The organism is Ruegeria sp. BH6 (assembly GCF_056538105.1).
Window position 1 is genome coordinate 1 of the sequence record NZ_JBQFSR010000011.1, and the last position, 56,636, is coordinate 56,636.

The following is a 56,636-nucleotide window of genomic DNA, read 5'->3' on the forward strand; positions in this document are numbered from 1 at the left end:
ACCGATGACCATTGCCTGCTTGCTGGCCAACACACTGACGGCCTGCTGTCGCGCCAATGCCTTGCCAGAGCCCGAAGGCCTGACAGCTTGATCTAAGGGAAAATAAAACTGAACAAATGGACCAAAGAGCAAACGCTTTTTGGTCCATTTGCTTTCTGAAGATTGAATTAAGTTTCAAGGGCCGGGTTTGAATGTCCGGTAAATTGGTGATAAGTAAGCTATTCCAGCCGGTTACGAGAGATTGGTGAAAGCCGTGTGGTGTTGGGCTGGAACCTGTAGTCTTGTTTGTTGAGTATGTATGATCGAAGTGCCCAGACCAATTCTGGCCGAATTCACGTTACGCCGAGTGATTGCAGGCGTTGGTTTCCCGCCTTTGTTGGCCAGTGCGTTCCAGCCTTTTCCGGCCATCTACCTGACCTATCCCCAGCGGCTTGTTTTCTGGATCGGTGTACTGGGATTGGCCCTGTGCGTGACCTGGATCGTCAGACGCGTGAGCCGGAAATTTTTCGCAGAAGCCCATTTCAGCTGGCGTGACATTGCGCTGGTTTTCTTCATTCTGGTTCTGTTCGTGCCATCTATGTGGCTTATGTCATATCTGCTGTTCTCTGCCGGGGGGCAACAGGCGCCGGATGTTCTGGCGGTGGCCCCTTATGGTGCCCTGTTTGCAACCGGGCTGGTCCTGGTGCGCGGGTATAGCCACGTTGATGAGCCGGTGCAGGATCAGATCGAGCCACCCTCGCCACGCCTGACCAAGCGTTTGCCAGAGTCGTTTTCCGGTCAGATCTATCGACTGACAGTCCGCGACCATGCGGTTGATGTGGTGACTTCAGCGGGGACATTCACCATCCGATCCCGCCTGACCGATGCGATCGCCGAGATGGAACCGGTACCCGGCCACTGTACGCATCGTTCCCATTGGGTGGCAGACGATGCCATTGTCGGGGTTGAAAAGCTGGACGGAAAAACCTTCTTGCGTCTGAAGAACACCGATCTGGTTCCGATCAGCCGAAAATACAAACCGGGGCTAGAGCTAGACGGCCTTATCTAAGCCACTCTATCTGGGCATTGGAATGACCCGAGGATGCGATCCGGTGAGTATGGCTATGGCCTGACCATCCATCAAAGCGTCCAGTGTATGATCCGAACTGCGTAACCCGCCAGTATATGTGCCGTAGGCCGGTAGGATCAGCCGCGTCTTGTCCACCAAAAAGGCGGGCCGGGTGATGGTTCGACCTCGCGCGTTCAGACGTGCTTTGGGGTGGTAGTGGCCTGACACCTCGGCTTGCGCTGGTGCCTGCGCGATATGGCGGAAAGTCAGCGGGGCAATCTTACACTCGGACAGATGCGTACCGCCCAGATCAATCGGGCCAGGGTCGTGATTACCCTCGATCCAGATCCAGCGCCGACCAGCCTGCAGGGCCGTGATATCACGCTGTTCAGCCGCTTGCATTGCGGCCGAAGCTTTCAGATCGTCGAAGCTGTCGCCCAGGCAGATCACGGTGGCAGGATTGGTTCTGGCAATATCCACAGCAAGCCGGGTCAGGGTTTCTTGACTGTCATAAGGCGGCAGACTCGGGCCGCCCCGCCGAGCGATGCGCTCAGACTTGCCCAGATGCAGGTCGGATACGCACAGCAATTGCTGATCCGGCCACCACAGGGCCCCTGATCCTAATGCCTTCAGAGTCTGCCCCGCAAATGAAAACGCCACTTCGTTCATGATGCGTTCTTTGCGTGTTTCACCTCCGGACGCAAGCCGTATCAATCAGGTGGTAACCCCGCCGCCTTCAACAGACGTGCGCTTTCTTCTGCCAATAGCCGTTCTTCGGCCGCGCCCTTGACCGGAACCTTGCCGACCTCAAGAAACAAAGGGGCGGCAAGAGGCGATACGCGATCCAGCCGCAGCAGATCAATACGGTCTCCGATCCGGGCGATCATCGCTTCGATCCGCCCGAAATCCACCAGCCCGCGCATGGCCTCTTCGCGGGTGATCTGCATCAACAAATGATCCGGGTCGTATTTCAACAAGGTGTCATAAAGGATATCCGACGAGAACGTCGCCTGACGACCGCTTTTGCGCTGACCGCCCATGTTCCGTTCGATCAGCCCAGCAATCGTGGCCGAGGCGCGAAAGGTCCGTTTCATCACGGCATTTCCGGCCAACCAAGTCTCAAGCCCGTCACGCAGGGCATCCAGTTGAAACAGTGGCCGCGGGTCGGTCACTGCATCCAGCCCCCAGATTAGTGTGGCATAATCGGTTGCGACAAAACCCAGCGGGGCGAGCCCGGTTTCCTCCATACGTTTGGTCAGCAATAGGCCCAGCGTCTGCTGTGCGTTGCGGCCAGCGAAACCGTAGACGCACAGATTCTCGCGCCCGTCATTCGGAAAGCTCTCGATCAGCAGCCGGTCGCGTTGAGGCAGGCGAGACATGTCGCGCTGCAGAGACAGCCAGTCGGCAGTGTGTTTAGGCAGTTGCGGCCAATCCGGCTGGGCAAACATCCGCAGAATCCGGTCGCTTAACTGCGTCGAGGTGGCGAATTTCGTGCCCGCAAAAACAGCAACTTTTGGTTTTCTGTCCGCACGGCGGCTGACCTCAACCACCATCTCGCGCAGGCCCTCATAGCGGACAATCTGCCCCCCGATCAGAAAGGTATCTCCGGGCGTTAGCGAGGCGGCAAAGGCCTCTTCCACTTCACCCAGCGGTTTGCCTCCGCGGTTGCGTTTCAAACGTACCTTCAGCGTGTCGGTGTCCTGAATGGTGCCCAAGTTCATGCGGATACGCTGCGCTGCGCGCGGGTCGCGCAGCTGCATTTGTCTGTCTGCGCGCTGTTGCAAGCGCTGCCAGCGATCATAGGCGCGTAGGGCGTAACCTCCGGTCGCGCAGAATTCCAGACAGGCGTCGAATTCATCGCGTGACAGACGCGCGTATGGCCCCGCTGTGGTCATTTCCGTAAAAAGCGCGCTGGCGTCGAACGGGCCTGCCGAAGCCGCTATCAAGATATGCTGGCATAGCACATCGCGGGGGCCAGAGCCGCGCGGTTCACCGTCCAGATCATGCGCTCTGGCGGCCTCAAGTGCCGCGACGCATTCCACCACCTCAAAGCGGTTGGCAGGTACCAGCAGGGCCTTGGAGGGCGCGTTGTAGCGGTGGTTTGCCCGCCCGATCCGTTGCACCAATCGTTTGACATTTTTAGGCGCACCAATTTGGATCACAAGGTCCACGTCACCCCAATCGATGCCAAGGTCCAGGCTGCCGGTACATACTATGGCGCGCAGGTCGCCCCGCACCATGGCGGCCTCGACCCGCTCGCGTTGCTGCCGGTCCAGACTGCCGTGGTGAATGCCGATGGGCAGGCCGTCATCGTTGGCAAGCCACAGATTGTGAAAGAAAATTTCGGCCTGCGCGCGGGTGTTGTGGAAAATCAGCGTCGTCTTGTGTTGCTTGATCTGCTCGAGCACCGCCGGGATCGAATAAGCAGCGCCACCACCGGACCAGGGGGGCATTTCCTGCGTTTCCAGCATGCGGATATCCGGATCAGGTCCTGGGTCGGCCTGCACAATCTGACAAGGGTCCGGGTGCCGGGCCAGAAAGCGCGCGATGGCCTGCGGGTCCTCGACCGTAGCTGAAAGACCGACCCGGCGCAGGTCAGGGCACAGGGTTTGCAGCCGCGCCAAGGCCAGCATCAGCTGATCTCCTCGCTTGCTTTCGGCCAATGCGTGGATTTCGTCGACAATCACCCGTTGCACCCCCGCAAACATCCGAGGTGCGTCCTCGTATGAGGTCAGCAGGGCCAAGCTTTCAGGGGTGGTCAGCAAAATATGGGGTGGGTCTACACGCTGCCGCTTTTTCTGCGTGGCCGAGGTGTCGCCGGTGCGGTCTTCGATCCGAATGGGAAGGCCAATCTCATCGGCAGGGCCGCGCAGGTTGCGGCGGATATCAGCGGCCAGTGCCTTGAGCGGAGACACATAAATCGTGTGCAACCCCTCATGCGTGCCATCTGCAAGTTCCGCCAATGTCGGCAAAAACCCGGCCATTGTCTTGCCGCCCCCGGTCGGCGCGATCAGCAACGTGGCCGGGTCCAAGGCCCGGTTGAACATATCTTGTTGATGGGGGTGAATGGACCAGCCCTTGGCGGCAAACCAAGATGTGATCCGGGCGGGAATCTGCGTCATACGCGCAGATTACCCGGCCCTTTACCGAAATGGCACGGCGTTATTTGACGATGGTCTCGTCCTTGACGAACATGTTGGACCATGCGCGGTCGATCAGGTCAGGGCTCATCTGATAAGGGATGCCCTCAAACTCGCAGATCGAGATCATCTGGTCGATCAGGAAGATCGGCTGATAATTCGCATAGATATTGTTGATGGTCGGGTATTTAACCTTCAACAGATGGACCAGAGCAGCCTCGTCAAGCGGCATGCCGCGTTTGCGCGCCACCATGGCAAAGATTTTCAGGAAGTTCTCCTGGTTCGGGCCGTCGATCTTGATCTTGAAGAAGATCCGGCGCAGGGCCGCTTGGTCGAAGATTTCATTCGGGTGGAAGTTGGTCGAGAAGATGACCAGCGTGTCGAAGGGAACTTCGAACTTTTCACCCGACTGCAGGCCAAGGATATCCTTGTTCTCTTCCAGCGGAACAATCCAACGGTTAATCAGGGCCTGCGGTGGTTCCTGCTGACGGCCAAGGTCGTCCACGATGAAGATACCGCCGGTCGATTTCAACTGCAAAGGGGCCTGATAGGTTCGCGCTGTGGGGTTATAAACCAGATCCAGCATACCCAGCGTCAATTCACCACCTGTAACCACGGTTGGACGTTCGCACTGAACATAGCGTGTGTCGAACCGTTTGCGGCGGCGCAGGCTGTTGGGATCGTCTGGCTCCTGTTCAATCGCAGTATGAACGATCGGGTCATAAACCGTAATCACCTGACCGGCATATTCGATGGCGAAAGGCACATAGACATTATCGCCCAGTGCATCGCGAATCCCGTTTGAAATGGAGGATTTACCGTTGCCCGGAGGGCCATACATCAGGACCGAGCGACCGGCGCTGACCGCCGGGCCCAATTGATCCAGCAGGCTGTCGGGCAGAACCAAGTGGCCCATTGCGCCAATCAGCTGGTCGCGGGTCACCTGAATGTTGCGGATCGACTGGCGTTTCACCTGTTCGCGGTAGACGTCCAGCGGTACGGGCATGGCGCCGAAATATTCTGACTGGCTCAACGCGTCCAGTGCGCGGGCCTTGCCGGCATCAGTCAGCTGATAACCCATCTCATTGCCGCTGTTGGCATTCAGGGTGCCGGTGGCCTCGATCAGTTTTTGCTCGCGGGCCATGTCGATCAGTTCCTGCGTGACGGAGCCCGGCAGACAAATCGCCACGGCGATCTCGGACACGGTGTCTACATTCTTGCGAAAGATCGTTTTCAACATGATGTCGCGCATCATGACGATGGGCAGTCTCATTTCGCCCAAACCCTTTGGGGCAGGGGGGGCCATTACCGAAGTTGTCTGCATATTCATGAGCGTCGCCCGTCTATCCAGTATTCACGCCAATGGCCCCAAAAAGGGCCGCTTAGGGGAAATCTGGCCCGGCTTTGTGGCAGTACCAAGGCGGCGACAAGGCGCGTTAATGATAGTTTACGAACCGTAAACAGTGCCTAAGATCAGGTAAATAGCCAGGCTGCCACCAAGAGGCAGGCCCATTGGAAAGTGCTTCTTCCTGTTCCAGCTTTCCCAATTTGGCGCAACGTTGCGCAACGCGGTATGCATGGCCAGTCGATGCGTGACAAAGGCAGCAAGCGTGGTGGCTGCCAGAATAAAAATCACCAGAACCCAATCCCCAGACCAGACAAAAGGTGAGGCGGCGGCCATGAACTTGGCATCCCCGGCACCCAAAACGCCAGCGGCATTAAACAGAATACCCAAGATCAGCACGGTCACAATATGCAGCAAGTGCCAGACATAAGGGGGAAGTGTCACCGAGAACGACCAGATCGTTAGTGAGGTCCACTGGGTGGACCACGGGGGCAGCACAAACAACCCGACAATGGCGAAAATGACGGCCAGCGCAACAACGGCGTGGTTCTTGATCAGCATGTCCCGCAAGTCTGTGAACGCCACGTAAAAGCAGATCGGCAGAACAAACGGAAGAAACCACAGCGCAGCAAACGCGGGAATACTCATCAATCAGGCATCCTCAAGCGCGCGCAGCGAGCGGACAGCCTCGTCAAAATGCTGTGGATGGGTGGCAATGGCTTCGCGGAACAGGTTTTTGGCTGTCGCCACATCCCCTTGCTTGACCGCAGAGATACCCATCGTGTTCAGCAGCCTGGCGCGTTCCACCTGTGTCATGGGAACAACCGGCAGGCTGTAATTTCCTTGCGCAGCCCGGGCCAGAACCAGATTGTTCTTGGCGGTGAACAGGGATTTGTCCTGACGGATCGCCTCGGTAAACAGGCGTTCGGCTTCGGCAAACTGGCCGCGTGTCAGCTTGGAATAACCCCAATTGTTCATGACACCACCGGGGCGCGTGGTCAGGCCGACCGCGGTTTCATAAAAGTGGTCTGCGCGTTTCCAATCCTGTTTGGAGTCTGCGACCACCGCTTCAAGCCGATACCGTTTGAAGGTTTCATAAGTGGGTGGAATGGTATCCAGAACCGATCTGGCCTGCCCCCAATTGCCGGCACGGACAAGCGCGTCAGCATATTCGAGCTTGTCGACGTTTCCGGCGCCTTTCATCGTCGTCACCTTTTTCCAGGCGGCGACGGCTTCGGTCGACCGTTTCGCACGAGACAAGGAAATCGCCAGTCCCCGCTGCAGGTCGATCCGACCCGGATTTTTGGCGGCGGCGCCTTGAAAGTAGGTGACCGCCTCATTTGGATCGGCGGCGGTCAGCAAGACCTCGTTCAGGTTGGTCTCGTCAATGACGTTGACCTCCTGATAGGTACGCTCGACCTTTTCTTCCTCGGTTTCTTTTTCGCAGGCAGAAAGGATCAGCCCGCACATCACGATTGGCGCAATCAAGAATTGTTGGCGCATTTTTTGCGTCCCTTACTGCTCTTGCCTGTTTTACGGGAGCTTGCGCAGCTTGAATTGCCCGTCGCCTTGCTGCTCCAACGTATATTCTTGTTCTTCTGCCGTAGTATTAACAGGATTTTCCATTTTTGCGAGCGCTAAGCGCAGATTGTCCCGGATTGCGTCACTTTCGCCATTGTCCAGCGCAAAGGCCCGCTTGAAAACCTGCGCGGCCTCGGGATATTCGCCCTTTTCGACCAGCACCACGCCTAGATTGTTCCAAGCAACTGGCCAGTCAGGATTGTCCTTGACGGCCCGTCGCAGTAGGGTTTCGGCCTGTCCTAGACGCCTGAGTCCTAGATTGGCCGTGCCCATCGCCGTCAGGATTTGTGTTGTCATCCCCTGATCCAATGCGGCGCGGGCAAAAGAATCCAGCGCCAGCTCGTATTCCCCGGCGGCCATCAACCGGTTTCCCACCGTAATTTCGTCCGCCCTTTGACCTTTAGGGTCAATTCCGGGGACGTCCAGATCATCTGACGACCCTGTCTCAGTGCAAGAGGCCACCATGGCGATCACCATGGCGGCCTTTAGCATGTGGCGTATACCGACGTGGATGCGCCTGAAGCCTACTAAATTTGGGTTATTAATTACCCGCCGCAAAATCAGCGATTCCTTTTGCCGAAGGTCCGACCAGAATAACCAGCAAAGGCGGCACCGTCAGGATCATTGTGGCAAGAGTCATCTTGGTTGGCAACTTGTTCGCGGCTTCTTCGGCGCGCATGACCCGTTTGTCGCGCATTTCGCCAGCGTAGACCCGAAGCGCTTCGGCGATCGAGGTGCCGAACGTCGCGGACTGGATCATGACGGTCACGAATGAGCTGACATCTTGCACGCCGCAGCGGGTTCCGAAGTCACGCAAAACCGTGTCCTTGTCCTTACCAGCCTTCAATTCATAAGCGACAATTTCGAACTCTTGCGCGATATCGGGGTAGGAGGCCTTCATCTCACGCGCAACCCGTACAATGGCTTGATCCAGAGATTGTCCGGCCTCGACGCAGACCAGCATAAGGTCCAGCGTATCGGGAAAACCGGCGACAATTGCTTCATTACGTTCGGCAACACGCCGGGTGATCCAGTAGCGCGGCAGAAAATATCCTGCACCTGCCGGAATCAGAACCCTAAGAGCCATCTGTTGACCGGTGAATTCCTGGCCACCCGACAGTACGGTAACCAACATGACGCCGACCAGAATGCCGATAATACCCAGCGCAAATTGTGCAAAGTGGAAGAACCGCACAGCATCCTTTGAATGATATCCGGCTTGCCGCAGCTTTAGCTGCATTGCCGACAGTTCGGCTTCGTTTTGCGGCTCAAGGAATGTCGCGAACTTTTCAAGCTGCTCGTTGCGGCTGGTGTTGCGAAGCTTGTCCTTTTTGGATTTCTTATCGTGTTTTGGTGCGGCAGTGGATTTTTGCAGCTTTTTCAGAGGGTCCTCTGGTTGGTTCAGCATCAGAGTGACAGCGATTAAGATCATCGCCAGACCCAAAACGCCGATCACGATAAGTGGACCGAATTCGCCAAGGTACTGTTTGATCAGGTCGTTGATTGGGGCCAGAACTTCCATTGCGATTCCCTCAGACCTTGATGTTGGTAAGAACGCGCATCACGATCAGGTTCACCGTCAGCATGATGCCCACGAAGAAACAGGCCGGGATGAACAGGGGATGATCAACCACGTCGTCATAGTAATTGGGATCTGTCACCATGATGAACAGCAGGCAGAAAAGGGGAAACCCTGACAGAAACTTGCCGGACCATTTTGCCTCGGCGGTGATCGCCTTTACACGCCGGAAAAGGCGGAAACGGGCGCGGATCACCTTGGCCAGACCAGCCAGAATTTCAGCAAGGTTACCGCCTGACTGTTGTTGGATACCCACGGCCACCGCCAGAAAGCGAAGGTCCTGCATGTCCAGACGTTCAGCCAGATCACTCAGCGCCTCACCCACGTCCCGGCCATAGGCGCATTCGTCGGCAATGACACCGAACTCGGTTCCCAGTGGGTCCTGTACTTCGTTTGCGACAATCTGAATAGACGACACAAATGGGTTGCCCACGCGCAGGGATCGGACCATCAATTCAACCGCGTCAGGCAGTTGCTCTTCCATCATGCCCATGCGTTTACCGGCCTTCCGGCTCACCCAGGTGTAGACACCGCCAACACCGATAAAGACCGACAATGCCACCCGCAGAACCATTTCCGTTGCGGTGCCGACGCTCAGGCCGACGAAAGCAAAGCCTGACAAAAGGATCATGACCATGATCAGTTGTTTCGGGGTGAAGGCAATAGCTGCCTTCTGCGCTTTGTCAGCCAACAGCGAATAGAGCGGGATGCTCTGCGTTTTCATATGCTGCTGCATTTCCTTGCGCAGCTGTTCCAGCACTTGTTCCCGCCCGACACCTTTGTCGAGCATATCCAGACGCCGATTTACACGGCTGTTCAGGCTGATGGATTTGCCGAAAGCCACCAGGTAGATGCCTTCGACTAGGGCGAACACCGCGACGAAGATCACGACATAGATGAGCGCCTCAACAGGCAGTTGCATTGCCAGATCTCCTACATATTCGTTGGTTCATAGACCGAAGCGGGCAGGTCAAAGCCCCACAGGCGGAAGCGCTCAGAATAGTGACTGCGCACGCCGGTCGCTGTGAAGTGACCGATGATTTTGTTGTCCGGTGTTAGTCCAACACGTTGAAATTTAAAGATTTCCTGCATCGAAATCACATCGCCTTCCATGCCTGTAATCTCGGTGATTGAGGTCATCCGACGCGAACCATCCTGCAAACGGCTGGCCTGCACGATCAGGTTCACAGCTGACGAAATCTGGCTTCTTACCGCTTTGATTGGCATTTCGATACCGGCCATCGCGATCATGTTTTCCAGGCGCGAAATCCCGTCGCGCGCCGAGTTGGCGTGGATCGTGGTCATCGAACCGTCGTGGCCGGTGTTCATGGCCTGCAACATGTCGATCACCTCGGCGCCACGCGTCTCACCCACGATAATGCGGTCAGGACGCATACGCAGGGCGTTTTTCAAACAGTCGCGCGGGCTGACCTCACCTTTGCCTTCGACGTTTGGCGGACGGCTTTCCATCCGACCCACATGGGTCTGTTGCAGCTGAAGTTCCGCCGTATCCTCGATTGTCAGGATGCGTTCTGCGTCATCGATGAAACTGGACAAGGCGTTCAGCGTGGTGGTTTTACCCGAACCCGTACCACCTGAAACGATGATGTTCAGACGGGTTGACACGGCGGCCTGAAGATAAGCGGCCATTTCTTCGGTAAAGGCACCGAAATTCACCAGGTCATCGATGCCCAGCTTGTCTTTTTTGAACTTACGAATTGAGACCAGCGATCCATCCACGGCAATCGGCGGCACCATCGCATTGAAACGCGAACCATCAGCCAAGCGAGCGTCAACGTAAGGGTTGGATTCATCGACACGACGTCCCACAGCGGACACGATCTTGTCGATGATCCGCATCAGGTGCTTTTCGTCTTTAAAGGTGATGTCGCTGATTTCCAGCCTACCGTCGCGTTCCACAAAGATCTGTTGCGGACCGTTGACCAGAATATCGTTGACGGTATCGTCCTGCAGCAAGGTCTCTAGCGGGCCAAGACCCGTCACTTCGTCATACAGTTCCTTGTTCAACTGCGAGCGGTCCTCGCGGTTCAGAACAATGTTCCGGGTTTCCAAAATTTCGCTGACAATCGAGCTGATTTCCGCGCGCAATTCAGATTCGCCTGCATTTTCGAGCGCCGCTAGGTTCAGGTTTTCCAACAGTTCGCGATGCAGTTCGATCTTGATCTCGCCAAGGCGTTCCTTGCGCTTGCGATCGCGATCTCCGGCCACCGGTTCTGCCGCCTTTTTCTGCACGGGCCGTCGAGCGACGGCATTAGCTGTGGGCTTTTTTTCCGCAACAGGTTCAGGTGTCGCGGCCGGAGTTTGAACCGGCTGCGCTTCGGGCTGTTTCTTGTAACGTGAAAACACGGCGGCTCTCTCCCTTTAGGACTGGTTACGCGGCCTCAGCGTCGCTGCTGCCCAAACTATGAAGCGATTTCGCAAGCTTCGCGATTTCGCGACGCAGCGGATTCTTGGCGGCTGCATTGGCCAGCGGTTGTCCGTGGTCGCCACTCTGCATGACCGGCTTGCCGCCATCCGGCAATTGCAGGTCAATGGAGATCCCCAGGCTTTCACCCATTCGTTTGACCCGGCTTTTGCCGTTCAGATCGGTAAATTTCGGCGCCCGATTCAGAGCAAAGCGCAATTTGTTGAAAGGCAATTCCTCGGCCTGCAGCGCACGTTTCAGGCGCAGCGCGTTCTGAGCCGAGCGCATGTCCAGTTCAATCATGGCGAAATACACATGTGCGGCCTGAAGAACGGTTTCAGACCAGTGAACCAGCGTCGAGGGCATGTCCACGATCACATAATCAAAGTTCCGGCGGGCTGTTTCGATCACGCGCTGAATATCTTCGGGTGTGATCAGATCGAGCGGAACCATGTCCGATGGCGCTGTCAGAACCTGCAGTTTCTCTTCATAGGTTTGCAACGCTTGAGAAAATACGTCGTCATCCATCAGCGATGTGTCCGAAAGCATTTCAAAGACAGTTTCGCGCCGTGGTAAATCCAGATAGGTCGAAACTGTGCCGAATTGCAGATCCAGATCCAACAGACAGACTGATGGCGCGTCTTTGTCCGATACGGTGGCCAATTCCCAGGCCAGATTGACTGCCATAGTGGTGGAACCGACGCCTCCGGCAAGTCCGTGGACCACAAAGAGGGCCCCTTCTTTCGATTCACCTTGCGCCAAAGGTGCAGCGGCCTGCTGTACTGCAACTGGATCGGGCTGGTTCATCCGGGCGATAGCTTCCTGCAATTCGCCTTCGGGCAGAGGGTAGGGGACGAACTCGTCCGCGCCTTTGCGCAACAGTTGGTGCAGAGACGCCGGAGTGACGTCTTCGGCGATTAGGACGATTTTTATCTTCTTTTCTTTGGCTCGCGTGATGATCTCACCCATCAAGGACAGGTTGTCCTCATCTTCGCCGTCAATCGCTAAGGCGACAAACTCCAAAGAATCGGCATCAGGTTGGCTGAAGAATGCCAGAGCTTCGGCAAAACCGAGATCACCCCATCGTTCTCCCAGTGCAACCTCCATATCTTCGATCAGAAGGTCGAAATTCTGGACGTCACGGCTGATGGTGCAGGCCAGAATGGCGTTTTTATCATCTTGTGGCGATGCGCTCGTCATTAACACAATCCTTGTCGCGAGAGCCGACCAACCCAGAGAACCCGAGGATTCTGTCTGGTTCGCTCTTGCCCCGTCGCGGCCAGATTTGGCCGCAGGTCACCTAATTGTTGAAAATTTGGCTTGGAACTTAGGCAAGATTTAGGCGCAAAAGAACCAATTGTAGGGAAATGGGCGACGATGTCGCCCAAATCCGACTTATTGTTCGGTTGTATCGCCAACTCGTGTTTGGCTACGCAGTTGCCCCTCGTATGTCGCGCTTTGTACATATTCGCGATAGACGATGGCGGCATACTTGCCGTCCAGAACCAGCGGGTTGCGATCCACAAAGCCCGAAACCTCGGTCACGGTGCGGCGGTTGCGCCGATCGCGATTCGGGGTATCGATCAACGGGCGTGACTTGCCGAAGGAAACAACAGCCTCGAGACGTGAGCGCGAGATGCCCTGCTGTGTCAGGAAGGCAACCGCCGCATTGGCGCGTCGCTGACCCAGTGCCTTGTTGTAACCTGTCGAACCGACGGCGTCGGTATGGCCATAGACCCGGAACCGCGCTTCGGGGAACTGTTTGATCCACGCAGCCTGCCGCAACAGAACCCGCTGAGCCGTTTCGTCCAGCTTTGCGCTGTCAAAGGCAAAGTTGATCTGCGTCGGAACCTCGGCCGCGAACCGCTGACCCAGGATTTGGGCATAGGTCAGTTCGCCGTTCATGACCTGGGTATTGTTCAGGGTCGCATTCCCGAAAGCACCTTGATCAACTTCATACCCGGCTTCACGCGTACAAGCGGCGACAGCAACCGAAAGACCCAGTGTGATTATCCACTTCTGCATTGGTCCTATCCTCCTATCAATCCAGAACGTAGCCGTAGGAGCTGCCAAAGTCCTGCTTGGCCACTTCCGAGGCTGCGCCGGCACCCGGGCGCGTTGTACGACCGACTTTGCCGTTCACGAACAGATCAAATTCGCTGGGCGGTTTGACCCGATCTGTTGGCAATGCCAGCGCTTCACCACGTGTCGGCGAAACCAGATGCGCAGTGATTATGATAACCAGTTCGCTTTGTTGGCGCTGGTATTCCGCAGAGCGGAACAACGCTCCCAGCACCGGAATATCACCGACCCAGGGAACTTGGCTGTTCAGGTCTGCAAAGTCATCTTGAATCAACCCCGCGATTGCGAAGCTCTCACCATCTCGCAATTCAACCGTCGTGCTGGTCTGACGAGTGACAAAGCTAGGAACTGTATCGCCTTGGATAGTAAAGTCTGAACTGGTGTCAATGCTGGACACGGCGGCGGCAAGCTCAAGATTGATCAGATCGCCATCCACAACGCGTGGAATAAAGTCGATTTCAACGCCGAACGTCTTGTACTCAATGGCAATAACACCATCTTCTTGCGGCACCGGAATGGGAACTTCACCGCCGGCAAGGAAGGTTGCTTCCTGACCCGACAGGGCAGACAGGTTTGGCTCTGCCAGACTGCGGGCAAGACCTTTGGCCTCCAACGCTTCCAGCAGCAAACGCACCTGCGTCGATCCGGCCCCAAAGCCGAACAGGATGGCACCTGTATTTGTTTGAAGTATGGGGATGTTGTCGTTCAGTGCGTTGGCCAGAGCACCCGCATTGTTGAGGGTGTTGAAACCACCTGTCACGTCACCGCCGCCGAAGCCCAGCGAAGCGGTCAGGCTTTTGGCCACCGAGCGGTTCATCTCGGCAAAGCGTACTTTCAGCATGACTTGCTGTACGCCCCCAACTGACATCAGGTTCGAGACACGCTCGGGCGCGTAACGCTCGGCCAGTTCCAGCGCCCGCGCCAGTTTTGCGCCGCTGGAAACCGTTCCCGAAAGTACGATGCCATCATTGGCTGTGCGCACTTCGATCTGTTCACCTGGCAAAATCTGAACCAAACGCTCTTTGAATTCAGATACATCCGGCGATACGCGAACCCGAACATTTGCCAGCAGGTTACCCGCGCCGTCAAACAGGGTCAGCGTGGTCAGGCCCGGAGCCTTACCCAGCACATAAATAGTGCGATCCGAAAGCGACGAGATATCGGCGATGCCGGCATTAGCAATGCTAAGTTCGGCGAAAGGTTCTTCGCTTTCCACCACAATTGCGCGGTTCATCGGAACGTCCAGCGTTTCCGCTGAACCATTCTTTACCACGCGCAAAGTTTCAGCCCAGGCCGTATGGCCGACCGGACCAACTATAAGCGCCAACCCCATAAGGGTTGCGCTGATCCAAGTACGTATTGTCATGTGACCTGCCTCTCCGATCACGCCTCGTTTTTTGGGTCTATGCCCTATGTTAGGTAACACTGCGCGAATTACGAATTTATTGCAATAATCAAGGGTTTCTGGAATTTTCCTTATGTGGACAATGCGCAACATGCATAACGAAACAAGCCGCGCAGTTGGCGCGGCTTGTATTGGTAAATCTCTGATTTAACGTCAGTTTGTGCAAGGAATTTCGGTTTGCACAATTTCTCCGCTACGTCGAACTCTCGTGTAGCATTTCCGTTCTTCAGCCTGAACCGGGGCGGGGGCTGCTTCTTTGATTCCCAACAGTTTTCGCTGGTCCACTTCAACCGCACTTGCAATTGTGTCGTCCTGCACCCCAACTAAGGCCAATGACAAGCGACCTGTGTTCTGTGCTTGGGCCAAAGCCGCGATTTCTTCTGGGGTGGCAGCTACTGTCACAGTACGCGCAATTGTTGTGCCCGTCAGATCTGATCCCGCTGACTGGTCAATCGCGACCAATTCGATGTTGGTCTGAATCAGGCGGGTGATTTCGCCGACTCCAGCCTGAAGGTTGCTGTTAACGGTTCCGGTCCAATACACATCTACACTATCACCAGGGCGCAAAAAGCCCGAAACACCAGACGCGACATCAACGCTGATCGCAAAAGCGCGTTTACCTTTTTCTATCCGTGAGGTCAGACCTGCAGCCTCCCCAGGATTGGTGACTTTGACCTCCATGAGGGCCTCGTCTTTTTCCATCGCTCTCAGGACGAATCGGTCACCTTTTGCGTCTTCGGGAAACAAAACTGCCATGTCCACGAAGCTGCCTTCCGGGATTGCTTCGTCAGGCCAGTTGACCACGCGAACGTCTTCCTTGGTCAGGCGCTCTCCGTATTTCATGGCTCGGTTGGATACGAGAACGCCAGTGGTTCCTTCCAGGGCGGCATTTTCCAACGCTTGTTGCGCGGCCAGGCGTTCTCGGGCGAGTTGGTCCTGATGCTGTGCGATGTAGTCGCGCGCCAAATAGACGGCGCCTCCGGCCAAAGCCACCCCGACAATCAGGACAAGTCCAAATACTGCACGCATTCACGTCCCCTCGTATTGTTCTATTTTGGTTTGTTCGCCGTGACATTACGACGAAGTCCAGTCCTGCGTAATGTTAAATTGTGTCGAAAAGGGGGACAATCTCGATTAATTTCGTGATTGTAATTCCGCACTCATTCTGAGGCGTTTCCGCATCAGGGGCTGGTGGCAGAAAACTTTGTGCGAATGTCTTGAACCTCTACCGCAGAGACTGCGGCACCATTTTTTGCGTCCAGGCTTTGCACAGGATCTGCGATGTAAAGACCGATGAAAGAACCAAATCCAACCAGCATGGCTGTCAGCACGACCCAATCAACCGTTACGGCCCCGTCTTCTTGGCGAGAAAATGTTGCAAGTCTCTTCAGCATGGGAGCACCACTTTAGGGATATTGCATAAAAAGAGGGGCCAAGCCTAAGCAAGCATGGCCCCACCATATAAATCTCTACTGGCGTTTCTATTAGCCGCCGGTGGTCGTCGTGCCGAACTTGGTTTTGATGTCTTCAACCGTGGTGCCGTTGATTTCGGTACCGATTTTGCCCGACAGAGCTGCGGTGCCATCACCGATCGCGCTGTAAGCAACTGCGGCCAGGCCAACGATAGCTGCAGTCAGAACGACCCAGTCAACTGTTACGGCGCCGTCTTCGTCTTTGCGGAAGTTCTTGATGAACTTGATCATGTTACGTCCCTCCTAAAGGATCAAAAGTCAAATAAACCTCGGGGTCTATCAGAGCTTTCTCTCTCAGTCCGCTCCCGACCGTCTCGGTATGGCACTATGATTGCCTGTCAGGCGTGGCAGGAATTGGGCTAAACACCATTTTTTTTCTTTTCCGCTTAACTTTTTGGTAGTTTTTCCTTCAAGCTATTGAAAATAAACAAATAAAAGTTCGTTACCGATTGGGGTGTTCTGTGTTGCCGATGCAAAATTGCGCCAAATGAGGCGAAATTGCCCCATTTCGACGTGTTTCTCTGGCTTTACAACGGGATTCGCGGTTCAAATCCCGTAAAAGAAAAAACATGAGGCAGGCAAAATGAAACTCCGGGACGCAATGATCTGCGCCGGCACGTTGGCTTTGATAATGTCAGGGCCCTTGCCCGCTATCGCGAATGAAGTTGAACCCAGGGGCGTATATAAAAGAGTAAAGCCCCCCAAACCGGGGACGCGACCCAAGATAACTGTTCAGATTTCGCCCGAAGAACATGCATCGGCGCCCTTCGCGCCCAGCACCGGGGCCGAGCTCGTTATTCCTGAGATCGTCAAACGCGCCAAGGTTGTACCCCCAAGTGTTCCAGGGACTGGATCGCGAAACAAGCCGGTCGGGTCTTACAAGGCTTTCTGGGATAAAATCTCACCTGCTTTGGCCGAAGCAGGAGCCTGGCGGTTGGATGCAGCCATAAACGCGCTGGCCGCGACCAATGTGGCCTCACCACGTTTGCAGACGCTCCAGAACATTGCGCAACAACAAGGGATCGAGATTCTGCGCTCGACCGTAGGAACAAATGTATCGCCGGCTTTGGTGCTGGCCGTGATTTCGGTTGAATCAGCAGGTCGTGAGAATGCGGTCAGCTCAGCCGGGGCGCAGGGGTTGATGCAGTTGATGCCAGCCACCGCCAAACGATTTGGTGTTAAGGACAGCTTGCAGCCGTCTCAGAATATCTCGGGCGGTGTGAAATACCTGAACTGGTTGATGGAAGAATTTGGAAATGATCCGATCCTGGTGCTGGCCGGATATAATGCGGGTGAAGGTGCTGTGCGCAAGCACAGCGGAGTTCCCCCTTATGCCGAGACGCGGGACTACGTGCCCAAAGTCCTTGCGGCCTTTCAGATCGCCAAGGCCCTTTGTTCAACCCCACCCGAGCTGATTTCGGATGGCTGTGTGTTCCAGACATTGAATTGAAAAGGCCCGCCAGAACTGGCGGGCCTTTTCAATCTAGTGGATTAGTTGACGATCTTGGCCTCGGTGGCGGCGCGAATCTCGTCTTCGGTTACACCTTCGGCGATTTCGACGATCTTCAGGCCACCGTCGACCACATCCAGAACACCCAGATTGGTAATGATGCGATCCACCACTTGTTTTCCAGTCAGGGGCAGGGTGCATTTCCTCAGCAGCTTGGACTTGCCGTGCTTGTTAGTGTGATCCATCACAACGATCACGCGGCCGACACCGGCCACAAGGTCCATCGCACCGCCCATGCCCTTGACCAGAACGCCGGGAATCATCCAGTTGGCCAGATCACCTTCCTCATCAACCTCCATAGCTCCCAGAACCGCTGCAGCGATCTTACCGCCCCGGATCATCGCAAAGGATGTGGCGCTGTCGAAATAGGACGTGCGCGACAATTCAGTGATCGTCTGTTTTCCTGCGTTGATCAGGTCGGGGTCTTCTTCACCTTCGAACGGGAAGGGGCCCATGCCCAGCATGCCGTTCTCGGATTGTAGAGTGATGTCCTTATCACCCACATAGTTCGCCACCAGCGTCGGAATCCCGATGCCGAGGTTCACATACATGCCGTCTTCCAGCTCTTGCGCCGCGCGGGCGGCCATTTGATTGCGGTCCCAGGGCATTATGCTTCCTCCTTCTTGCGGGTGGTGCGCTGTTCGATGCGTTTTTCGTGATCGCCCTGAATGATCCGGTTCACGTAGATGCCGGGCAAGTGGATCTGGTCGGGATCCAGCGAACCGCGTGGCACGATCTCTTCGACTTCGGCGATGCAGACCTTGCCGCAGGTCGCTGCGGGCACGTTAAAGTTGCGGGCGGTCTTGCGAAAGATCAGGTTGCCGGTGTCGTCGGCCTTCCATGCCTTGACGATGGCCAGATCGGCAAAGATGCCTTCTTCCATGATATAGGTTTCGCCGTTGAAGTCCTTATGCTCCTTACCCTCAGCTATCACGGTGCCTACACCTGTCTTGGTATAGAAGCCGGGAATACCGGCACCACCGGCACGCATACGCTCAGCCAGAGTGCCTTGCGGGTTGAATTCCAATTCCAACTCACCCGCCAGGTACTGACGCATGAATTCCGCGTTCTCGCCGACATATGAGCTGATCATCTTTTTGACCTGCTTGGTTTGCAGCAAGATGCCGATGCCGAAATCATCGACGCCCGCATTGTTCGAGGCAAAGGTCAGGTCCTGAGCGCCCGACTCCTTGATCGCCTCTAACAGCAATTCAGGAATACCGCACAGGCCGAACCCGCCTGCTGCGATCATCATGCCATCCGACAACACCCCATCAAGCGCTTCGGTGGCATTGGCATAGACTTTCTTCATGGAAAACTCCCCCAATGACATGGTGATGGGCAGGTTGTGCCGCCACGTCACGGGGAAGTCAACGAATCCAAGGGGGTGGTGGTATTTCTACCTAGCCACCCTTAGGTGGCCGCCTTCTTGGTTGTTTTCTTGGCTGCCGCTTTTTTCTTGGGTGCGGCCTTTTTCTTGGTGCCCTTCTTGGCAGCCCGCTCATTGACCAGCTCAATGGCCATTTCCTGCGTCACGTCTTCGGGCTTGATATCCTTGGGAATGGTGGCATTGACCTTTTCCCACTTCACGTATGGCCCATACCGCCCATCAAGAACCTGCATTGCGCCGCCATCGGGGTGCTCGCCCAGCTCTTTTAGCGGTTTGGCAGCGGCCCTGCGTCCGCGCCCCGGATTGGCGCGCTTCTCGGCCAGCATTTCAACTGCGCGGTTCATACCGATCTCGAACACATCGTTGGGGTCTTTGAGGTTGGCATAGACCGGTTTTGCTTCCTCGGGCAATTGGTGCATCAGATACGGTCCAAACCGCCCAAAATTCGAGCTGATCATACCGCCCTCGGGGTGTTCGCCGATCTGGCGGGGCAGGGACAGCAACGTCAGCGCCTTGTCCAGATCCATGTCATCCTTGCTCCACCCGCGGGGCAGGGACGCGCGCGGCGGCTTCTTGTTCTCGGGCGTGGGTTCGCCGCGCTGAACGTAAGGACCGAACCGGCCGGATTTCAGCCAAATGTCATCGCCCGCATCCTCACCCAGCAGACGTTCGTCGCCTTCGGCCCCTTCGCCCGCGATGGGACGGGTATAGGTGCATTCGGGATAGTTGCCGCAACCCACAAACCCGCCCGTGCGCGAGGTCTTCAGGTGCAGTTGTCCCACGCCGCATTTCGGGCAGATACGCGGATCAGACCCATCCTCGCGCGGGGGGTACAGTTGCGGCGCCAGTGCCTCGTCCAACTTGTCCAACACCTCGGAAATACGCAATTCCGATGTCTCGCCAATGGCGGCTGAGAAATCACGCCAGAACTTGCCTAGCAGTTCTTTATAGTCGCGGCCACCGGCGCTGACATCATCCAGCTGTTCCTCCAGATTGGCTGTGAACTCATAGCCCACATATTGTCGAAAGAAGTTCAGCAGAAAGATCGTAACGATCCTGCCTTTTTCTTCGGGAATCAGACGGTTCTTGTCCTTGCGTACATACTCCCGGTCCTGAATCGTGGTCACGATCGAGGCATATGTCGAGGGGCGCCCGATCCCCAGCTCTTCCATCCGTTTGACCAAGGTGGCCTCGGTATAGCGCGGCGGCGGCTGGGTGTGGTGTTGCAGGGCCAGAACGGATTCGTTGTCGGACAGGATGGCGGCCTTGTCCTCAGCCTTGGCGCACTGATCTTTCAGCGATGTCTTGGCAAATGGTGCTGGATCACCCTGCATGATCTGCGGCAAGCGCTTCTCGTCGTCATCGGCCACATCATCGCGGCCCTCTTCATACACGCGCATGAAGCCGTCAAACAGCACCACCTGACCGGTGGCACGCAGGCCAACCTGGCCATCGGCGCTGCCTACCTCAACTGTAGTTCGCTCCAATCGCGCAGCAGCCATCTGACAGGCGATGGTTCGTTTCCAGATCAAGTCATACAGCTTGCGCTGATCCTCATCCGTAACCTTCAGTGCCTTGGCATCCCGCGCCATGTCCGTTGGGCGGATACACTCGTGCGCTTCCTGTGCATTCTTGGCCTTGTTCTTATACATGCGTGGGCTGTCCGGCACATATTCCGCGCCATACCGGTCGGCAATTGCATCGCGGGTGGCGGCCACGGCTTCGGGCGCCATATCGATACCATCCGTCCGCATATAAGTGATGTAACCCGCCTCATACAGCCGTTGCGCCACCTGCATGGCATGGCGGGCACCCATGCCAAACTTGCGGCTGGCTTCCTGTTGCAAGGTCGAGGTCATGAACGGTGCGCTGGGGTTGCGCGCGGCGGGCTTGGCTTCGACCGAAGTAACGCTGAGCGCGCGGCTGGTGATCGCCTGAACCGCCATTTCCGCCTGAGTGGCATTGGCCAAGTCATGCTTGTCCAGCTTTTTGCCCGCCAGAGTGACCAAGCGTGCCTCATAGGTCTGACCACGTGGCGTTTCAAACAGGGCACGTACCGACCAGTATTCGACAGGTTTGAACGCTTCGATCTCCATCTCGCGCTCGACGATCAGGCGCAGACAGACCGATTGCACACGTCCTGCCGATTTCGCGCCGGGCAGTTTACGCCACAAAACCGGAGACAGGTTGAACCCGACCAGATAGTCCAGCGCGCGGCGGGCCAGATACGCCTCGACCAACGGCATGTCGACCTCACGCGGGTTCTGCATCGCCTCGGTCACCGCGTCTTTGGTGATGGCGTTGAAGGTCACGCGGCTGACGGGCGTATCCTTTTTGATCGAACGGCGCTTGGTCAGCGCCTCTTGCAAGTGCCAGCTGATCGCCTCACCCTCACGATCGGGGTCAGTGGCAAGGATCAGGGCATTGTCTTCCTTCAGCGCGTCGGCGATGGCTTTGACATGTTTACGGCTGTCGTTGCCGACCTCCCATTTCATCTCAAATTCATGCTCGGGGTCGACGGAACCGTCCTTGGGGGGCAGGTCGCGAACATGACCATAAGATGCCAGGACAGTGTAATCAGGGCCAAGGTATTTGTTGATTGTTTTGGCTTTGGCCGGGGATTCTACAACAACAACAGGCATTTAATGGGAAACCTCGCTCGACGGATTGGGCGCCTTCTATGATCGTGCAAGATGTGTAGGGCAAGAGCGAATTGTCAATGCGTTCCTTTAAATACGTGAATTTTACGGCGATTTCAGCGCGATAGCCTTCAAAAAATCAGCGCGGGGCGTGAGACGCTTGCTCAGGCCGTCAACGACAGCAACCCACCGGGCTGACGTTGGATGCGCCCGTCCAATTCCAGATCAACCAGCGCCGGACCAATCTCGCCTGCCGTGGCTGCGATGTCGCGGATCAACTGGTCCTCGGCGATAGGCGACGGGCCAAGTCGGGCCAGAATTTCGCGATGCAGTGTGGCACCCAACGCGGCCGGTTCGGGTGCTATTTCGGGAACTGGGACCTCAAATATTTCGGGCTGTTGTTTTGGCAACGCTTCGATAACGTCTTCGGCGGACCGCACCAGAGTGGCCCCGTCGCGGATCAGCAGGTTGCACCCGGCCGCGCGGGCATCGAATGGGTGGCCGGGTACGGCCAGGACCTCGCGCCCTTGATCCAGCGCGTCGCGTGCGGTGATCAGGCTGCCGGATTTTGCAGCCGCTTCAACCACCACAACAGCCTGTGCCAGGCCGGAGATAATGCGGTTACGACGGGGAAAGTGCCGGGCTTGCGGTGTCACGCCCATGGGCTGTTCCGACAGGCGCAGGCCAGATTGGTCGATGTCCCTTGCCAGATCGGTGTTTTCCGCAGGATAAATCACATCCACACCGCCGGCCATGACCGCCACCGTGCCAGTATTCAGCGCCGCCAAATGCGCCGAGGTGTCAATCCCGCGGGCCAGGCCCGAGACCACGACATATCCCTGTTTTCCGAGGTCGGTTGCCAGGCCACGCGCCATCCGCGCCCCTAAAGACGAGCAATTGCGCGCACCGACCATCGCAATCGAGGGCTTGCGCAACACGGATACGTCGCCAATGGCCCAAAGCATCGGTGGGGCATCGGACAAGTCGTTCAGGGCAGTGGGGAAATCAGCGGACCCAAGGCACAATAACCGCGCGTTTGCGGCTTTTGCGGCCTTGAGCTCCGCCTCAATCACGCCAGGTGGGCAAATTTCATACCCTTTAATTCCGGCGGCACGTGCCATTTCAGGCAGCGCGGCCAGCGCATTCTGCGCTGAGCCATGTTCGCGCAGCAGCCGACGAAACGTCGCCGGGCCGACCTTGCGCGAGCGCAACAGACGAAGCCAGGAGAACCGGTCCTCTTCCGTGGTGGGTGGGAGTGTGGGGTGATAGGAAGAAAGCTGCTCTTCGGTCATCCGTTGCTCCGCCTGATTGCAGAACTGGTTTACGACTGAGGGGGTTAACAGCTTGTAAATCTTGCCAAATTATTCAGAAAATTTCCCAGAATTGATAGCGTTTTTGGTGTAACTGTCAGATAACAAACAGGAAAATAAAATGCCTGCCCGATGGAAATTCTCAGACAGGCATCAATATCGATTGATTGTCCACACGTGGCGTTAACCTTGCCGGTGACCGATTCTGTGTCAGGCAGCAGATCCGCCGACGGTCAGGCCGTCCATCAGAACGGTTGGCTGGCCGACACCTACCGGCACCCATTGGCCGTCTTTTCCACAGGTGCCCATGCCCGGATCAAGCGCCATATCGTTGCCCAATCCCCGGATGCGGTTCAGGGCGGAGGGTCCGTCGCCGATCAGGGTTGCACCCTTGACCGGGGCACCAATCTTGCCGTTTTCAACGCGGTACGCCTCGGTGCAGGAAAACACGAACTTGCCGTTGGTGATATCCACCTGCCCACCACCAAAGCCCACGGCCCAGATACCGTCCTTGATATCGGCCACAAGCGAAGCAGGATCGGCGTTGCCGCCCAACATCACCGTATTGGTCATTCGTGGCATGGGCTTGTGCGCATAGCTTTGCCGCCGCCCGTTTCCGGTGGGCGCAACATTCATCAGACGCGCATTCTGACGGTCCTGCATATAACCAGTCAGAACGCCATCCTCGATCAGCACTGTCCGCGAACTGGGCGTGCCTTCGTCATCTACAGTGATTGATCCGCGTCGGTCGGCAATCGTGCCGTCATCCACGACGGTGACGCCTTTTGACGCGATCTGCTGTCCCATCAGGCCCGCGAAGGCCGAGCTGCCCTTGCGATTAAAGTCGCCTTCCAGCCCATGTCCGATGGCCTCGTGCAGCAAGATACCGGGCCAGCCGGGGCCCAGGGCCACCTCCATCACGCCCGCCGGGGCAGGGATGGCGTCCAGATTGACCAAAGCGATCCGCAGCGCCTCGCGTGCTTTGTCCTGCCAGTCTGTCGGGTCGATGAGGCCATCCAGACCAACGCGTCCGCCACCCCCGGCCGAGCCGCTTTCACGGCGGCCGTTCTGTTCAACAATGACCGAGATGTTCAGGCGGGTCATCGGACGCACATCGCGCACCAGAACCCCGTCGGGGCGCAGGATCTCGACCTCTTGCACAGCGGCGGCGATCGTGGCGCTGACTTGCACGACGCGAGGATCGAGGTCGCGGGAAAAGGCGTCGATTTCGCGCAGGGTTTCAATTTTCACCGGGAAACTTGCCGATTCGATCGGATCCTCGTCCGTATAAAGCCGCGTGTTGGTGGCGCGGGGCGCCTCGGCCAAGGTGCCACCACCATCGCCTACCGCCAGACGCGCGGTTTCGGCGGCCCGTTTCAGCGCCGGGATCGAAACATCGGTGGAATGTGCATAGCCCGCCACCTCACCTTGCACAGCACGCAGGCCGAATCCTTCGGAAGCATCATAGGACGCCGTCTTCAAACGCCCGTCATCAAAGACCAGAGACTCGGATTTTCGCCGCTCGACAAACAGCTCCCCGTCTTCGGCACCAGCAGTGGCGGACTGCAAAACCGCAAGCGCTTCGTCCTGCGGAAGAACGGTTTCAAACGGGCGAAACGGGTCGTTGGGCATCGGTTGGGACCTTTCCGGTTTGATCCAGATCAAAAATAGCGTCTGTTTGACGCAAGCATTTTGCTTTATCTACCCGCCGGAATATGGTTTTTAACGCGGCCAAAGACAACGGGAGAGGTGCGACTGATTCACACCTTTTCGCCAGAGAAGCTAAGATCAGACGATCAGGACAGAAAATGAAGAACGCTTTGATGCTTTCCGGGCTTGCAACAGCCCTCTCCAGCCTTCCCGCCATGGCTCAGGAGCTTGAGATTATTGGCAAGCCGGTTGCCGGCGGTGTAAATTTCCAGCCTGCAGCTACAGACCTTGCCGTGGGGATTCACAGACTGGACGCGATGATTCTGGTGATCATCACCGTCATCTGTCTGCTGGTCGCGGGCCTGCTGGTCTACTGCATCATGCGTTACAATCAGCGCGCAAACCCGACACCGGCGCGATTCTCGCACTATACCCCGGTTGAAATTGCTTGGACCCTGGGGCCGATCCTGGTTCTGGTCTTTATCGGTGCGTTCTCACTTCCGGTTCTGTTCAAACAGCAGGAAATTCCCGAAGGTGACGTGGTAATCAAGGTGGTGGGCAACCAGTGGTACTGGACCTACGAATATGTTGATCACGATTTTGCGTTCGACAGCTATCTGCTGGGTCACCCCGCAACTCTGGACGAAGGTGCCCGCCCGGCGGATGCCGACGTAACGCCGTTCGTTCTGGATGATGCGATGCGCGCTAAGCTGGCCGATTCCGGTTACAGCGATGATGAGTGGCTGCTGGCCACCGATACGGCCGTTGTTGTGCCGGTCGGTAAGATCATCGTCATGCAGGTGACTGCGTCGGACGTGATCCACTCTTGGACCATCCCGTCCTTTGGCGTGAAGCAGGACGGCGTACCGGGTCGTCTGGCCGAGCTGTGGTTCCAGGCTGACAAGGAAGGCATCTATTTCGGTCAGTGTTCCGAACTGTGCGGAAAGGACCACGCTTACATGCCGATCACCGTCAAGGTTGTCAGCGAAGAAGCCTATGAGCAATGGCTGCAAGGCGCTTTGGAAGAGTATGCAGGCCAGCCTGCGGCCTATCAGGTTGCCTCGAACTGATCCGGGCATTGGCCGGATGAATACATGATGCAGGCTGCGCGGTGATCGCGCAGCTTTCGCCCCAAAAGGACCCGACATGAGCGACGCAAGCTTCAATGCCAGCACCGTGACCGCGCAGACCCGCGTGGACGAGGCCAGCTGTGGCGATTATTTCGCCCTGCTGAAGCCGCGGGTCATGTCGTTGGTGGTGTTCACGGCGCTTGTCGGTCTGCTGGCGGCGCCTGTGCCGGTCCATCCCTTTGTCGGCTTCTGCGCCATCTTGTTCATTGCCATCGGTGGTGGTGCCTCGGGTGCGCTGAACATGTGGTGGGACGCTGACATTGACAAGGTGATGAAGCGCACCAAAGGCCGTCCGATTCCGTCCGGCAAGGTCGAGGCGGGCGAGGCCATGGCCATTGGGCTGGCGCTGTCTGGCCTGTCGGTGATCATGCTGGGTCTGGCAACGAACTGGTTTGCCGGAGCCTTCCTGGGTTTCACCATCTTTTTCTATGTCGTGGTCTACACGATGTGGCTAAAGCGTTCGACGCCGCAGAACATCGTGGTCGGTGGTGCGGCAGGGGCTTTCCCTCCGGTAATCGGTTGGGTCGCGGCCACGGGGTCGATGACGCTTGAGCCGTGGCTGATGTTTGCCTTGACCTTCATGTGGACTCCACCGCATTTCTGGGCTCTGGCGCTGTTCATGCGCTCGGATTACGACGATGCGGGTGTGCCGATGCTGACCGTGACACACGGCCGCCGCGCGACGCGCTGGCACATTCTTGTTTACACCGTACTGCTGGCGCTGCTGGCGGTTGGCACGTCCTTCTCGGGCATCGGTGGCCCGATCTATCTGACCGTTGCTGTTGTGATGAACGCCCTGTTCCTGCGCGGAGCGTGGCAGATCTCGCGCCGCACAGAGGATGACTCAGAGGCAGATAACTTCAAGGTCGAGCGCTCATTCTTTAAGCTGTCGCTGCTCTACCTGTTCCTGCACTTCGGCGCGGTTCTGGCTGAGGCGTTGTTGAAACCCTATGGATTGGGAGGTTGGTCATGAGTCTGCGCAAAAGCCATGAACTGCACCAGCGCCGGTTCAACCGCAATCTGGGGGTGGGTCTGACGCTGGCTGCCTTCATTGTGATCATCTTTGGGCTAACGATCGTAAAAGTCTCGGGCACTGGCCTGGGTCAGCCGACACAAGAGGTTCAGAACTGATGGCCTTGTCCGGTCCGCAAAAAACAGTGATCCAGACGGTCAGTGTGGTCGTGCTGATGGGCGGTTTGGCCTGGGCGGCGGTGCCGTTTTACGACTGGTTCTGCCGGGTCACTGGTTTTGGCGGTACGGTTGGTGTGGCCGAAACTGCGCCCGAGGATATTCTGGACCGCAAGGTCACTGTCCGCTTTGACGCGTCGAAAGCCAAAGGCATGGCGTGGGAGTTCAAACCGGTCGAGCGTGAGATGGAAGTGCGCATCGGTGAGACCGGATTGGCCTTTTACGAAGCCCACAACCCGACCGACCGTCCGATTGCCGGGCAGGCGTCTTACAACGTCGCGCCGTATTCGGCCGGTGGGTATTTTCAGAAAATCGCCTGTTTCTGTTTTGAAGAGCAGGTGCTGCAACCCGGTGAGCGGGTACAGATGCCGGTAACCTTCTTCGTCGACCCGGAAATCGTCGAGGATCTGGAAGCCAAGTATGTGCATACGATTACTCTGTCGTATACATTCTACGAAATAGACCTGCCCGAGGGCTACGCAGCCCTGGATGAGCAGGCAGATACAAACACGAACTAACGCCTGTAGGTGAGGGACGCTGATGGCACACGCAAAAAACCATGATTATCACATTCTGGCCCCGTCGATCTGGCCGCTGATCGGCGCAGTGAGCGGCTTTGTCATGCTCCTAGGTGCTGTTCTGTGGATGCACGACAAAACGCCATTCGTTTTCTGGATGGGACTGGTTGGTGTGCTTTACACCATGTTCGCCTGGTGGTCCGAGGTTGTGGCCGAAAGCCGCGCCGGTGATCACACACCGGTGGTACGCATCGGTCTGCGTTATGGTTTCATCCTGTTCGTGATGTCCGAGGTGATGTTCTTCTTTGCCTGGTTCTGGTCGTTCTTCAAACACCGCATGTATCCGATGTACGACTATGCTGGCACCGAGTACATCCAGCCGGATATTCACGCGGTTGACCCCTTCCACCTGCCGCTGATCAACACGCTGGTTCTGTTGCTGTCGGGCTGTGCGATCACTTGGGCGCACCACGCGCTGGTGCATGACAATGACCGCAAGGCGCTGATCAACGGTCTGGCTATCGGTATCGTACTGGGTATCGCATTTACCGCCCTGCAGGGCTTTGAATATTATGAATTGCTGGCGCACGAAGGCTGGAAATTCGGCGACGATCAGTTCTATTCGAACTTCTTCATGGCCACCGGGTTCCACGGTTTCCACGTGATCATCGGTACCATCTTCCTGTCGGTCTGCCTGATCCGGGCGCTACGCGGTGACTTTACCCCTGAAAAACACGTCGGGTTTGAAGCGGCAGCCTGGTACTGGCACTTTGTGGATGTCGTCTGGCTGTTCCTGTTCTTCGCTGTCTACATCTGGGGTCAGGCTCCGCTGATTTAACGCCGGTCAGGCGATCCAATTGCAAAAGCCGCCCCAAGGGGCGGCTTTTTCTCTATCCGAGGTGCAAGATTGCGCCCGATACAATTGCGTGGTTGCAATCTTGCACGTGGCACCCTTAACAAGGCGCCGGTTCAACCCGAGCCTTTAGGTAACGAAATCTGGTCCCGATATGCGCCGCATCCTGTTCCTGCTGATATTTGGTATTGCCGGTTTGGCGATCCTGTTGTCTCTGGGCTTCTGGCAGATGCAGCGACTGACATGGAAACAGGGTGTTCTGTCCGAGATTGATACTCGCATCACGGCAGCACCGGTTGCCTTACCCGACAGCGTTTCTCCTGAGGATGACAAGTACTTGCCGGTAACGATTTCTGGTGAGATGGAGCCCGGGGAAATCCATGTTCTGGTTTCGGTCAAACTTGTTGGCGCAGGTTACCGCATTATTCAGCGTTTCAGCACTGAAGACCGAACAATTCTTGTAGACCGGGGGTTTGTTCCGACCACTGCCAAGCAGGCTGAACGGCAGGTGGGTCAGATGGAGGTAACGGGTAATCTGCATTGGCCCGATGAGGTCGACGGGTACACACCCGAACCGGACATGGAAAGCAATATCTGGTTTGCCCGCGACGTGCCCAATCTGGCCGCTGCTTTGGGGGCTGAACCGGTGCTTCTTATCGCCCGTTCACAAACTGACCCGGGCGTGACGTCCCTGCCTGTCGACACTGCGGGTATTCCCAATGACCACCTGCAATATGCAATCACATGGTTTGGTCTGGCTCTGGTCTGGGCCGCGATGACCGGTTATTTCCTGTGGCGCAATCGCGCCCCTTCTGAAAGTGAAGAGCAATGAAATACATCTCGACCCGTGGCCAAGCGCCTGAACTGACCTTTGAAGAGGCGATGCTGACCGGGCTGGCCCGCGATGGTGGCCTGTACCTGCCTGCCGAAATTCCGGTGATGAGCCAGGAAGAGATCGCAGCATTGGCAGGGTTGCCCTATGAGGAAATCGCGTTCAGCGTGATGTGGCCCTATGTCAGCGGGTCCTTTGCCGAGGATGAGTTCAAGGCGATCATCGCCCGCGCCTATGAAGGCTTTGGTCATGATGCCCGTGCGCCACTGAAGCAGCTGAACGAAAACCACTTCCTACTGGAGTTGTTCCACGGTCCGACACTGGCGTTCAAAGACTTTGCCATGCAACTGATCGGGCAACTGTTCCAGGTGGCCCTGAAGCGGCGCGGTGAACGTGTGACCATCGTGGGCGCAACCAGCGGCGATACGGGCTCGGCCGCGATTGAGGCGTTCCGGGGGCTGGATGCCGTGGACGTGTTCATTCTGTTCCCCCATGGTCGTGTGTCCGAGGTGCAACGCCGCCAAATGACCACGCCGGCAGACAGCAATGTGCATGCATTGGCCGTTGATGGCGACTTTGACGATTGTCAGGCTGCCGTAAAGGACATGTTCAACGATTTCGAATTTCGCGATGGGGTGAAACTGGCGGGCGTGAACTCGATCAACTTTGCCCGCGTGTTGGCGCAGGTGGTCTACTATTTCTCGGCTGCGGCCAGCCTGGGGGCACCGTATCGCAAGGTCAGCTTCACCGTGCCTACCGGCAATTTCGGTGACATCTTTGCCGGTTATATCGCCAAGTGCATGGGGCTGCCCATTGATCGGTTGGTTGTGGCCACAAACCAAAACGACATTCTGCATCGCTGCCTTTCGGGGCTGGGGTACTTCAAGGGCGACACCATTCCCTCGATCAGCCCGTCAATGGATATTCAGGTCAGCTCGAACTTTGAACGTGCGCTGTACTATGCCTATGGCGAGGATGGCAGCGCTGTATCGCAGTTGATGGATGAGCTGAAGAATGGCGGCTTCAACGTCAGTCAGGGCGCGATGGAAGCACTGCGCGAGAATTTCGACTCGGGCCGGGTGTCCGAGGATGAAACACTGGCCACCATCAAATCCACATTGGCCCACAGCGCCGAGCTGGTTTGCCCGCACACCGCGGTCGGTATCAAGGTCGCCGAAGATCACCGTGTGGCTGACGTTCCGATGATCACTTTGGCTACTGCGCACCCAGCGAAATTCCCGGCGGCGGTTGAGAAGGCGAGTGACGTACATCCGCCTCTTCCCTCTCGCATGTCTGATCTGTATGAACGTCCGGAACGGGTGACCCGCATCGCCAATGATCTGGGTGCCATTGAGGATCATATCAAAAGGCAAATTGCTGAGTGACTGTCAGACAAGACCAACTGAAGAACGGCTTTCGTATCGTCAGTGAACATATGCCGGGGCTGCAATCGGCGGCCATCGGCATTTGGGTAACCGCCGGTGGGCGGCATGAACGGATCGAGCAGAACGGTATTGCCCATTTCCTTGAACATATGGCGTTCAAGGGAACTGAGCGCAGGTCTGCGCTGCAGATCGCCGAAGCGATCGAGGATGTGGGCGGGTATATCAACGCCTATACCTCGCGCGAGGTGACGGCCTATTACGCACGCGTTCTGAAAGACGATGTGGCGCTGGCGATGGACGTGATTGGTGACATCGTTCTGAACCCTGTCTTTGACCCGCGCGAGATCGAGGTCGAGCGCGGCGTGATCCTGCAAGAGATCGGCCAGGCTTATGACACGCCGGACGACGTGATTTTTGACTGGTTGCAAGAGCAGAGCTATCACGATCAACCGCTGGGTCGCACCATTCTGGGCCCGACTGAGCGGGTCAGCGCCTTCTCGCGCGAGGACTTGTCGGGTTTTGTCGCTGAGCACTACGGGCCGGAACAGATGATCTTGTCTGCCGCGGGCGCGGTGGATCACGACGCGCTGATGAAAATGGCCGAAGAGATGTTTGGCCATCTTCAACCGCGTAAAGGGCTGGTTCCTGAAACGGCCCGCTTCACCGGTGGCGAAGCGCGACAAGAGAAAGAGCTGGAACAAGCCCATTTCGCACTCGCGCTGGAAAGCCCCGGTTACCGCGACGATGAGATCTATACGGCACAGATTTACTCCACCGCTTTGGGTGGCGGCATGTCCTCGCGCCTGTTTCAGGAGGTGCGCGAGATACGTGGCCTATGCTACACGATCTTTGCGCAGACCGGGGCCTATGCTGATACCGGAACAACAACGATCTACGCAGGCACTTCGGCGGATCAGGTCGCAGAGCTGGCCACGATTACCATCGATGAGATGAAGCGTGCCGCCGAAGACATGAGCGCCGAAGAGGTTGCCCGCGCCCGCGCACAGATGAAAGCCGGGATGCTGATGGGGCTGGAAAGCCCATCAAACCGGGCGGAACGTCTGGCGCGTCTGGTTCAGATTTGGGACCGGGTGCCGTCGCTTGAGGATACGGTCGCCAAGATCGATGCGGTCAGCACCGGGGATGTTCGTGCGTTTGCGGAAAAGATGGCGCTTCAGGCGCCGGCGGCCTTGGCGCTCTACGGTCCAGTTTCCGCCGCGCCCACGCTGGCAGAATTGCAGGAGAGGCGTGCGGCGTGATGCTGTTGGGCAGACGCAAGCTGAAACTCGAGACCGAGCGCCTAAGCCTGCGCCCGCCCGTTCACTCTGATTTCAACGATTGGGCGGCGCTGCGGCGAGCGTCCCAAGAATTCCTTACCCCGTGGGAGCCGATCTGGGCTAAAGATCATCTGACGCGCAAATCTTTCACCAATCGCGTCTACTGGGCGCAGCGTTCAGTGGCCAGTGGCACAGCGATTCCTTTGTTCCTATTCCGTCGATCCGATGATGTGCTTCTGGGGGCGATCACGCTGGACAACGTGCGCCGCGGCCCGGCGCAGGCTGGGACGCTGGGATATTGGACCGGTCAAACCTTTGCCCGCAACGGGTATATGCGCGAGGCGATAGGCGCGATTGTCCATTATGCCTTCACCCGCCTGGATCTGAGCCGGATCGAGGCCGCGTGCCTGCCCGAAAACAAGCCCTCGCGCGGGTTGCTGGAAAGCTCGGGCTTTAAATATGAGGGCGTGGCGCAGTCTTATCTGCAGATCAACGGGCGGTGGCGGACGCATGTCCTGTATGCCAGCCTGCGGTCGGATCGGCGCGGCAAGACGGACGCGGGCTAGGGGCTTTGCCCCCGGCGCGGCCAGCCGCGCCTACCCCGAGATATTTTTGGCCAGATGAACAAGGGGCATGACTTGTTGGCGTTCTGCGCTACACTTGCCCCATGCGCTGGATTGTTGCGGTATTGATGGTGATCTCGGGCGGGGCTGTGGCGCAGGAGCGGCGGCCGAGCCATTGTATCGCCATCGCGGATGCCGCGCCGGGGATCGAGTATATTCACAAGGCGGCGTGGCAGGACCCGATCCCGGAATTTTCCGTGCGGATCAGCTATATCGCCCATGCCTCTTTCCTGATCCAGACGCAGGGCGGGTTGAACGCAGTGACGGATTTCACCGGCTTTATTGGTAGTGCCGATTTGATCCCGGATGTGGTCACCATGAACCATGCGCACAGTACTCATTGGACCGCTCATCCCGATCCTGCAATCCCGCATGTGTTGCCGGGGTGGGGCGAGTTTGGGCAGGGTATCGATCATTACCTTGATCTGGGCGAGATGCTGGTACGCAATGTCTCGACCGATATCCGATCTGCGTATGGCGGCGTGGAAGAGCGCGGCAATTCGATCTTTGTGTTCGAGGTGGAAGGGCTGTGCATCGGCCATCTGGGCCATTTGCACCATATACCATCCGATGAACAATTCGCCGCACTAGGACGGCTGGATGTTGTCATGGCGGCGGTGGATGGGGGAACGACGATGCCTCTGCCCGAGATGATTTCGGTCCTCAAGCGGCTGAAGAGTTCTGTTATCATTCCGATGCACTGGTTCTCGGGCTTTTCGCTGGACCGGTTCCTGGTCGATATCCGCAATGATTTTCCGGTTGAACGCAAGGGAGCGACCGAAATCACCGTGTCGCTGCGTACTCTGCCAAGTCAGCCAACAGTGGTTGTGCTGGAGCCTCAGTATCTGATCGAACTAGAATAGGGCTTGTCCGGGCGCGTTCGCTTCGGCAATGAGGTGGCATGACACTGAATCCTGCCGATGAGAACCTGGCCCGTCTGATCCGGGCTGATCTGGGTGAAGATATTTTGCGCCCGGTCACGGAACGCTATCTGGAAGAGCCACGGGGGCGTTTTACCGGACATGCCGGTTTGTTGGCCTTACCGCGAACGGTTGATGAAGTAGCAGCGCTGGTGCGATTGGCCTTGGATAAGCGGGTACCGGTAGTGCCTTACAGTGGTGGCACAGGGCTGGTAGGCGGACAGGTAATGCCGGACGGGCCAGCGCCCCTCTTGATCTCGTTAGAGAGGATGACTGCGATACGGGCGGTTTACCCGACCGAAAACATTCTGATTGCCGAGGCAGGTGCCATTCTGGCTGACGTACAAACCGCCGCGGAAGAGGCGAACCGGTTATTCCCTCTGGCTCTTGCAGCGCAGGGATCGTGCCGGATCGGGGGCAACCTTGCCACTAATGCGGGTGGGGTCAACGTGTTGCGCTATGGCAATGCGCGCGACCTTTGTTTGGGGCTTGAGGCGGTTCTGCCTAGCGGTGAAATCTGGCACGGGCTCAGCCGGTTGCGGAAGGACAACACCGGCTATGATCTTCGTAACCTTCTGATAGGTGCGGAGGGTACATTGGGGATCATCACCGCCGCCTCGTTGAAACTTTCTCCGCGGCCCGAAGCGGTCGGAACCGCGATGCTTCAGGTCGCTTCGCCCCAAGCGGCGATCGATTTACTATCATTGGCCCACGACCAACTGGGTGAAGCGGTCAGCACCTTTGAGCTGATCCACAAGCAGGGGCTGCAATTCCTGACCGAGGTTTTGCCAGATGTGCGCCAGCCATTTGCAACACAGCCCGAATGGTGCGTTCTGATCGAACTTGGATTGTTTGCGGGGCACTCGGCTGCTGACGCGCTGGAAACGCTGTATATCAAAGCGGACAAAGCTGGCCTCGTCGGGGAGGCGGTTATTGCGCAAAGCGAGGCGCAGCGTATGGACCTATGGGCCGTGCGCGAGCGTATCCCCGAGGCCAACCGGCTGATCGGGTCGGTGTCCAGTCACGATATCTCGGTCCCGATATCCCGAATTCCCGAATTCATTCAACGCGGGGCCGAGGTCGTGGCCGCGCTTGGGTTGTTCCGCATCAACTGTTTTGGTCACGTTGGTGATGGCAATCTGCACTACAACGTGTTCCCGCCCTTGGGCCACAGCCGTTCGGAGTTTGATGACGAGAGACAGGCCGTCAAACACGCTGTGCATGATCTGGTGGAGGCCTTTGGTGGCTCGGTCAGTGCCGAGCATGGGGTGGGACGTCTGAAAGCCGATGATCTTGAGCACTATGGCGACGCGACAAAGCTGTCTGCAATGCGTGCCATCAAAGCTGCGCTGGACCCGCAGGGGATCATGAATCCGGGTGCGGTTTTTAGGGCGGATTGATCGTACCGCTTTCCGCGCCTCGCCCTTGGAATGAATATTGAATGAAAGGCGCTTACAAACCTTCGAATTCGCACAGAACGTGCACATCCATACCCATGTCTTCCAACGCCTTGCTGCCGCCCAGTTCCGGCAGGTCGACAATGAACGAGCATGACACGATCTCACCCCCCAGCCGTTCGATCAGCTTGATCCCGGCCGCAGCGGTGCCTCCGGTGGCCAGAAGATCATCAACGACCAGGATCTTCTCACCGGGCTGGATGGCGTCATCGTGAATTTCGACGATCGCCTCGCCATATTCCAGTTTGTAGTCCTGGCTGATCGTGGTGCCCGGCAGTTTGCCCTTTTTGCGGATCGGCACGAAACCAACGCTCAACTGGTGGGCAATCGCACCGCCCAGAATGAAGCCGCGCGCCTCAAGACCCACGACCTTGTCGATGCGCTCACCCGCATAAGGATGCAACATCTGGTCAATCGCCATGCGGAACCCGCGCGGGTCGGCAAACAGGGTGGTGACATCGCGGAACATGATCCCCTCATGCGGGAAATCGACGATGGTTCGGATGTAATCCTTGACCGACTTGTTTCTGGACATTGCCAATCCCTCTGACGTCAAAACACGCGGGCGTATTTGGCCCATTGGGGACAGCCTTGCAAGGAAAGATTATCGCGGACTTCCCGACAGGGAGCGGAATTGAGCTTTGATAATACGAAATAGCGATGCTGTGCGGTGGGTGACAACGATGGACGCGCCGGACTGGTAAATGGAATGCCTGAGTCGCGGGAAGGTTGATTGCCAAAACTCCGTTTTGTTGGTAGGTCGCCGGTACCTGAAATTGCTATGCATTGTATATGCAGTGTATCGCTTGTGGATTTAGGCATTGAACAGGGTGTGCGGGAAAGATGGACAGCAAGGTATCTGCCAAGAAAAACAGCCAGTTGGTCTTGCGCCTGGACAAGGATGAGCGGGACGCATTTGTTGAATTGTGCAGGGAACTGGATACATCAGCCGCACGCGAAATACGGCGTTTTATCCGTGGGTTCTTGAAAGAACACGAAGCGAGCTGAACCCTCAGGCCGGGCGGCGCAGCACGGCGGTTGCAACCCCCATTCCAATCAAAGTCAGCCCTCCGAACCGGGTCATCGCAGTGATTACCCCGGTGCGTCCGATCATCCGGCGCAGCCGGTCAGCCAACAGCGCATAGGCCAGCGCGTTCAGCCAGGCCAGACCCACGAAAGTCGCGATCAGGATAGCGAATTGCGGGCCCAATGGGTCCGCCGGACGCAGGAATTGCGGTACGAAGGCGATGAAAAAGGCAATGGATTTCGGGTTCAGCGCCGTAACGGCGGCGGCATGGCCAAAGACACTTTGTGCGGTGACGTTTCGCCCGGTCGCTGGCGCCTCTAACCCGCCCGAGGGCGCGCTACGCAGCAGCTTGATTCCCAGCCACACAAGATAGGCCGCACCCACCCATTTCAGCACAGAAAACAAAGTAGCCGAGGCCAGCACCAGCGCCCCCAGCCCCAGTAGCGAAGCGGTCATTGCAACCAGATCCCCTAACGCCACCCCTGTGGCCGAGGCCACGGCGACGCTGCGCCCTTTTGATAAGGCATAGCTAAGCACCAGCAACACAGTCGGGCCGGGGATAAGCAGCAAGGCGGTCGATGCGGCCACGAAAGCCAGCCAAAGTTCAAAAGACATGGGGTTACCCGTTTGGTTTCGCCCTCACCAAGCCCCGCCGCGACGGTGAGGTCAAGCCTTTCGTGGCTCGGTGACGCGACGCATCAATGCCTCAAGTGGGCCGCGCTTGAACCGGCGGAACCACAATAGGGCAAAACCCGAGGACAAAGCGCAGAACCCGAGCGCGTAAACCACGATCTGTGTTGGTTTGAGTGTGCCATTTAGCAAACCAAGCTCCTCCAGCAATCCCATCCCGATCAGGATATGCGCCACATATAGGGTCAGGCTCTGCCGTCCCGGAGCGGTCAGGGCAGAGCCAAAGCGCAGTTTTTCGATCTTCGGCCATAGCTTCAGCAACAGTCCGATCACCACGCACGCCGATCCGGTGCTGGCCAGGATATAGAACGGCCCTGGCGGAATCGACGCAGTGCCTAGATAGGCAACCAATTCCGGTTCGGACATCAACCTTTGTGGAATAAGAGCCAACACGGCAGCGCCAAATCCCCACATGATCAGGCGGTGTTGAATGCAGATCGTTCGAAGCTGTGATCGCCCGATGGCCATGCCGATCAGCAGGAAAGCAGCCCAAGGTAAAACCGGGTGCCAACCGTTGAAAATTGCATTTCGTAAAAAGCCGGGCAGGGTCCAGAGGTCGGTATAGCTGAGCGTGGACCAATCCCAGCCCCGCTCATAGTCAAAGATAAGGTTGGCCAAAACGGCCAGCGCAACAATCCCCAACGCCCTCAGCCACAACAAACGTCCCGAGGCCGAAAGAAACACAGCCCCCACCACAAAATACAATGCGTAGAAATGCAGAATGTCAGCGTCGAACACGGTCATGTTGATCAGGCCGAGAACGAACAGAAAGGCCGCGCGCCGCAGCAGCACACCAGCGGGGATGCTCGACAGACCCAATCCTACACCGGCCAGAATGACGAACAGTGCGGCGGCCCTCCCCTCCAATGCGTCGACAAGGTTTGACGCCCAGTCTTGGCCCGGCGCAACTTGCGCCGCGATGCGGAAGTTCACCAGCACCATGCCGCAGAAAGCAAAAAAGCGGGCGGCGTCTAGGGCTTCGAGTCGTTTCATGGTGCTCCTCTGTTTGGGGCGTACTGAAATGAATTTTTGGCACAAATGCGGTTCAGTGGCGTGTTTGAAATAAACAATTTGCGAGGGTCTGGGTGTCCTTACCACCCCCAACGGTCACAATGTACCCGGGTTGAGTAAGTTAAAGATTGCGTTAAAGCGTGCGTACCGTCCTTGAAACGCCGGTCTGGCCCTACAACCTAGGGCATATCAAAGGATCGGAGGCGAAGGTGACGCAGACACATCCCGACTATACAAAAGCGTTCAAGGACATGTCCCGCTCAAACGACGGGCGGTTGAAACGTGTGCTGATCCTTCTGATCCTGATTAGCGTCGTGATTTACGCCGGGATCGTGGGGTACATGTACGCTAATCAGGATGAGCTGCTATACAAACCGTCCGGAGAATTGCCCGCCCCCAATGAGGTTGGGCTGGCCGATGTCGACGTGATCTCTCTGCCCATGTCCGACGGGGTTGTGCTGACGGCGTGGTCCGCGCCACCGGCCACTGAAGATGCGCCGACCGTTCTTTTTTTCCACGGTCAAAGCGGCAATCTGGGTGACCGGGCCGACCGGCTGCGGGAAATCCTGAACAGTGGTTTTGGCCTGCTCGCCCCCAGTTATCGCGGTTTTCCAGGCAGTGGCGGCGAGCCCTCGGAACTGGCGCTGATCTCAGATGGGATTCACATGTTTGACCAACTGGACTCTGAGGGTGCAGCCGTCGTCCTGCACGGTCAAAGCCTTGGCACCGGCGTGGCGGCTGCTGTCGCCCAACAGCGTCCGAATGCGCAGTTACTGGTGCTAGAGGCCCCCTTCACCGCGACTGTGGATGTCGCGGCCGAGCGCTATCCGTTTCTGCCGGTTTCGGCCTTGATGAAGGATCAGTTCGCAACCCGTGACTTTATCGGCGATGTTACGGTGCCAACGCTGATCTTCCACGGAACCGAGGATGAAACCGTTCCGGTGCATCACGGCCAAGCGCTGGCGGCGATGTCGGGCGACACCGCCAAACTTCATGTCATCCCCAACGGCACCCACAACGACCTCTGGTCGTATGGCTTGTGGGACGAGGTGCAGCAGACCCTTGCGCAGTAGCGTGGTTTAAAGAATCCGGCCTGCGACCGCATCCAGCTTGGCCAGTAACGCCGGATCGCGTTTTTCGGGCGCAGTGAGGATCGCAAACTCCAATGCCCGATCGCAGCCATGCGGGCAGGGCGCGCGTTCAGCCCCCAACAGATCGGGCAGGCCCTTGACCAGCGCCCGGCCTTTTTCCGCATTCCCGGTTAGGGTGGCGATAATGGCGGTTACGTCGACCTCGCCGTGATCCGGGTGCCAGCTGTCATAGTCGGTCACCATGGCGATCGAGGCATAACAAAGTTCGGCTTCGCGGGCGAGTTTCGCCTCGGGCATGTTAGTCATGCCAATCACGTCACATCCCCAATGCTCGCGATACATCTTGGATTCGGCCAGAGATGAGAACTGCGGCCCCTCCATCGCCAGATAGGTGCCACCGCGATGGATGGTAATACCTGCCGCCTTGCCTGCGCTCTCACAAGCGTCCGACAGGCGCGGGCAGGTGGGATGCGCCACGCTGACATGGGCGACGCAACCAGTGCCGAAAAAGCTCTTCTCGCGCGCAAATGTCCGGTCAATGAACTGGTCGACAATGACGAAATCCCCCGGCGCCATATGCTCGCGAAACGACCCGCAGGCGGAAACCGAGATCACGTCCGTAACCCCCAGCCGTTTCAGCGCATCGATATTGGCGCGATAGGGCACCTCGGTCGGTGAATGAACGTGGCCACGCCCGTGACGGGGCAGGAAGGCCATTTCGACCCCATTCAAAGCCCCCGTCAGAATCTGGTCCGAAGGTGCACCCCACGGCGTTTCAACCGTAACCCATTCCGCCTTTTCCAGCCCGTCGATATCGTAGATACCTGATCCGCCGATGATTGCGATTTTCGTCTGGGTCATGGCTGCGCTCCGAATGAAAAAAAACGATGCAGACTGTCTGAGGGGCAGCGGAGGATTTGGCAAGTGGGTTCAACGGTTTGTGTTGGCTGAAGGCGCGGTATGCGTCTGTTGCATATCTGGGTCCCACCTGGCGCGGTATCTCCTGCGGGGATTGACCGCTAAAAGACCCCTTTCGCGCGAACCCAAAATACCAACAGGACCGTCCCATGCCCCGAGCCATGCTGGCAAGCTTTGCCAATCGTATAGCTAAACCCGATCTTCGTTGGGTGCCGGACGAAGGGCTGACTGCCTCGCGCCTGCGGATCGAACTGCTGTCCGGTCTGACTGTGGCGCTGGCGTTGGTGCCCGAAGCAGTGGCCTTTGCCTTTGTTGCCGGGGTGCATCCGCTGGTTGGTCTGTACGCGGCCTTTATGGTCGGTCTGATCACGGCGCTGATCGGTGGCCGTCCGGGCATGATTTCGGGCGCGACCGGGGCGTTGGCCGTTGTGATGGTGGCGCTAGTGGCCCAACACGGGGTTGAATACCTGTTCGCGACCGTGGTGTTGATGGGTATCCTGCAAGTGATCGCCGGGGCCATGCATTGGGGCCGGTTCATCCGGCTGGTGCCGCATCCGGTGATGCTGGGCTTTGTGAATGGTCTGGCTATCGTGATTTTTCTTGCGCAGTTGGGTCAGTTCAAAGTGCCTGGCACCATGGAAAACACCGGCCATGGCGTCGGTGGCGGCGAATGGCTTTCGGGTCTGCAGCTTTACACGATGCTGGGCCTGGTCGCTCTGACCATGGCGGTGATCTGGGTCATGCCGCGTATCACGCGCATCATTCCTGCGCCGTTAGCCGGTATTTTTGTCGTTGCCGCGCTGGTGATTGGCTTTGGTTTGGACGTGCCTCGCGTCGGTGACCTGGCGTCTATCGAGGGAGGTTTGCCGCCGTTCCACATCCCGATGGTGCCGCTGACCTGGGAAACTTTTGAAATCATCCTGCCCTATGCCGTCATTCTAGCCGCAATCGGCCTGATCGAATCCCTGCTGACGTTGAACCTTGTTGGAGAGATCACCGGTAAGCGCGGCGGGGCTTCGCAGGAATGCATCGCGCAAGGCGTTGCTAACGTCGCCACCGGTTTCTTCGGTGGCATGGGCGGCTGCGCAATGATTGGTCAGTCGATGATCAACGTAAAGTCCGGTGGCCGGACCCGTATCGCCGGTATCGCGGCGGCGCTGTTCCTGCTGGTGTTCATCTTGTTTGCCTCACCGCTGATCGAGCAAATCCCGCTGGCCGCACTGGTTGGGGTGATGTTTATGGTGGTGATCGGTACATTCGCCTGGAACTCGTTCAAGATCATGCGCAAGGTGCCATTGACGGACGCATTCGTTATCGTTCTGGTGACTGTGGTGACGGTGATGGAAGACCTCGCGGTCGCGGTTGTGGTTGGTGTCATCGTCTCCGCGCTGGCCTATGCGTGGAACAACGCCAAGCGTATCCATGCCATCACGCGTGAATCGGAAACCGAAAAAGGCGCAAAAGTCTACGAAATCCAAGGGCCTCTGTTCTTTGGTTCCTCCGAGGGTTTTGTCGAGTTGTTCGATGTGCCAAGCGATCCTGACACGGTGATCGTGGATTTTGCAGAAAGCCGGGTTGTCGACCAGTCGGCCTTGCAGGCCATCGAAAACGTCGCTTCGAAATACGAGGCCGCAGGCAAACGCGTCATGCTGCGCCACCTCAGCCGCGATTGCCACAAGCTGCTGAACAAAGCAGGGCATCTGATGGTCGACAGCGATGATGACCCCGATTACCAACTGGCGGTGGATTATTCTGTTCGCACCGGCATTCTGGGCGGCCACTGAGTATTTTGCGAGGCTCTGCCTCGCGCTCCGAGGTATTTGTGACCAGATGAATACAGGATCCCCTGGTTCATCTGGCTGAAAATATCTCGGGGGAGGCACCCAAAGGGCGGCGGGGCAGCGCCCCCCCTGTAATTCCTAATCGTCTGGGCGACTAAGCGAGAACAACTCGGTTACGACTGAATAGTCCCGATATCCAAGCCGGGCGAGCGGGTTGAAGGTCGTCACGTCGAATATTCCATCCCTCAAACAATCGTCTCGCAGGTGGACACCGGTTACTTCTCCGAAAACAACCCGATTTGCCTCGCCCGGCAGATCGACAATCTTGGTCAATTTGCATTCCAGAGCAGCCGGAACGCCCTCGACTCGAGCGCAGGGGATGGTTTCGCATTCAACCGGCGTCAGGCCAGCATGTTCGAATTCGTCGTGATGTTTGGGCAGGCCTGCGGAACTGGCGTTCATCGCATCGCGGTGTGCGTGTGCCACCACGTTCACGCAGAACACTCCGGTTGCTTCGATGTTCGAAACACTGTCCTTGCCACCGTCCTGATCGTGTTTGGTGCCCGTTGAAGCGAACATCACCTGTGGGGGCGTGTAGGCGACCCCGTTGAAGAAGGAATAAGGTGCCAGATTGTTGATCCCATCGGGGCTGCGGGTGGATATCCAACCGATCGGACGGGGGGTAATGACAGCGTTGAATGGATTGTGCGGCAGACCGTGGCCGTCTTCGGGTCGATAGAACATCTCTACTCCAAGCGTTTGCCCAAGGCGTAGCGAAGTGCTAGGGCGAATGCCAGCAAGGAAAAGAGGGCTGAGGTGCAGCAGTTCGGGATCAGGCCGGAAGAGCCGGATGATTGGTGGGAGGTCGAAGCCCTCTATGACCTGTGCTTTGCGCCCGGGCGCGAAGCGCTGTCTTCCTATCGTCTGCGCGATGATGTGCCGCCGGTTTCAGGCTTGTCTCTGGTTGCGCGTGACGGGCAGGGCATTCTGGCTGGGGCCATACGGTTCTGGCCGGTGCACGTGGGTGATCACGATGCCTTGCTGCTGGGGCCGGTAGCCGTACACCCGACCCATCAAGGCGAGGGTCTTGGGGGCTTTCTGATCCACGAAGGTATCGAAGCTGGCCGGGTGATGGGCTGGGATCGGGTCATGTTGGTTGGTGATGCACCTTATTATGCCCGGTTCGGGTTTTCCCGTCTGAATGGGGTTGAAATGCCCCCTCCGACCAACCCGGACCGAATTCTGGGGCTGGAATTATCCTCGGGTGTTTGGGACGGAGTGGATGGGCTTGTCACCCGTTGGACCCGCTGAACTATTGAAACCTTGGCTATAAACCCCGATGTCTTATGGGCAGGAGGGTTTTTATGCAGGACGTGGTTCTTGTTGAAAAGCTGGATGCCGAGGCGGAACTGGACCGATTGGCTAGGTATTACCGAACGGCCGGAGGGCCGGGCGTCAAGCTGTTGAATAATTTGGGTGGTTCGGCGGAATCCTTGTTGGAGCAATTGCCAGAACCGATCAGGCAGGGCCTGACGGGCGCGACGGAACAGGCCCTGTGGCTGGCGATGCGAGCCGCCGAAGGGTCACGACGGGCTGTTCCGGACCAGCATCCCTGGGTCAATACCGCAGTAACAACGGCCATGGGTGCAGCCGGAGGGTTGGGCGGCATGTCCACTGCTTTGATGGAACTACCTGCGACGACCGCGATGCTGCTGCGTGCCATACAGGGTGCGGCTGCGCGCGAAGGGTTTGATCCGTCGGAAGATGGTGTGAAATTTGATTGCGTGCGTGTCCTGTCCGCCGCCGGGCCTTTGTCCAATGACGACGGCGCCGATCTGGGGTTCTTCTCGGTCAGGTTGACCTTGACAGGACCTGCCATGCAAAAACTGATCGCAGCGGTCGCTCCGCGGTTGTCAGTTGTGTTGGGGCAGAAATTGGCGGCGCAGTCCGTGCCCGTGTTGGGTGCCATCGCCGGAGGCGGCACCAACTATGTCTACACGCGGTATTACCAGCAGATTGCCCGCGTGCATTTCGGCCTGCGCCGTTTGGCGGTCGATGCCGATATTCCCCACGATGAACTGGTGCGGAAACTGGCCGCCCGAATGTGATTTTTCTTCAAAGGCTTGGAGAATTTCACCGCATATGGTATTGATGATTTGAGCGTCCGCTAAATAAACCAAAACAACGCGGGCAAACAGGCAAATATCCATATGAAAGGCGGCTCGGCGTGATAGACGCAAGGCTTTCGCCTCATATTTCCGAAAATGCGCGGCACCTGCCGGTGCTGCAGCAATCGGCGGCTTTGTGCTATCGTGTCGAGCAAGGGCAACCCGAAGTGCTGTTGATTACAACGCGCAAATCACGCCGTTGGATCATTCCTAAAGGGTGGTTGATTGATGGATTGACTGCGTCTCAGACCGCAGGCCAGGAGGCGTGGGAAGAGGCCGGCATTCGAGGAGAGTGCGACACGCAGGCAATGGGGCAGTTTTGCTATCGAAAACGTCATCAGAAAAAGGGCGCTGTATTGTGCGTTGTGGATGTCTTTCCGTTATTGGTGACATCGGTTGCTGCGTGTTTTCCCGAATTCAAACAGCGGCAGAGACAATGGTTTGTGCCGAAAAAAGCCGCAGTTCACGTCAATTTCCCCGAACTTGGGCAAATGTTTCAAAAACTTGAGCCAATCATGCGCTAAGATGCCTCTGGTAGGGCTTGATATTGCCATGTCTGTGGTTATCAATTCGACAACCGACATTTGGACGGATCATGATTCAATACGCATTGAAATGCAGCAACGGCCATACATTTGACAGTTGGTTCCAATCGGCCGCCGCTTACGACAAACTGGCATCCACGGGCATGGTGACTTGCGCTGTGTGTGGATGTGCGGATGTTGAAAAGGCTATCATGACCCCACGTGTCCGCCCGGCCCGTGAGGCCGTGGCAAAGACCATCGCCCCCATGCCCGAGGCTGAAACGATAGATGTGGCCGCCCCTGCGCCAGACATTGAAAAGGTGCTGGCTGAGCTGCGCCGCAAGGTCGAAGAGAACTCGGACTATGTGGGTAAGGATTTTGCCAGCGAAGCGCGCAAAATCCACCTTGGTGATGCGCCCGAGCGTGCGATCTATGGTGAGGCCAAGCCGGACGAAGCGCAGGCCCTGATCGACGATGGGGTTCCAGTGGCACCTTTGCCTTTTGTTCCCAGCAGAAAGACAAATTAAGCCGTGCATGTAGTTATTACGGGGGTCAATCGTGGCATTGGCCGAACGCTGGCCGACAGTTACCGGGCCCGCGGGGACAAGCTGACCGGCACCGCGCGGGATGGCAGTGCGCAGGTGGTTCTGGATGTTACCGACCCTTCGCAACATTCCGACGTGGCCACGTATCTGGCAGATCAACCCGTCGATTTGCTGATCTGCAACGCCGGGGTATATCTGGACAAAGGGCAGAGCATTGACGGCTATCCCGCCGACATGTGGGCGCAAAGCTTTGCCATCAACGTGACAGGCGTGTTTCTAACCGTTCAGGCATTGTTGCCGAACTTGCGGGCCGCACGGGGAAAGATTGCAATTATTTCATCGACGATGGCCTCGCACACCCGCGCGCCGGGGGGCAGCTATATCTACCGCGCATCAAAGGCCGCAGCCTTGAGTCTGGGACGCAATCTGGCCACGGATTTGCGCGATGATGGAATCGCCGTAGGTATCTATCACCCGGGCTGGGTGCAGACCGATATGGGCGGGCCCGAAGCCGATATCACCCTGGATCAGGCCGCAGAGGGCCTGATTGAAAGGTTCGATGCGTTGTCACTGGAAACAACGGGTTGTTTCGAAAACTGGGACGGTCGCCCCCACGCTTACTGACGTATCAACGCTGCGGTGGGGATTTCGTAGACCTCATCCGGGTCGATGAAAATCACGGTCAGGTCGCCACGTGTTTCATGGCTGATCTTGGCAGGTGAACTGCTGGAATTCGGCACGCCATCGGTGAAATAGATGCTGCGCACTTCACCGCCGCCCAATGACACAGCCAACGTCGTCGTGCCGTCGTCATGGTGGCGCAATTCGGCATGGCAGCTATCGAGCGGTGCGCCGCCCGAGGCGCAGGGCACAGTGCCCAAAGCATTCTTGCCGTCAGTTGCGGCCAGAGTTGAAACCTGTGCAAGGGCAGGGGAAGACAGCAGGACAACTGCGAGGGCAAGGCGGAACATGGAAAACCTCTTGGAAAATTCGATGACTAAGGCTGACAGCCTCGCTGCCGGATGTAAAGCAGCCCCATGCGGCATTCGGGGCGGTTTTGAACCCTTGCCCTTGCGGCCCCCCTCGCATAAGACGCACGGAACCTGAATTCCAAGGCGCGGAGAGACCACCCCCATGCCCGTACTCGTTATGAAATTCGGTGGCACGTCGGTTGCCAACCTTGACCGTATCCGCCGCGCGGCGAAACGCATCGGTGTTGAGGTGGCCAAGGGCTATGACGTGATCGTAATTGTCTCGGCAATGTCGGGCAAGACCAATGAGCTGGTGGGATGGGTCAACGAAACCTCGCCCCTATTTGATGCGCGTGAATATGACGCCGTGGTCTCCTCGGGCGAGAACGTGACCGCCGGTCTGATGGCGCTGACGTTGCAGGAAATGGATATTCCCGCGCGCAGCTGGCAGGGCTGGCAGGTGCCGCTGATGACCACCAGTGCCCACAGTCAGGCCCGGATCGAAGAAATTCCGACCGAAAACCTGACCCAAAAATTCGACGAAGGCATGAAAGTGGCCGTTGTCGCAGGCTTTCAGGGCATCAGCCCCGAAGGGCGCATCACCACGCTGGGCCGGGGCGGTTCGGACACCACCGCCGTGGCCTTTGCCGCCGCGTTCGGCGCCGAGCGTTGCGATATTTATACGGATGTAGACGGCGTCTATACCACCGACCCGCGCATCTGTGAAAAAGCGCGCAAACTGGACCGTATTTCGTTCGAAGAGATGCTCGAACTGGCCTCGTTGGGGGCCAAGGTGCTGCAAACCCGCTCGGTCGAGTTGGCGATGCGGTATAAGGTGAAACTGCGCGTTCTCTCAAGTTTCGAGGAACAATCCGACGAGGCCGGAACGCTGGTCGTTGACGAGGAGGATATCATGGAATCCAATGTTGTGGCCGGTGTGGCCTATTCCCGTGACGAGGCTAAGATGACCGTCGTTTCGGTGGCGGACCGACCCGGTATCGCCTCGATCATCTTTACCGCGCTCAGCGATGAGGGCGTGAACGTGGACATGATCGTTCAGAATATTTCGGACGAGGGGCGCACCGACATGACCTTCTCGTGCCCGACCGATCAGGTCGCGCGTGCCGAGAAAGCGTTGTTGGCGATCAAGGACGCGGGTGAGCTGAACTATGCCGAACTGGTTGCGGACGAAGATGTCTGCAAGGTCTCGGTGGTGGGCATCGGAATGCGTTCTCAGTCGGGTGTTGCGGCCAAAATGTTCAAGATACTCTCGGATGAGGGGATCAATATTAAGGTCATTACAACCTCTGAGATAAAAATTTCCGTCCTGGTGGATCGGAAATACATGGAACTTGCGGTTCAGGCACTGCATGATGCCTTTGAACTGGACAAGGCGGCCTGAGCATTTCAGCCAAGGATTTCGCCTGACACAATAATTTGGTTGGGCCATGGCGGACGGCACCGAAACAGAATCCCGCAAGCTGCTTGGGCGGCTGCGCGAAGAAATGGCGAGCGAAGCCGCCGGTCAGGAACGTCTTGACCGGATTACGCATCTGATCGCCGACAGCATCCGGGCCGAGGTCTGCTCGGTCTATCTGTTTCGCGACGAAGACACGTTGGAGCTGTGCGCCACCGAAGGCTTGGCACCCGAAGCGGTGCACAAGACCCGGATGCGTATGGGCGAAGGTCTGGTTGGCCGCGTCGCCCAATCTGGCAAGGTCGTGAATACCCCTGACGCGCCGTCGGCCAAAGGCTTCCGCTATATGCCGGAAACCGGCGAAGAACGGTTTTCGTCCTTTCTGGGCGTGCCGGTTCAACGGCTGGGTGAAAAACTGGGCGTTCTGGTGGTGCAATCCCGCGAGGCGCGCCGGTTTTCGGCGGATGAGGTTTATGCGCTGGAGGTCGTTGCAATGGTTTTGGCCGAGATGGCCGAACTGGGCGCCTTTGTCGGTGAGGGTGCGGCCCTGTCGCCCCTGCACCAGCAATCAGTACAGCTGAGCGGTGGTCCCGCACAGGAAGGTTACGCCGAAGGTCATGTCTGGCTGCATGAGCCCCGCGTCGTGGTCACCAACCCGATTGCCGATGATCCACATCGCGAACGTGAACGCCTGAATGAAGCGGTCGAAGAGCTGCGCGTTGGCGTCGACAAGATGCTTGAAATCTCGCAGGGCGGCGACAAGGAACAGCTGCAAGTCCTTGAGGCTTATCGCATGTTTGCCAATTCCAAAGGTTGGATGCGCCGGATGGAAGAGGACATCGCCCTGGGCCTAAGCGCCGAGGCAGCGGTTGAAAAAGAACAATCGCAGGCCCGCGCGCGGATGGGGCAGGTAACCGATCCGTATTTGCGTGAACGGCTGGCTGATCTGGATGACCTGTCCAACCGGTTGCTGCGCATTCTGACCGGGCAAGGCAATACAAATGGCTCTGACCTGCCACCTGATCCGATCCTGATCGCCCGCAATATCGGTCCCGGAGACCTGTTGGAATACGGTCGATCACTGAAAGGCATCGTGCTTGAGGAAGGCTCGGTCGGCAGTCATGCCACTATCGTGGCACGTGCGTTGGCTATACCGCTGGTGGTACATGTGGGCCGGATCACGACCGAGGCGCTGAACGGCGACCATATTCTGGTCGATGGGGATCAGGGCATTGTCCATCTGCGTCCCGAAGACACCGTGGCAAACGCTGTGCGAGATAAAATCGCGATGCAGGCCAAGGCGCAGGAACGCTATGCCTCAATCCGTGAAACCCCGACAGTGACGCGGGATGGGGAGCGGATCAATCTGGTAATGAATGCGGGGCTGATGGCCGATCTACCCTCATTGAATAATTCCGGGGCCGAGGGCGTGGGCCTGTTCCGAACCGAGCTGCAGTTCCTGATCCGCAACCAGATGCCCAAGCGGTCAGAATTGGTGACACAATATCAACGGGTTCTGGACGCTGCTGAAGGCAAGCGCGTGATCTTTCGCACGTTGGATATCGGGTCCGACAAGGTTCTGCCTTACATGAAGCACGTGGCGGAACCGAACCCGGCGTTGGGTTGGCGCGCAATCCGCGTCGGTCTGGACAAACGCGGCGTGATGCGGATGCAGTTGCAGGCCCTCTTGCGTGCCGCCAATGGCCGCCCCTTGTCGATCATGTTCCCCTTCGTGGCGCAAGCCGACGAGTTTTACGAGGCCCGCTGGGAGGTCAATAAAACCATCGAGCGTGAAAAGCGTCTGGGTCATATCCTGCCCGAAACGCTTGAGGTTGGGGCGATGCTGGAAACCCCATCGCTGGCCTTTGCGCCGCAAAAGTTCTTTGACGAGGTCGATTTTGTCTCGGTCGGAGGCAATGATCTGAAGCAGTTCTTCTTTGCTGCTGACCGTGAAAATGAACTGGTACGTCGTCGCTATGACACGCTGAATGTCAGCTTTCTGAGTTTCATCGCGCAGATCGTTGAGCGCTGCAACTCCTCCAATACGCCGCTTTCGTTCTGCGGCGAGGATGCCGGTCGCCCGGTTGAGGCGCTGTGCCTGGCCGCGATGGGTATTCGGACACTGTCCATGCGTCCGGCCTCGATCGGTCCGGTCAAAAGCGTGTTGCTGCGGGCCGATCTGCAATCTTTGCGCAAGATCATCGCGGATGCTCGGCACCGGGGTGAGCAATCGGTGCGCCCCGCTGTCATGGAGTGGCTGCGCAATCAGGGCTGACATCCCAAATCCGGGCTTGCTTTCTGCATCTGCATTGCCTATGCAATTTGCAAATGTTAGCGATAACATCACTCAGACCACAAGTGCTGTGACTTTCTGGTGCTATGTTGGCAGAGGTAGAACTGAAGGAGCCCTTCGATGGTTTCACGCGTAATTCCGGTTAACCCGTTCGATCTGGTGCTGTTCGGTGCGACCGGCGATCTGGCTCAACGCAAGATTCTACCGGGCCTATATCACCGCTTTGAGGTCGGGCAGATGCCCGAGGACGCCTGCATCATCGGTTCGGCGCGATCGGACATGGACAGTGATGCATTCCGCGATCAGATACGCGCCTCGATGGCGGAGTTTGCGCCGGAATTCAAAAAGGACGTTCTGGATCGCTTTCTAAGCCGGGTCTCGTATGTCCCTGTTGATGCGTCCGGCGATGCCGGCTGGTCGAATTTGGCCAAAGCATTGCGCCCTGACGTCGTGCGTGCGTTCTATTTGTCGGTGGGGCCTGGCTTGTTTTCGGGCATTGCGCACCGGCTGAACCAACACGGGTTGGCCACATCAGACAGCCGCATCGTGGTGGAAAAACCCTTTGGTCATGATCTGGCATCCGCCAAAGCGTTGAACGAGGGGCTGCGTACCTGCTTCGAAGAACACCAGATTTATCGGATCGACCACTATCTGGGTAAAGAGACGGTTCAGAACCTGATGGCCCTGCGTTTTGCCAATTCTCTGTTCGAACCGCTATGGAACTCGACCCATATTGACCACGTGCAGATCACGGTTGCTGAAACTGTGGGCGTTGAAGGACGCGGCGCTTATTATGACCAGTCCGGTGCCATGCGGGACATGATTCAGAACCACTTGGTACAGCTTTTGTGTCTGACGGCGATGGAGCCGCCGTCGAAATTTGCGCCCAACGCTGTGCGCGATGAAAAGGTCAAAGTGATCGAAGCGTTGGAGCCTGTTGAGCAGAAAGATATCGCGCGCGGCCAATACCGCGCCGAACACGGGCAGGGTGGTTATGTCGATCACGTTGGCAACCCCGGCAGTCGTACGGAAAGCTTCATCGCGCTGAAGGTACATCTGGGCAACTGGCGGTGGGCGGGTGTTCCGTTCTATCTGCGCACCGGCAAGCGGCTGCGGGCGCGGGAATCCGAGATTGCCGTGTTCTTTCGTGACCCGCCGCATACGATCTTTCCGAATGTTGGCCCGCTGCACGGGAACGTGCTGGTGATCCGCCTGCAACCGGACGAGGGCATCACCCTGCGCACCACCATTAAAGATCCAGGCCCAGGCGGGTTCCGCCTGTCTGATGTGGCGCTGGACATGAGTTTTGCCGACGCTTTGGGCGTCGAGGCCAGCGCGCCGGATGCATATGAGCGGCTGATTATGGACGTCATACGTGGCGATCAGACCCTGTTCATGCGCGGGGACGAGGCCGAGGCCGCGTGGGCCTGGGTCGATCCCATCATTCAAGGCTGGGAAGATCGCGGCGATCGCCCGGCACGCTATGATCAGGGCAGTTCGGGCCCCGAAGAAGCATTGATGCTGATGCACCGCGACGGACGTCGCTGGCGTCAGATCGGAGGTTAACCATGGTTCATTCTGTTATCACTGACGTCACCCAGCGGATCATCGACCGCAGCGCCGACCTGCGTGGCCCGCATCTGGAACGGATGGAACAGGCCAGATCCAAAGGCCCGGCTCGTGCGCATCTGTCCTGCAGCGGTCAGGCCCACGCTTATGCTGGGGCGGGGACGGATCAGCAGGCGATGGCGACTGGCACCGCCGGAAATCTTGGTATTGTCACCGCTTACAACGACATGCTTTCAGCCCATCAGCCGTTCGAGCGGTATCCCGGGCTTATCCGCGATGCGATCCGCGCCGCCGGCGGCACTGCGCAAGTTGCAGGCGGTGTGCCTGCGATGTGCGACGGCGTCACCCAAGGCGAGGCTGGGATGGAGTTGTCGCTGTTCTCGCGCGATGTGATTGCGTTGGCCACGGGCGTCGCGCTGAGCCACAATACCTACGACGCAGCTGTGTTCCTTGGAGTTTGCGACAAGATTGTTCCCGGTCTGATAATTGGGGCGCAGGCCTTCGGCCATTTGCCCGCCGTGTTCCTGCCCGCAGGCCCGATGACCAGCGGCCTGCCCAATGATGAAAAGGCCAAGGTGCGCCAGAAATTCGCTGCCGGAGAAATTGGCCGCGATGAGCTTATGGCCGCCGAAATGGCCGCCTATCACGGCCCCGGCACCTGTACCTTCTACGGTACCGCCAACACCAACCAGATGCTGATGGAGTTCATGGGCCTGCACCTGCCGGGCTCTAGCTTCATCAACCCAAACACGCCATTACGGGATGCCTTGACCGAAGAGGGTGCGCGCCGTGCCCTGTCACTCAGTGCGTTGGGTAACAATTACACGCCGGTCTACCAGGTGTTGGATGAGCGAGCCTTCGTGAATGGCATCGTCGGGCTGATGGCCACCGGTGGTTCGACCAACTTGCTGATCCACCTGATCGCAATGGCAGGGGCGGGTGGTATCGTGCTGGATTGGGAGGATTTTTCCGATATTTCTGCCGTCGTCCCACTGGTCGCGCGGGTCTATCCCAACGGTTTGGCGGATGTGAACCATTTCCACGCAGCAGGAGGCCTGGGTTATTGCATTGGCACGCTGCTTGACGACGGGCTTTTGCACCCGGACACTCTGACAGTCGCAGGGCAGGGCCTGCACAATTACACCAAGGAACCCAAGCTGAAAGACGGCGATCTGGTTTGGGAAGAGGGCGCGGGCCACAGTCTGAACGACAAGATCGTCCGCCCCGCCAAGGACCCGTTCCAGCCTACAGGTGGACTGTCGCGCCTGACCGGCAATCTTGGTACTGCCGTCATGAAGGTTTCCGCAGTCGCGCCCGAGCATCAGATCGTCGAAGCACCCGTGCGTGTTTTCCATGATCAGGCCGAGGTCAAGGCGGCCTTCAAGGCGGGCGAATTCACCGGGGACGTGATCGTTGTGGTCCGCTTCCAGGGACCAAAGGCCAATGGCATGCCCGAATTGCATTCACTGACGCCAATCCTGGCGATCCTCCAGGGCAGGGGCCAAAAGGTGGCGTTGGTCACGGATGGCCGTATGTCAGGTGCCTCGGGCAAAGTTCCCGCCGCGATCCATGTCTGCCCCGAGGCGCTGGAGGGTGGTGCAATTGCCTATCTCCAGGATGGTGATGTGCTGCGCGTTGACGCAGTGAAAGGCGAATTGGAAATCCTCACTCCGGGTGTGCTGGACCGCGCCCCGGTCACTGCGGATCTGTCCGCCAATCAGCACGGGGTCGGACGGGATCTGTTCGCCGTATTTCGCAACAACGTCGGTTCTGCCGACGCGGGTGCTAGCATTTTCGGAGTGTAATCTTCATGTCAAAAACCCAACGAACCCGCGAAATCTGCGGGCTGGCACCTATCGTTCCGGTTCTGGTCGTCGATGATGCCGCGCAAGCCCGGCCTTTGGCCGAGGCGTTGGTAGCAGGTGGCTTGCCCGCCTTGGAAGTGACCTTGCGCACCCCGGCGGCGCTAGATGCCATCAGGGCTATGGCGCAGGTGCCCGGTGGGGTGGTGGGCGCTGGCACGCTGGTCACCCCCGAAGACGTACGCGCCGCAAAAGAGGCGGGCGCGCAGTTCGGTGTTTCGCCCGGCGCAACAGACGTATTGATTGCGGCGTGTGAGGCCGAAGGCCTGCCTCTGCTGCCCGGCGCGGCCACGGCCACCGAGGCGATGCGCCTGCTGGAAAAAGGCTATGACATGCTGAAGTTCTTCCCCGCCGAGGCGTCTGGCGGCGCGCCCGCGTTGAAAGCCATCGGCGCGCCGCTGCCGCAGATCACGTTCTGTCCGACGGGTGGTGTTTCGCCAGCCAATGCCAGCGATTACCTGTCGTTGACGAATGTCGCCTGCGCTGGCGGCAGTTGGGTTGCGCCCAAACAGATGGTGCAGGGCGGTGATTGGGCCGGGATCGAAGCCCTTGCGCGTGACGCCTCAAAGCTGATGGATTGACGCGACTTTTTGCTGCGCTAGGTTGGGCGTCAATTCAAACAGGTTGATCCCATGACAAACCATCTCTCTCTTGCGCAGGGGCGCGAATATCTGGCGATTCCCGGACCCTCGGTCATGCCTGACGCGGTGCTTCAGGCCATGAACCGCCCGTCACCTAACATCTATGACGGCGAGCTGATCGAGATGGTGCCGACCCTGACACGCGACCTGAAACGCGTGGCGGGCACGGATCACAACGTCGCCATCTATATTGCCAACGGCCATGGCACTTGGGAAGCCGCCCTGTCCAACGTCATTGCAGCGGGGGAAACGGTGCTTGCCCCGGCCTCGGGCCTGTTCACCCACGGATGGGCCGAGATGGCGCGTGGAGTTGGCGCCGAGGTCGAGCTGATCGATTTCGGTGCATCCTCGCCTTGGGATATGGATCGCATCGCCGATCGCCTGCGTGCTGACACGGCTCATCAAATCAAGGCCGTGCTGGCGGTTCACGTGGACACGTCCAGCTCGATCCGCAACGATATCCCGGGGTTGCGGGCGTTGCTGGACGATCTGAACCACCCGGCGTTGTTGATGGCGGACTGTATCGCCTCGCTGGGCTGTGATCGGTTCGAGATGGATGCCTGGGGCGTCGATGTCATGGTGTCGGCCTGCCAAAAGGGGTTGATGACCCCGGCGGGCGTGGGATTTGTGTTCTTCAATGACAAAGCACAGGCCAAACGGGCAACGATGCCGCGCGTCTCGCTATACTGGGACTGGCAGCCGCGTGTGAACCCGCAGGTGTTTTACCAATACTTCAACGGCACCGCGCCGACGCATCATCTGTATGGTCTGCGGGCAGCGCTCGACATGATCCATGCTGAAGGGATCGAGAATGTCTGGGCTCGCCATGATCACCTCGCCAAGGCCGTCTGGGCGGCATGCGAGGTCTGGGCAGAAGGTGGCGCGCTTGAGATAAACGTAGCCAACCCCGCCCATCGCAGCCACGCGGTTACAGCCTTGCGTCTGACCGATGGGCGGGGAACACCACTGCGCCAGTATACCGAGCGCCAGCTGGGCCTGACCCTTGGCATTGGGCTTGGCATGGAGGATCAGAACAGCTGTTTCCGTCTGGGGCATATGGGCCACGTGAACGGCCAGATGGTCATGGCGATGCTGGGAGGGGTGGAAACCGCCATGGCCGCCCTGAACATCCCGCGCGGCTCGGGTGCGCTTGAGGCCGCAGCTGCGGCGTTGGCCGCTGAACCCTCCAAAGCCCGGGTCACATCGTGGCCTTCGCAGTGGCCAGCGCCTTTGGCAGAGCTGCAGCAAAGGCATCCAGATCCGTAACCGTACCACAACTGACGCGGATACAGCGGTTCTGCGGAGCGGCAAAGGGCATGCGCACAAATATCCCTTGTGCCACTAACCCCTCAAGCACCGCTTTGGCAAACGCTCCATCGCCACCGCAATCAATCGCCACGAAATTGGTGGCCGAGGGCAAGGGTACCAAGCCGTTTTTCCGTGCGATCTGGCCGATCCGGTCGCGTGCCGTAGCGATCTGTGCCTGAACTTGCGACAGCCAGTTGGCATCCTGCAAGGCCGCCAAGGCCCCCGCTTGTGCAGCCCGGTTCATTCCGAAATGGTTGCGGACCTTGTTGAAAGCTTCGATCAATCCCGGCGCGCCGATCGCATAGCCAACCCGCGCCCCGGCCATGCCATACACCTTGGAAAATGTGCGCATCCGGATCACACGCGGATCATCGGCTGAAACCGGGGCTGTGGTGCCTTCTGGCGCGCATTCCACATAGGCTTCGTCCAGCACCAGCAGGCATCCTGCAGGCAGGGCCTCCATCGCGGCCAGGATATCCGCGCCTTTATGCCAACTACCCATTGGGTTGTCGGGGTTCGCCAGATAGACCAGTTTTGCGTCCACCTCGACGGCTTTGGCATACAGCGCCTCGGGGTCCTCGTGATCGTCACGATAGGGCACCTTGTGCAACGCGCCGCCAAACCCGGCCACGTGGTAGTTGAAGGTCGGATACGCCCCGCCCGAGGTCACAACTGTATCGCCGAGGCCAACCAGCAACCGCACGAGGTAACCCAGCAGGCCATCAATACCTTCTCCGACCACGATGTTTTCCGGCTTTACACCGTGATGATCAGCCAGTGCATGTCGCAGGTCGTGACTTTCGGGGTCACCATATTTCCAGATGTCCGTTGCTGCCATCGCCTCGATAGCGCGGGGGGAGGGGCCAAAGATGCTTTCATTCGCCCCCAGCCGGGCGACAAAGGGCGCGCCGCGCTGACGTTCCTGCGTTTCCGGCCCGACAAAGGGCACGGTTGCAGGCAGTGACAGGGCAAGCGGAGTATAGCATGGGTCAGTCATGGTGCGAGATAACCCCATACCCACCCGTCAGGCAACCATCTGCGACGCGCAGCCAGAAGTGCCCCAACGTTGAGGTGGAACTTGGCAGACCTTCCGGGCATGGTTGGGTCACCAAGATCAGGAGGCCCGCATGACCCGCGTATCCGTCGAGTACAAAGACCACATCGCCCATGTCACGCTGACGCGCGGCGACAAGATGAACGCGCTGGACGACGCGATGATCAAGGCGCTGCTGTCTGCCGGGCAAGAGGTCGCAGCCTCAGACGCACGCGCCGTGGTCCTGTCGGGCGAGGGCAAGAGTTTTTGCGCCGGGCTTGATATGGCCAGCTTTGCCAAGATGGCGCATATGGACCCGACTGAGTGGCTGATGACCCGCAGCCACGGGGATGCGAATGAAATGCAAGAACTTGCCCTGATCTGGCGGCGTGTGCCAGTTCCGGTGATCTGCGCCATTCAGGGTGTTGCTTATGGTGGCGGGCTGCAAATCGCGCTGGGCGCGGATATTCGCATCGCACACCCCGACGCCAAGCTGGCGGTGATGGAAATGAAGTGGGGCATTATCCCCGACATGGGTGGGATGGTTTTACTGCCACATCTGGTGCGCTCGGACGTACTGCGCCTGCTGACCTACACCGCGCGTCCCATCGGCGCGCAGCAGGCGGCGGACTGGGGGTTGGTGACGAAACTGTCAGACGATCCACTGACCGAGGCATTGGCGTTGGCCGAAGACATCGCGGGCAAAAGCCCCTCGGCCATTCGCGCCGCCAAGCGTCTGATCGAAGTGGCCGAAAGCAAGACCCGCGCCGAGGTTCTGTTGGAAGAATCCGCCGAACAGGTCGAACTGATCGGAAAACCTGATCAGATGGAGGTTGTGATGGCGCAGATGCAGGGGCGAAAACCTGAATTCAAGTAGCTAGCGCATAAAGGCCCGTCGTGCATCTCGGGCCATGTTGTACCGCATCTCCAACTCGGCGATGCGCGCCATGGCAGCTTTACGTGCATCTGCATCGGTCAACTCGGCGTAATCCTTTCGGGCGGCATCAAGCTTTTTCCTGATCTCGAAC

At 57.9% G+C, this 56,636-nt stretch carries 56 protein-coding genes (1 of these 56 running past the window's edge); 28 read left to right on the forward strand and 28 right to left on the reverse strand.

What is annotated here, in order from left to right; translation table 11 throughout:
• Positions 1 to 307: 307 nt before the first annotated feature.
• Complete coding sequence (locus tag ACR0B8_RS18350) at positions 308 to 1,048, forward strand: LytTR family DNA-binding domain-containing protein (protein ID WP_480659324.1); 741 nt, start codon at positions 308 to 310, stop codon at positions 1,046 to 1,048.
• A 6-nt stretch (positions 1,049 to 1,054) separates the two neighbouring features.
• Here the strand turns inward: ACR0B8_RS18350 and pdeM are convergent, their stop codons facing one another.
• The 15 genes from pdeM to ACR0B8_RS18425 form a co-directional block, all read right to left on the reverse strand.
• Positions 1,055 to 1,717 (reverse strand): ligase-associated DNA damage response endonuclease PdeM, encoded by a 663-nt coding sequence (pdeM, locus tag ACR0B8_RS18355; protein WP_170362501.1) that lies wholly within the window; start codon positions 1,715 to 1,717, stop codon positions 1,055 to 1,057.
• A gap of 41 nt (positions 1,718 to 1,758) precedes the next feature.
• Positions 1,759 to 4,170 carry a ligase-associated DNA damage response DEXH box helicase gene (locus tag ACR0B8_RS18360; RefSeq protein WP_480659322.1) on the reverse strand — a complete coding sequence of 804 codons (2,412 nt, stop codon included), beginning with the start codon at positions 4,168 to 4,170 and terminating at the stop codon, positions 1,759 to 1,761.
• 40 nt (positions 4,171 to 4,210) lie between these two features.
• Positions 4,211 to 5,518 (reverse strand): P-loop NTPase family protein, encoded by a 1,308-nt coding sequence (locus tag ACR0B8_RS18365; protein ID WP_170351466.1) that lies wholly within the window; start codon positions 5,516 to 5,518, stop codon positions 4,211 to 4,213.
• 117 nt (positions 5,519 to 5,635) lie between these two features.
• Positions 5,636 to 6,181 (reverse strand): prepilin peptidase, encoded by a 546-nt coding sequence (locus tag ACR0B8_RS18370; RefSeq protein WP_170351464.1) that lies wholly within the window; start codon positions 6,179 to 6,181, stop codon positions 5,636 to 5,638.
• Between the two features lie 3 nt (positions 6,182 to 6,184).
• On the reverse strand, positions 6,185 to 7,036 hold the full coding sequence (locus tag ACR0B8_RS18375) for a tetratricopeptide repeat protein (protein ID WP_170362504.1): 852 nt from the start codon (positions 7,034 to 7,036) through the stop codon (positions 6,185 to 6,187).
• A gap of 30 nt (positions 7,037 to 7,066) precedes the next feature.
• Positions 7,067 to 7,606 carry a tetratricopeptide repeat protein gene (locus ACR0B8_RS18380; protein WP_226689821.1) on the reverse strand — a complete coding sequence of 180 codons (540 nt, stop codon included), beginning with the start codon at positions 7,604 to 7,606 and terminating at the stop codon, positions 7,067 to 7,069.
• A 49-nt stretch (positions 7,607 to 7,655) separates the two neighbouring features.
• Positions 7,656 to 8,636, reverse strand: a complete 981-nt coding sequence (locus tag ACR0B8_RS18385; protein ID WP_170351461.1) for a type II secretion system F family protein — start codon at positions 8,634 to 8,636, stop codon at positions 7,656 to 7,658.
• Positions 8,637 to 8,646: 10 nt separating this feature from the next.
• Positions 8,647 to 9,615 (reverse strand): type II secretion system F family protein, encoded by a 969-nt coding sequence (locus ACR0B8_RS18390; RefSeq protein WP_170362505.1) that lies wholly within the window; start codon positions 9,613 to 9,615, stop codon positions 8,647 to 8,649.
• Between the two features lie 11 nt (positions 9,616 to 9,626).
• Positions 9,627 to 11,060: a TadA family conjugal transfer-associated ATPase gene (locus tag ACR0B8_RS18395; protein WP_170351457.1), complete on the reverse strand. Its 1,434-nt coding sequence runs from the start codon at positions 11,058 to 11,060 to the stop codon at positions 9,627 to 9,629.
• Between the two features lie 25 nt (positions 11,061 to 11,085).
• The gene (locus tag ACR0B8_RS18400; protein WP_170351455.1) at positions 11,086 to 12,318 is read right to left on the reverse strand and encodes a CpaE/TadZ family protein; all 1,233 of its coding nucleotides are present in this window, start codon (positions 12,316 to 12,318) and stop codon (positions 11,086 to 11,088) included.
• A 195-nt stretch (positions 12,319 to 12,513) separates the two neighbouring features.
• On the reverse strand, positions 12,514 to 13,143 hold the full coding sequence (locus ACR0B8_RS18405) for an OmpA family protein (protein ID WP_226689820.1): 630 nt from the start codon (positions 13,141 to 13,143) through the stop codon (positions 12,514 to 12,516).
• A 16-nt stretch (positions 13,144 to 13,159) separates the two neighbouring features.
• Positions 13,160 to 14,566, reverse strand: coding sequence for a type II and III secretion system protein family protein (locus ACR0B8_RS18410; RefSeq protein ID WP_170351452.1), 1,407 nt, complete (start codon positions 14,564 to 14,566; stop codon positions 13,160 to 13,162).
• Between the two features lie 192 nt (positions 14,567 to 14,758).
• The gene (cpaB, locus tag ACR0B8_RS18415; RefSeq protein WP_170362506.1) at positions 14,759 to 15,634 is read right to left on the reverse strand and encodes a Flp pilus assembly protein CpaB; all 876 of its coding nucleotides are present in this window, start codon (positions 15,632 to 15,634) and stop codon (positions 14,759 to 14,761) included.
• A gap of 152 nt (positions 15,635 to 15,786) precedes the next feature.
• Positions 15,787 to 15,999, reverse strand: a complete 213-nt coding sequence (locus ACR0B8_RS18420) for a hypothetical protein (protein WP_170362507.1) — start codon at positions 15,997 to 15,999, stop codon at positions 15,787 to 15,789.
• 90 nt (positions 16,000 to 16,089) lie between these two features.
• Complete coding sequence (locus tag ACR0B8_RS18425) at positions 16,090 to 16,308, reverse strand: Flp family type IVb pilin (RefSeq protein ID WP_170362508.1); 219 nt, start codon at positions 16,306 to 16,308, stop codon at positions 16,090 to 16,092.
• Positions 16,309 to 16,660: 352 nt separating this feature from the next.
• Between ACR0B8_RS18425 and ACR0B8_RS18430 the strand changes: the two genes are divergently transcribed.
• Positions 16,661 to 17,527 (forward strand): lytic transglycosylase domain-containing protein, encoded by an 867-nt coding sequence (locus tag ACR0B8_RS18430; RefSeq protein WP_480659319.1) that lies wholly within the window; start codon positions 16,661 to 16,663, stop codon positions 17,525 to 17,527.
• 41 nt (positions 17,528 to 17,568) lie between these two features.
• On the opposite strand, the gene ACR0B8_RS18435 is transcribed toward ACR0B8_RS18430, so the two are convergent.
• From ACR0B8_RS18435 to tldD, 5 genes are all read right to left on the reverse strand, one after another.
• Positions 17,569 to 18,195, reverse strand: coding sequence for a CoA transferase subunit B (locus tag ACR0B8_RS18435; RefSeq protein ID WP_170362510.1), 627 nt, complete (start codon positions 18,193 to 18,195; stop codon positions 17,569 to 17,571).
• Positions 18,195 to 18,899: a CoA transferase subunit A gene (locus tag ACR0B8_RS18440; protein WP_170362511.1), complete on the reverse strand. Its 705-nt coding sequence runs from the start codon at positions 18,897 to 18,899 to the stop codon at positions 18,195 to 18,197. The genes ACR0B8_RS18435 and ACR0B8_RS18440 overlap by 1 nt, the downstream gene beginning before the upstream one ends.
• 101 nt (positions 18,900 to 19,000) lie before the next feature.
• Positions 19,001 to 21,619, reverse strand: coding sequence for a type I DNA topoisomerase (topA, locus tag ACR0B8_RS18445; protein ID WP_226689819.1), 2,619 nt, complete (start codon positions 21,617 to 21,619; stop codon positions 19,001 to 19,003).
• 161 nt (positions 21,620 to 21,780) lie between these two features.
• The gene (gene dprA / locus ACR0B8_RS18450; RefSeq protein ID WP_170362513.1) at positions 21,781 to 22,908 is read right to left on the reverse strand and encodes a DNA-processing protein DprA; all 1,128 of its coding nucleotides are present in this window, start codon (positions 22,906 to 22,908) and stop codon (positions 21,781 to 21,783) included.
• Positions 22,909 to 23,136: 228 nt separating this feature from the next.
• Positions 23,137 to 24,558, reverse strand: a complete 1,422-nt coding sequence (gene tldD, locus ACR0B8_RS18455) for a metalloprotease TldD (RefSeq protein ID WP_480659316.1) — start codon at positions 24,556 to 24,558, stop codon at positions 23,137 to 23,139.
• A 176-nt stretch (positions 24,559 to 24,734) separates the two neighbouring features.
• Between tldD and coxB the strand changes: the two genes are divergently transcribed.
• The 11 genes from coxB (at position 24,735) to ACR0B8_RS18510 (ending at position 34,702) form a co-directional block, all read left to right on the forward strand.
• Positions 24,735 to 25,646 (forward strand): cytochrome c oxidase subunit II, encoded by a 912-nt coding sequence (gene coxB, locus ACR0B8_RS18460; protein WP_170351431.1) that lies wholly within the window; start codon positions 24,735 to 24,737, stop codon positions 25,644 to 25,646.
• A gap of 76 nt (positions 25,647 to 25,722) precedes the next feature.
• A complete protein-coding gene (cyoE, locus tag ACR0B8_RS18465) occupies positions 25,723 to 26,679 on the forward strand; it encodes a heme o synthase (protein ID WP_480659314.1) in 957 nt (318 codons plus the stop codon).
• The gene (locus ACR0B8_RS18470) at positions 26,676 to 26,837 is read left to right on the forward strand and encodes a hypothetical protein (protein WP_170351427.1); all 162 of its coding nucleotides are present in this window, start codon (positions 26,676 to 26,678) and stop codon (positions 26,835 to 26,837) included. The genes cyoE and ACR0B8_RS18470 overlap by 4 nt, the downstream gene beginning before the upstream one ends.
• Positions 26,837 to 27,412 carry a cytochrome c oxidase assembly protein gene (locus tag ACR0B8_RS18475; protein WP_226689815.1) on the forward strand — a complete coding sequence of 192 codons (576 nt, stop codon included), beginning with the start codon at positions 26,837 to 26,839 and terminating at the stop codon, positions 27,410 to 27,412. Before ACR0B8_RS18470 ends, ACR0B8_RS18475 begins: the two co-directional genes overlap by 1 nt.
• Before the next feature lie 22 nt (positions 27,413 to 27,434).
• Positions 27,435 to 28,250, forward strand: coding sequence for a cytochrome c oxidase subunit 3 (locus tag ACR0B8_RS18480; RefSeq protein WP_226689814.1), 816 nt, complete (start codon positions 27,435 to 27,437; stop codon positions 28,248 to 28,250).
• A 169-nt stretch (positions 28,251 to 28,419) separates the two neighbouring features.
• Entirely contained in the window at positions 28,420 to 29,097 is a 678-nt protein-coding gene (locus tag ACR0B8_RS18485; protein ID WP_480659312.1) for an SURF1 family protein, read from the forward strand.
• Complete coding sequence (gene thrC, locus ACR0B8_RS18490) at positions 29,094 to 30,482, forward strand: threonine synthase (protein WP_226689813.1); 1,389 nt, start codon at positions 29,094 to 29,096, stop codon at positions 30,480 to 30,482. Before ACR0B8_RS18485 ends, thrC begins: the two co-directional genes overlap by 4 nt.
• Positions 30,479 to 31,741 (forward strand): M16 family metallopeptidase, encoded by a 1,263-nt coding sequence (locus ACR0B8_RS18495; protein ID WP_170379107.1) that lies wholly within the window; start codon positions 30,479 to 30,481, stop codon positions 31,739 to 31,741. The genes thrC and ACR0B8_RS18495 overlap by 4 nt, the downstream gene beginning before the upstream one ends.
• Entirely contained in the window at positions 31,741 to 32,325 is a 585-nt protein-coding gene (locus ACR0B8_RS18500) for a GNAT family N-acetyltransferase (protein WP_170351416.1), read from the forward strand. Before ACR0B8_RS18495 ends, ACR0B8_RS18500 begins: the two co-directional genes overlap by 1 nt.
• Before the next feature lie 101 nt (positions 32,326 to 32,426).
• On the forward strand, positions 32,427 to 33,245 hold the full coding sequence (locus tag ACR0B8_RS18505; protein ID WP_170379109.1) for an MBL fold metallo-hydrolase: 819 nt from the start codon (positions 32,427 to 32,429) through the stop codon (positions 33,243 to 33,245).
• Positions 33,246 to 33,283: 38 nt separating this feature from the next.
• Entirely contained in the window at positions 33,284 to 34,702 is a 1,419-nt protein-coding gene (locus ACR0B8_RS18510) for an FAD-binding oxidoreductase (protein ID WP_226689812.1), read from the forward strand.
• 52 nt (positions 34,703 to 34,754) lie between these two features.
• Here ACR0B8_RS18510 and ACR0B8_RS18515 read toward each other — a convergent pair whose 3' ends face one another.
• On the reverse strand, positions 34,755 to 35,294 hold the full coding sequence (locus tag ACR0B8_RS18515) for an adenine phosphoribosyltransferase (protein ID WP_170362520.1): 540 nt from the start codon (positions 35,292 to 35,294) through the stop codon (positions 34,755 to 34,757).
• 308 nt (positions 35,295 to 35,602) lie between these two features.
• On the opposite strand from ACR0B8_RS18515, the gene ACR0B8_RS18520 reads away from it, so the two are divergent.
• Entirely contained in the window at positions 35,603 to 35,767 is a 165-nt protein-coding gene (locus ACR0B8_RS18520; protein WP_170362521.1) for a hypothetical protein, read from the forward strand.
• 4 nt (positions 35,768 to 35,771) lie between these two features.
• Here the strand turns inward: ACR0B8_RS18520 and ACR0B8_RS18525 are convergent, their stop codons facing one another.
• Together ACR0B8_RS18525 and ACR0B8_RS18530 are read right to left on the reverse strand one after the other, a co-directional pair.
• Positions 35,772 to 36,401, reverse strand: a complete 630-nt coding sequence (locus ACR0B8_RS18525; protein WP_226689811.1) for a LysE family translocator — start codon at positions 36,399 to 36,401, stop codon at positions 35,772 to 35,774.
• A 51-nt stretch (positions 36,402 to 36,452) separates the two neighbouring features.
• Entirely contained in the window at positions 36,453 to 37,469 is a 1,017-nt protein-coding gene (locus ACR0B8_RS18530) for a DUF418 domain-containing protein (RefSeq protein ID WP_480659308.1), read from the reverse strand.
• A 227-nt stretch (positions 37,470 to 37,696) separates the two neighbouring features.
• Here ACR0B8_RS18530 and ACR0B8_RS18535 point away from each other — a divergent pair, with 227 nt between their 5' ends.
• Positions 37,697 to 38,560: an alpha/beta hydrolase gene (locus ACR0B8_RS18535; RefSeq protein WP_226689809.1), complete on the forward strand. Its 864-nt coding sequence runs from the start codon at positions 37,697 to 37,699 to the stop codon at positions 38,558 to 38,560.
• A gap of 6 nt (positions 38,561 to 38,566) precedes the next feature.
• Here the strand turns inward: ACR0B8_RS18535 and ACR0B8_RS18540 are convergent, their stop codons facing one another.
• Positions 38,567 to 39,439, reverse strand: a complete 873-nt coding sequence (locus ACR0B8_RS18540; protein ID WP_170398917.1) for an S-methyl-5'-thioadenosine phosphorylase — start codon at positions 39,437 to 39,439, stop codon at positions 38,567 to 38,569.
• Positions 39,440 to 39,645: 206 nt separating this feature from the next.
• Here ACR0B8_RS18540 and ACR0B8_RS18545 point away from each other — a divergent pair, with 206 nt between their 5' ends.
• A complete protein-coding gene (locus ACR0B8_RS18545) occupies positions 39,646 to 41,280 on the forward strand; it encodes a SulP family inorganic anion transporter (protein ID WP_170351401.1) in 1,635 nt (544 codons plus the stop codon).
• Between the two features lie 135 nt (positions 41,281 to 41,415).
• On the opposite strand, the gene ACR0B8_RS18550 is transcribed toward ACR0B8_RS18545, so the two are convergent.
• The gene (locus tag ACR0B8_RS18550; RefSeq protein ID WP_170414317.1) at positions 41,416 to 42,021 is read right to left on the reverse strand and encodes a flavin reductase family protein; all 606 of its coding nucleotides are present in this window, start codon (positions 42,019 to 42,021) and stop codon (positions 41,416 to 41,418) included.
• A 72-nt stretch (positions 42,022 to 42,093) separates the two neighbouring features.
• On the opposite strand from ACR0B8_RS18550, the gene ACR0B8_RS18555 reads away from it, so the two are divergent.
• From ACR0B8_RS18555 to ACR0B8_RS18575, 5 genes are all read left to right on the forward strand, one after another.
• The gene (locus ACR0B8_RS18555; RefSeq protein WP_226689807.1) at positions 42,094 to 42,588 is read left to right on the forward strand and encodes a GNAT family N-acetyltransferase; all 495 of its coding nucleotides are present in this window, start codon (positions 42,094 to 42,096) and stop codon (positions 42,586 to 42,588) included.
• A gap of 53 nt (positions 42,589 to 42,641) precedes the next feature.
• A complete protein-coding gene (locus ACR0B8_RS18560) occupies positions 42,642 to 43,385 on the forward strand; it encodes an EcsC family protein (RefSeq protein WP_226689806.1) in 744 nt (247 codons plus the stop codon).
• A 173-nt stretch (positions 43,386 to 43,558) separates the two neighbouring features.
• Positions 43,559 to 43,969, forward strand: coding sequence for an NUDIX hydrolase (locus ACR0B8_RS18565; RefSeq protein WP_226689826.1), 411 nt, complete (start codon positions 43,559 to 43,561; stop codon positions 43,967 to 43,969).
• Between the two features lie 71 nt (positions 43,970 to 44,040).
• Complete coding sequence (locus tag ACR0B8_RS18570) at positions 44,041 to 44,496, forward strand: DUF1178 family protein (protein WP_170351392.1); 456 nt, start codon at positions 44,041 to 44,043, stop codon at positions 44,494 to 44,496.
• Between the two features lie 3 nt (positions 44,497 to 44,499).
• Positions 44,500 to 45,138, forward strand: coding sequence for an SDR family oxidoreductase (locus tag ACR0B8_RS18575; protein WP_170362530.1), 639 nt, complete (start codon positions 44,500 to 44,502; stop codon positions 45,136 to 45,138).
• Here ACR0B8_RS18575 and ACR0B8_RS18580 read toward each other — a convergent pair.
• Positions 45,132 to 45,485, reverse strand: a complete 354-nt coding sequence (locus ACR0B8_RS18580) for a hypothetical protein (RefSeq protein WP_170351390.1) — start codon at positions 45,483 to 45,485, stop codon at positions 45,132 to 45,134. The genes ACR0B8_RS18575 and ACR0B8_RS18580 overlap by 7 nt on opposite strands.
• 163 nt (positions 45,486 to 45,648) lie before the next feature.
• On the opposite strand from ACR0B8_RS18580, the gene ACR0B8_RS18585 reads away from it, so the two are divergent.
• From ACR0B8_RS18585 to ACR0B8_RS18610, 6 genes are all read left to right on the forward strand, one after another.
• Positions 45,649 to 46,887, forward strand: a complete 1,239-nt coding sequence (locus tag ACR0B8_RS18585) for an aspartate kinase (protein WP_170351389.1) — start codon at positions 45,649 to 45,651, stop codon at positions 46,885 to 46,887.
• A 46-nt stretch (positions 46,888 to 46,933) separates the two neighbouring features.
• Complete coding sequence (gene ptsP / locus ACR0B8_RS18590) at positions 46,934 to 49,177, forward strand: phosphoenolpyruvate--protein phosphotransferase (protein WP_170362531.1); 2,244 nt, start codon at positions 46,934 to 46,936, stop codon at positions 49,175 to 49,177.
• 138 nt (positions 49,178 to 49,315) lie between these two features.
• Positions 49,316 to 50,761 carry a glucose-6-phosphate dehydrogenase gene (gene zwf, locus ACR0B8_RS18595; protein WP_170362532.1) on the forward strand — a complete coding sequence of 482 codons (1,446 nt, stop codon included), beginning with the start codon at positions 49,316 to 49,318 and terminating at the stop codon, positions 50,759 to 50,761.
• A gap of 2 nt (positions 50,762 to 50,763) precedes the next feature.
• A complete protein-coding gene (gene edd, locus ACR0B8_RS18600) occupies positions 50,764 to 52,569 on the forward strand; it encodes a phosphogluconate dehydratase (RefSeq protein ID WP_226689804.1) in 1,806 nt (601 codons plus the stop codon).
• A gap of 5 nt (positions 52,570 to 52,574) precedes the next feature.
• Positions 52,575 to 53,207 (forward strand): bifunctional 4-hydroxy-2-oxoglutarate aldolase/2-dehydro-3-deoxy-phosphogluconate aldolase, encoded by a 633-nt coding sequence (eda, locus tag ACR0B8_RS18605; protein WP_226689803.1) that lies wholly within the window; start codon positions 52,575 to 52,577, stop codon positions 53,205 to 53,207.
• 51 nt (positions 53,208 to 53,258) lie between these two features.
• Complete coding sequence (locus ACR0B8_RS18610) at positions 53,259 to 54,533, forward strand: pyridoxal-phosphate-dependent aminotransferase family protein (RefSeq protein ID WP_226689802.1); 1,275 nt, start codon at positions 53,259 to 53,261, stop codon at positions 54,531 to 54,533.
• On the opposite strand, the gene ACR0B8_RS18615 is transcribed toward ACR0B8_RS18610, so the two are convergent.
• Positions 54,466 to 55,572 carry a pyridoxal phosphate-dependent aminotransferase gene (locus ACR0B8_RS18615; protein ID WP_226689801.1) on the reverse strand — a complete coding sequence of 369 codons (1,107 nt, stop codon included), beginning with the start codon at positions 55,570 to 55,572 and terminating at the stop codon, positions 54,466 to 54,468. The two genes, ACR0B8_RS18610 and ACR0B8_RS18615, sit on opposite strands and share 68 nt — an antisense overlap.
• A gap of 130 nt (positions 55,573 to 55,702) precedes the next feature.
• Between ACR0B8_RS18615 and ACR0B8_RS18620 the strand changes: the two genes are divergently transcribed.
• Positions 55,703 to 56,485 carry a crotonase/enoyl-CoA hydratase family protein gene (locus ACR0B8_RS18620; RefSeq protein WP_226689800.1) on the forward strand — a complete coding sequence of 261 codons (783 nt, stop codon included), beginning with the start codon at positions 55,703 to 55,705 and terminating at the stop codon, positions 56,483 to 56,485.
• On the opposite strand, the gene ACR0B8_RS18625 is transcribed toward ACR0B8_RS18620, so the two are convergent.
• A protein-coding gene (locus ACR0B8_RS18625) for a DnaJ family domain-containing protein (protein WP_170398883.1) crosses the window boundary here: on the reverse strand, positions 56,486 to 56,636 show its final stretch. It continues 182 nt past the right edge of the window; the window shows 151 of its 333 coding nt (coding positions 183-333); its start codon lies beyond the right edge, outside the window; its stop codon occupies positions 56,486 to 56,488.

Coding starts and splice junctions, on each gene's coding strand:
- ACR0B8_RS18480 (WP_226689814.1), top strand. CDS start 27,435: ATGGCACACGCAAAAAACCATGATTATCACATTCTGGCCCCGTCGATC.
- ACR0B8_RS18375 (WP_170362504.1), bottom strand. CDS start 7,036: ATGCGCCAACAATTCTTGATTGCGCCAATCGTGATGTGCGGGCTGATC.
- ACR0B8_RS18410 (WP_170351452.1), bottom strand. CDS start 14,566: ATGACAATACGTACTTGGATCAGCGCAACCCTTATGGGGTTGGCGCTT.
- ACR0B8_RS18510 (WP_226689812.1), top strand. CDS start 33,284: ATGACACTGAATCCTGCCGATGAGAACCTGGCCCGTCTGATCCGGGCT.
- ACR0B8_RS18365 (WP_170351466.1), bottom strand. CDS start 5,518: ATGAATATGCAGACAACTTCGGTAATGGCCCCCCCTGCCCCAAAGGGT.
- cpaB (WP_170362506.1), bottom strand. CDS start 15,634: ATGCGTGCAGTATTTGGACTTGTCCTGATTGTCGGGGTGGCTTTGGCC.
- cyoE (WP_480659314.1), top strand. CDS start 25,723: ATGAGCGACGCAAGCTTCAATGCCAGCACCGTGACCGCGCAGACCCGC.
- ACR0B8_RS18430 (WP_480659319.1), top strand. CDS start 16,661: ATGAAACTCCGGGACGCAATGATCTGCGCCGGCACGTTGGCTTTGATA.
- dprA (WP_170362513.1), bottom strand. CDS start 22,908: ATGACCGAAGAGCAGCTTTCTTCCTATCACCCCACACTCCCACCCACC.
- ACR0B8_RS18525 (WP_226689811.1), bottom strand. CDS start 36,401: ATGTCTTTTGAACTTTGGCTGGCTTTCGTGGCCGCATCGACCGCCTTG.
- ACR0B8_RS18440 (WP_170362511.1), bottom strand. CDS start 18,899: ATGAAGAAAGTCTATGCCAATGCCACCGAAGCGCTTGATGGGGTGTTG.
- ACR0B8_RS18505 (WP_170379109.1), top strand. CDS start 32,427: ATGCGCTGGATTGTTGCGGTATTGATGGTGATCTCGGGCGGGGCTGTG.
- ACR0B8_RS18620 (WP_226689800.1), top strand. CDS start 55,703: ATGACCCGCGTATCCGTCGAGTACAAAGACCACATCGCCCATGTCACG.
- ACR0B8_RS18435 (WP_170362510.1), bottom strand. CDS start 18,195: ATGCCCTGGGACCGCAATCAAATGGCCGCCCGCGCGGCGCAAGAGCTG.
- ACR0B8_RS18540 (WP_170398917.1), bottom strand. CDS start 39,439: ATGACCCAGACGAAAATCGCAATCATCGGCGGATCAGGTATCTACGAT.
- ACR0B8_RS18500 (WP_170351416.1), top strand. CDS start 31,741: ATGCTGTTGGGCAGACGCAAGCTGAAACTCGAGACCGAGCGCCTAAGC.
- ACR0B8_RS18520 (WP_170362521.1), top strand. CDS start 35,603: ATGGACAGCAAGGTATCTGCCAAGAAAAACAGCCAGTTGGTCTTGCGC.
- ACR0B8_RS18585 (WP_170351389.1), top strand. CDS start 45,649: ATGCCCGTACTCGTTATGAAATTCGGTGGCACGTCGGTTGCCAACCTT.
- ACR0B8_RS18610 (WP_226689802.1), top strand. CDS start 53,259: ATGACAAACCATCTCTCTCTTGCGCAGGGGCGCGAATATCTGGCGATT.
- eda (WP_226689803.1), top strand. CDS start 52,575: ATGTCAAAAACCCAACGAACCCGCGAAATCTGCGGGCTGGCACCTATC.
- ptsP (WP_170362531.1), top strand. CDS start 46,934: ATGGCGGACGGCACCGAAACAGAATCCCGCAAGCTGCTTGGGCGGCTG.
- ACR0B8_RS18385 (WP_170351461.1), bottom strand. CDS start 8,636: ATGGAAGTTCTGGCCCCAATCAACGACCTGATCAAACAGTACCTTGGC.
- zwf (WP_170362532.1), top strand. CDS start 49,316: ATGGTTTCACGCGTAATTCCGGTTAACCCGTTCGATCTGGTGCTGTTC.
- ACR0B8_RS18475 (WP_226689815.1), top strand. CDS start 26,837: ATGGCCTTGTCCGGTCCGCAAAAAACAGTGATCCAGACGGTCAGTGTG.
- ACR0B8_RS18545 (WP_170351401.1), top strand. CDS start 39,646: ATGCCCCGAGCCATGCTGGCAAGCTTTGCCAATCGTATAGCTAAACCC.
- ACR0B8_RS18580 (WP_170351390.1), bottom strand. CDS start 45,485: ATGTTCCGCCTTGCCCTCGCAGTTGTCCTGCTGTCTTCCCCTGCCCTT.
- tldD (WP_480659316.1), bottom strand. CDS start 24,558: ATGCCCAACGACCCGTTTCGCCCGTTTGAAACCGTTCTTCCGCAGGAC.
- ACR0B8_RS18380 (WP_226689821.1), bottom strand. CDS start 7,606: ATGCTAAAGGCCGCCATGGTGATCGCCATGGTGGCCTCTTGCACTGAG.
- ACR0B8_RS18400 (WP_170351455.1), bottom strand. CDS start 12,318: ATGACGAGCGCATCGCCACAAGATGATAAAAACGCCATTCTGGCCTGC.
- ACR0B8_RS18425 (WP_170362508.1), bottom strand. CDS start 16,308: ATGATCAAGTTCATCAAGAACTTCCGCAAAGACGAAGACGGCGCCGTA.
- ACR0B8_RS18360 (WP_480659322.1), bottom strand. CDS start 4,170: ATGACGCAGATTCCCGCCCGGATCACATCTTGGTTTGCCGCCAAGGGC.
- ACR0B8_RS18615 (WP_226689801.1), bottom strand. CDS start 55,572: ATGACTGACCCATGCTATACTCCGCTTGCCCTGTCACTGCCTGCAACC.
- ACR0B8_RS18550 (WP_170414317.1), bottom strand. CDS start 42,021: ATGTTCTATCGACCCGAAGACGGCCACGGTCTGCCGCACAATCCATTC.
- ACR0B8_RS18570 (WP_170351392.1), top strand. CDS start 44,041: ATGATTCAATACGCATTGAAATGCAGCAACGGCCATACATTTGACAGT.
- ACR0B8_RS18560 (WP_226689806.1), top strand. CDS start 42,642: ATGCAGGACGTGGTTCTTGTTGAAAAGCTGGATGCCGAGGCGGAACTG.
- ACR0B8_RS18370 (WP_170351464.1), bottom strand. CDS start 6,181: ATGAGTATTCCCGCGTTTGCTGCGCTGTGGTTTCTTCCGTTTGTTCTG.
- topA (WP_226689819.1), bottom strand. CDS start 21,619: ATGCCTGTTGTTGTTGTAGAATCCCCGGCCAAAGCCAAAACAATCAAC.
- ACR0B8_RS18470 (WP_170351427.1), top strand. CDS start 26,676: ATGAGTCTGCGCAAAAGCCATGAACTGCACCAGCGCCGGTTCAACCGC.
- pdeM (WP_170362501.1), bottom strand. CDS start 1,717: ATGAACGAAGTGGCGTTTTCATTTGCGGGGCAGACTCTGAAGGCATTA.
- ACR0B8_RS18420 (WP_170362507.1), bottom strand. CDS start 15,999: ATGCTGAAGAGACTTGCAACATTTTCTCGCCAAGAAGACGGGGCCGTA.
- coxB (WP_170351431.1), top strand. CDS start 24,735: ATGAAGAACGCTTTGATGCTTTCCGGGCTTGCAACAGCCCTCTCCAGC.
- thrC (WP_226689813.1), top strand. CDS start 29,094: ATGAAATACATCTCGACCCGTGGCCAAGCGCCTGAACTGACCTTTGAA.
- ACR0B8_RS18405 (WP_226689820.1), bottom strand. CDS start 13,143: ATGCAGAAGTGGATAATCACACTGGGTCTTTCGGTTGCTGTCGCCGCT.
- edd (WP_226689804.1), top strand. CDS start 50,764: ATGGTTCATTCTGTTATCACTGACGTCACCCAGCGGATCATCGACCGC.
- ACR0B8_RS18530 (WP_480659308.1), bottom strand. CDS start 37,469: ATGAAACGACTCGAAGCCCTAGACGCCGCCCGCTTTTTTGCTTTCTGC.
- ACR0B8_RS18390 (WP_170362505.1), bottom strand. CDS start 9,615: ATGCAACTGCCTGTTGAGGCGCTCATCTATGTCGTGATCTTCGTCGCG.
- ACR0B8_RS18515 (WP_170362520.1), bottom strand. CDS start 35,294: ATGTCCAGAAACAAGTCGGTCAAGGATTACATCCGAACCATCGTCGAT.
- ACR0B8_RS18485 (WP_480659312.1), top strand. CDS start 28,420: ATGCGCCGCATCCTGTTCCTGCTGATATTTGGTATTGCCGGTTTGGCG.